Below are 47440 nucleotides of genomic sequence, written 5' to 3' on the forward strand. Positions count from 1 at the left end.
CACCTGGCCGACACGGGCACGGGCGACGGACGCTCCTCACGGAGACCCCTGCGAGCGCCCAGATGGCTTGACCAAAGACATAGGGGCACCCCCCCCCGCTGGACGCCGCCCCTAAACACGGCCGATGCCTGACGGTGCAGCCGCTGCCTGGCGCCTAGCCTGGTGCCCGGAATGGGAACCCGGGTTCAGCGCAGTTCGGCGGGCGGGGTGTGCTGGGAATCCATCGGGTCTGTTCGGACGAGGCTGCCCCACACGGCCATCCGGTAGAGGGACGTGTAGACCGGGGTGCAGGTCGTGAGGGTGATGTAGCGCCCAGGCCGCTTGTACGGGGATCCGGTCGGCACGAGCCCGACGATCCCGGTGTTGTGGCTGGACGTCTGCGGCAGAAGGGCGTCCACGTGGTAGACGTACCAACGGTCCGAGGTCTCGACGACCAGCGGGTCGCCCACCTTCACCCGGTCCATGTTGTGGAAGCGCGCACCGTGACCGTCGCGGTGCGCGGCGAGAGCGAAGTTGCCGGCGGTATCCGACGGCAGTGATGCGCGCGGCTGTTCGTAGACGCCGGCCACGCCCTGGTCCAGGATGTCGGGATCGGTGCCGACCTTGATCAGAACCGGATGGTCGGCCATCGTCGGGGCGTGCAGGAAGCCGATCTCCTGGCCGTGGTGGGCCGTCGGCGGCCCGACGGTGGGCGTGGTGGACGACCATTCGGCGCGCAGCCTGCCGGTCGCCTGGTCGCTGTAGCTGTCGGCGACGACGTCGGTCCACCACAGGAAGTACACGGCGACCAGTGCCGAGACCAGGGCGAGGGCGATCAGGGCGTTGCCGACGGTGTTCCTCCACCTGCCGCGCCGTGGTGCGCGGCGGGGGGCACAGGGCGGAACGTTGTCGATCGGAGTCTCCCTCACTCGTGCTGATGGACCCTTCGGGGCGGTCGGTTCCAGTTTGTCGCACAGAGCCGTCCGGGACGGGGAGGCGGCGTACGGCGTTCGGATGGTGCGCGGCGGTTCACCTGATCGGATCGCGCGCCCTACAGGGGAGCGCTCTGCCGGGCCTCTACAACTCAGGTGTCGCCATGAAGCCGAGCCAGGGCACGTCCGGGTTTGCCGGCGGCGACTCCCGTCCCTTTCTGCAAGGAAGGCCACCATGACACGTTGTGGAACCTGTATGCGAAGACACCGTCTCAGAGATGTGCACGGCCGGCTTGCCCCTGTGCGGTGCACGCCTGCCGGCCAGGCGGGCTTCCGGCAGGTGACCGAGTGCTGACGCTCACGGTGATCGTGCCGGCGCACAACGAGGAGCAGGGTCTGCCCGCCACACTGGAAGCGCTGCAGCGCCAGACGGTTCCTCCGCAGGAGATCATCGTCATTGACGACGGGTCGCGGGACGGAACCGGTGAGGTCGCCGCGCGGTTCGGTGTGACGGTGTTGACGCCGCCGCAGAACCTTGGCAGCAAGGCCAGGGCCCAGAACTTCGCCCTTCCGCACTGTCGGACCGACCTGGTGCTCGCGGTGGACGCCGACACGGTCCTGGCCGACGACTACATCGAGAAGATCAAGCCTGCGTTCGACGATCCGGCGGTTCTGATCGCCTCGGGCTGCGTGCAGAGCCGGTTCGAGCGGACGTGGGCCGAGCGCGGCCGCTCGGTGGAGTACCTGTACGGGTTCCACTGGAACAGGCCGATCGAGAACCTGGCCAACAGCCCCGTCGTCTGCTCCGGCTGCTGCTCGGTGTTCAGGCGTCAGGAGCTGGTCGACTTCGGGGGGTTCCCGCAGCGGACCATCGTGGAGGACATGGACTACACGTGGTCGATCCAGATGGCCGGGCACCGGGCCGCCTACGTCGGTGACGCGGTTGCCTGGGCCGCGGATCCGGAGGATCTGACCTACCTTCGCAAGCAGGCCTGGAGGTGGGCGGCGGGGTACTTTCAGAACGTTCGGCTGCATCTGCCGCGGATGCTGTTCAAGAAGCCGATGCTGGCGTTCTGGGTGCTCCTCAAGCTGTGGGAGACGATCGCCGTGCCGCTGTGGCTGCTTGTGCCGCTCCTGGTCCCCGGCATGGGGTTCTCTGTGGCGGACGCGTTCACCTGGTGGCTTGTGTGGTGGCTCGGGTCCAGCACCTTGCTGATCGGGCTGCCGCTGGTGTACGCGGCGAGGCGCCGCAAGCTTCCCCTGCGGAAGGTCTTCCGCAACCTGCCCTACGTCTTCCTCACGAAGCTCGTCGACTTCTGCTACCAGTGGAAGGCCATGGTCGTGGAACTGATCCTCGTGCCGCTGCGGCTCTCCAAGGGGGTCGTGGTCTACGAGAAGGGCCGGGCGGATCCGCCCGTCGCCCTGCTGCCCGGCCCCGGTGGACCTGGCGTGCAGACAGAGCCGCCCCTCAAGGCCGGCCCCGCCTGAACAAAGAACGAGTGAGGTGCGCGGAAGCCGCCGGCTTCCGAGCACCTCACTGTGTGCGATCCCCGTGTCAGGGGTGCATGGCGCCCGACGGCTTGCGGCCGAGGAACTTCATCAGCAGGCCGGAGAGTCCCAGAACTGCCGCGACGCCGACGTAGGCAATTCCGCTGGCGCCGGTTTTGGGGAGAGAGTGGCCATATCCCATGGGGGGTGTCCTTTCGTTGATCGGCTGCGGTAACCTCAGCCTCAATACTTTGAGATAATCAGATTTAATACACGCAGCGGGATTCCGGCTTCGCGGCACGCACGCTATTCGGGTGAATGAGCGAGAGCCGGAACGGACCGCACCGACCTCGACCCTCCGAGACGGTCCGTCGGTTTGTCGACGGGCCGTTTCGGCTTGCTGCCCCGTGGGAGCTGGGGTTCAGGGCCGGGCGGTGGAGAGACCGAGGGCGCGGAAGCAGGTCCGTTGGTCGAACCACAGCAGGCCGACAGTGGTCGTGCTCATCGGGGCCGCCATGGCCCAGTGCCCAGCGACGGTGGTGATCGGGGCACCGACAAGGTTCAGCGCCACGTGCAGTCCCAGGCGCAGGCCGATCAGGCCGATGAAGATGGCGCGGGTGTGGCTGTTCTTGAGCATGGCCTTGAGGAGCTTGCGGCGTTTGGCGAAGACGGTGACGCCGATGACGATGTTGATCGCAGCCAGCACGGCGAGAATCATCCACGAGTCGGAGTCGGCCTTGAGGAAGTCCCAGGCGCCGGCCGCGATGCCCTCGGAAGCGAAGAACCAGATCGGCAGCGGCTTGATCCCGGCGAGTGCGGCCGCGTCCACCCCGGTCGTCGCCTCCGGGGGCGTGGCCGCGTCGTGTGGATCGGTGATGCTGCTCATGACGATTGTCCCCGAACGTTGGATTCCGTGTTGCGTGTACGAGGCACGAGTCTGGTTCAGGGAACGATGTGGCCACCAGAGATGTTCGATCGTGGTCCGACCATGACATCTGTCATATTGATTCAACGCTCAAATGGTTCTTCGAGAGCGTGACGGACCTGGGGGCCGCCGAAGTAGCCGTGGGCGATGTGGGGTTGCCGTTGCCGCTGGCCGCGGCTGTCTGCTGATGGCCGCCCGGAGTGGAGACAGGGGTACGCCGGCCATCGGTACGGCGATTGCTGCCGCACACGACTTCCAGCGAGGCGCACCGAGCGCGGCGAAGAAGGTCGGTGCGATCCCGGCGGACTACACGGAGGGGGAAGGGACGATCGTCAGCGGAACGACGGCGAACAAGGCGACGGAAGCCGCGCTGGCCGCCTACCCGGGGGCGTCGTCGACCGTGTCGTGAAGCTGGGCAACGGCGAGTACGAGGTCCACTGCATCGGCGTCAACTGGCCGCATCACATCTTCGTCGACCAGGACTTCAAGGTCGTCTGAGCCTTTTAGTCGCCGCGGTGGAGCGCCGGTACGAGGACCAGGGAAGGACTGGCTGCTGAGGTCGTCGGCAGCGCCTTCTACCGCGTGAGAACCGGGTTTCATGGGGCCGGTCGGTCCCTTGGCAGGGTCCTGCGGCCCTCCCCCGGCGGGTTCACGGCCTTCACACTGGAACCGAGCCGGTCCGCCGGCCACCGGCGACCTCGGTGTCGGAACGCACTGCCGCGCCCTACCGACTTCCACTTCGCCGGCTGTGAAAGCTGTGAGGAGACATGTGATGACCGAACGCGTCCTCGTCGCATATGCATCGAAGAACGGCTCCACCGCGGGCATCGCCACGATGATCGCCGAGGCGCTGCGCGAGCAGGGGCTGACGGCGGAGGCCCGGGCTGTCGGCGAAGTGGAGAGCGTCGGCCCCTATGACGCTGTTGTCCTGGGCAGCGCCCTGTACGCGGGCCGCTGGCGCCGGGAGGCGGTCCGGTTCGCCCGGCACCAGCGGGCGGACCTGGTCGAGCGGCCCGTCTGGCTGTTCAGCAGCGGACCTCTCGACGGCACTGCCGGCGAGCGCCTCCTCCCGCCGGTGCCAGGGGTCCAGCGCCTCCTCGACAGTCTCGGAGCCCGCGGACACGTCACGTTCGGCGGCTGCCTGCAGGAGGGTGCCAGGGGCCGGATGGCCCGCATGATCGTCAAGTCCGGCCGGGGCGGGGACTTCCGCGATCCGGAGCAGATCCGGCTGTGGGCGCGCGACGTGGCGCGCGAACTGGTCAAGGAGGTCGTGACCCCGTGAAGGGGCCGCTGCGGTGGCGGCAGCGGCGGAGCAATCCGCTGTGCCGCCGCTCGGACGTGATCGAGAGCTGGGTGAACCTGGTGACGGCGCTTGCCCTGTTGCTCGGTCTGCCTGCTGCCGCCCTCACCGCCGGGCGCGCCGCCCACACCGCCGCTGTCCAGGCCTCGAAGGAACAGCGGGCATCACGGCACCCTGTGGCAGCGGTCCTGCTGGAGAACGCGCCGGAGGCGGTTCCGCGAGTGGGCGGCGGCAGTGTTCGCTATGACGTCCAGGTGCGCTGGACCGGCGCCCCTGGAACCGCGGGGACCGGCATGGCGAAAGCGGAGGCCGGAAGTCTGCGCGGTTCGAGGGCCACGGTGTGGCTGGATCGGACCGGGCGGCAGGTTCCGGCGCCCGTGGCCGGCGAAGAGCTCATCTCGCTGACGTGGGTCGGTGGTGCGCTGGGCGCCGTCTGCGCGGCATTCGCGATCGTCATGGTGCGCGGACTGGTCCGCCGGGGTGCCGATCGGCGGCGCATGGCGGAATGGGAACGGGCCTGGGCGTTGACCGCTCCTGAGTGGGGCCGGCGTCCCGTGTGACGACGAGCCGTGCCTCGGCGCCTGCACCGAGCAGGGCGGCGTGAACATCCGCGATCGGCCGACCGGGCCCTCGCAGTAGGGACGTTCGGCCCGTCCGTCGGGACTGCGGGCCCCTGCGGTCCCGGCCGCGGCAACGGAACATGGGGACCGGGCGCGCTTGCCGCGTCCCTCCTCCAGATCCCGGAAGGGATGGCCGTCATGGCAGTCCACGAGCAGCTCATGATCGCGCTCGCCGTCGCCTTCGCCGGCACCGTCTGGGGCCTCGGCCGGACCCGGGCCCGACTGCCCGTCGTCCTCGACCACGGCCGGCTGCTCCGGCAGGACGTCACCTCCGGGGAGGTGAACGTGGCGTTCGCGGAGGCCGCCGAGGGGCCGTTGCGAGGCGTCCCGCGAGTGACCGACGCGCCGATCGTCTCGCGCGACATCCCGACGCTGCTGCCGGTCCTGCGGTCGGTGCGGGCCGTGGTGTTCGACACCGACGGGGTGATCACCGACTCGGCCCGGGTGCACGCCGCCGCATGGCAGACCGCTTTCGACGCCTGCTTGCGGGCCGCGGGGCATGATCGCCTGTTCGATCCGGTGGAGGATTATCGGCGCTACGTCGACGGCAGGAACCGGCTCGACGGCGCGGCCGCCTTCCTCGCCTCGCGCGACCTGCAGCTTCCCCTGGGCGACCCCGACGACCCGCCCGGAACGGGCACCGTGCAGGCGGTCGCCGCCCGCAAGGAGCAGCTGTTCACGCGGCAGCTGCGGTCGGGTGGCATCGCCGCCTGGCCGGGCACCATACGGGTGCTGCACGCGCTGCGCGCCGCCGGTGTGCCGTGCGCCGCCGTCTCCGCCTCCCGCCACGCGCCCGAACTCCTCGCGGCTGCGGGCGTACAGGATCTGTTCCGGACCGTGGTGGACGGCAAGGAAGCCGCCCGATTGAGACTGGCGGGAAAACCCGACCCTGCGATGTTCCTGGAGGCCGCCCGGCGGCTGGGCGTATCCGCATCGGAAGCGGCCGTGGTCGAGGACGCTCTGGCGGGTGTGGAAGCGGGCCGCCGGGGCGGCTTCGGCCTGGTGGTCGGCGTGGACCGCACCGCTGGACCAAGCAGCGCCACCGATCTGCGCGAACACGGCGCGAGCGTGGTGGTCCGGGACCTGGCCGAGCTGCTGACCGGTGAGGGGAGCTGACGATGCCGGACCGGACCTGGAGTTATGAGGGGTACGACCCGGCGCAGGAGCGGCTGCGCGAATCGCTGTGCACCCTGGGCAACGGCTATTTCGCCACCCGCGGCGCCGCCCCCGAGGAGGCAGCGGGCCCCGCGCACTATCCGGGTACCTACGCGGCGGGCTGCTACAACCGACTGACCTCGACCGTAGCCGGACGTACGGTCGAGAACGAGGACATCGTCAACCTGCCGAACTGGCTGCCGTTGCGCTTTCGCGCCCGCGACGCGGCCTCCGACACGGATCCCGGCGGCGGCACCGCGCCCGGCCCCTGGTTCTCCCCGGACGACGGCTCACTGCTGGAGTACCGACAGGTCCTGGATCTGCACCGCGGCACCTTGACGCGACGGATGCGGCTGTGTGACGCGCAGGGCCGTCGGATCACCGTGGTGCAGTGCCGGCTGGTGCACATGGGCGATCCGCATCTGGCGGCCCTGCGAACCGAGTTCACGGCCGAGGGCTGGGTGGGCGAGCTGGAGGTGGAATCCGCTCTCGACGGTGACGTCACCAATGCGGGAGTCGCCCGCTACCACGATCTGAACGGTCGGCACCTCGACCGCTGGCGCACCGGGGCCGCCGAGCAGGACACCGTGTGGCTGGAATGCCGCACCACCGCCTCCGACATCCACATCGCGATGGCCGCCCGTACCCGAGTGACCGGCAGCATCCCCACGTCGCTACGGCTCGTCGCCGGAGACCGCACCGCCACCCACGCGTTGACGCTGCCGATCGAGCCCGGCAGCCCTGTCGTCGTCGAGAAGACGGTCGCGCTGCACACCTCGCGCGACCCGGCGATCAGTGATCCGCTGCACGCGGCCATCGGCCGGACGCGGCGGGCCGGTGACTTCACCGCGTTGCTCGCGTCCCACGAAGCCGCGTGGGATCGCCTGTGGCAGCGGACGGAGCTGGAGGTGCCGGGCGAGGCCGGAGAGGTGCTGCGGCTGCATCTGTTCCATGTGCTGCAGACCCTCTCCCCGCACACCGCCGATCTCGATGTGGGCGTGCCGGCCCGCGGGTTGCACGGCGAGGCCTACCGCGGCCATGTCTTCTGGGACGAACTGTTCATCCTGCCCTTCCTGAACCTGCACCTCCCGGAGGTCTCCCGGGCCCTGCTGACCTACCGCTACCGGCGTCTGGGCCAGGCGTGCCGGTCGGCGACCGCGGCCGGCCGGACCGGTGCCATGTATCCGTGGCAGAGCGGAAGCGACGGCCGCGAGGAGACCCAGACGCTGCATCTGAACCCCCGCTCCGGGCGGTGGCTGCCCGACCACTCGCGACTGCAGCACCATGTCGGTTCGGCGATCGCCTACAACGTCGTGCAGTACTGCCAGGCCAGCGGGGACACCGAGTTCCTGCACTCGGCGGGTGCGGAGATGCTGCTGCAGATCGCCCGCTTCTGGGCGGACAGCGCGGTCTGGGACAAGGGGTACGGCCGCTACCGGATCCGCGGTGTGGTCGGGCCGGACGAGTACCACGACGCGTACCCCGGTGCCGGGGAGCCGGGGCTTGACGACAACGCGTACACCAACGTGACGGCCGCCTGGGTCCTGACCCGTGCTCTGGAACTCGCCGCGAGCCTGCCCGCCCCGCGCCGGCAGGCGCTGTTCGAGCGCATCGGACTGGACGCGGGAGAACTCAAACTCTGGGAGGACGTCTCGCACCGGCTGCGGGTGCCCTTCCACGGCGGAGTCATCAGCCAGTTCGAGGGCTACGGCGACCTGACCGAACTGGACTGGGACGCCTACCGCTCCCGGCACGGCGACATCCGACGCCTCGACCGGATCCTGGAGGCCGAGGGCGACACCGTCAACGCGTACCAGGCGTCGAAGCAGGCCGACGTCCTGATGCTCGGCTACCTCTTCTCCCCGGCCGAACTCGCCACGCTCTTCCAGCGCCTCGGGTATGAACTCGACGACGACACCTGGCGCACGACCGTCGACTACTACCTGCGCAGAACCAGCCACGGTTCGACGCTCAGCGGGCTGGTCCACGGCTGGGTGCTGGCCCGCGCCCGCCGTGCGGGAGCCTGGACGTACTGCCAGGAGGCCCTCACCGGCGACGTGGCCGACCTCCAGGGCGGCACCACCGCCGAGGGCATTCATCTGGGCGCCATGGCCGGCACGCTCGACCTCGTCCAGCGCGGCCTGACCGGTTTGGCGGTCCGCGCGGACGAGCTGTCGCTCGACCCGGCGCCGCTTCCGGAGCTGTCGGAATACCGGCTCTCCATCCGCTACCGCGGTCACTGGGGCATCGGGCTGACCATGCACGCCGGAAGCCTGAGCATCAGCGTCCCATCCTCCGACGAGCCGCCCGTCCGCATCAGCCTCGCCGGCCGCTCCCTCACCCTCGCCCCGGGCACCTCCCGCACCCTCCAGCTGCCCGCGGACGAGGCAGCGCAGGTGCCTGATCCTCCGGCGGCCCGGGCCGCCGGAGGTCACCAGCACTAGAGCTCCGCAGTCGCCCGGGCCCTGATCCTGCTGCTCGCGTCCGAAGAATCGCCGGCGACGACGACCGTTCCGGCGTCGCCGGCGAGGACCGCGGCCGCGTCGTCGAGCGATCCGATGGCGGCTGTTCTGCCGGTCGTCCCGACGAAGTACCGGCAAGCCGCGATCTTGGGTCCCATGGAGCCTGCGGGGAAGTGCATCGCCTCCAGGCCGTCCAGGGTCAGCCGGCGCAGCGGGGCGGCCTGCGGGGTGCCGAAGCCTTCCATCACCGCGGCCACGTCCGTCAGGATCAGCAGCCGGTCGGCCTTGACGTCCACCGCGAGAAGAGCGGCCGTGGCGTCCTTGTCGACCACGGCCTCGGCACCCTGCAGCTGACCATCGCGGTCCTCAGTGACCGGGATGCCGCCGCCTCCCCCGCAGATGACGATTGCTTCGTGGTCGAGCAGGCGGTCGATCGAGTCCTGCTCGATGATCCGCCGTGGTTCGGGTGAGGCGACGACTCGGCGCCAGCGGTCGCCGTCCACGGCGATCGACCAGCCGTGCCGGTCGGCGAGCCGCTGGGCCTGCCCGTGCGGGTACCCCGGGCCGACGAACTTCGTCGGGGCCGCGAAGGCGGGATCCGACGGGTCGACGAGCGTCTGGGTGACCAGGCTCATGACGGGCTTGGTCACCCCCGCGTTGCGCAACGACCGGGCCAGCCAGTAGCCGATCATGCCCTGGGTCTGCGCGACCAACGCGTCGAACGGGTACGGCTGCGTCAGTTCGCGGTCGTTCTCGCTCTCCAGGGAGAGCATCCCGACCTGGGGGCCGTTGCCGTGACAGATGATCAGCTCGTGGTGCAGTGCCAGCGGTGCGAGGGCCATGGCGGCGGCACGGATGTGGTCGATCTGCACGGTGGCGTCGGGCCTCTCACCGCGCCGCAGGAGGGCGTTGCCGCCGATCGCGACCACGATGCGCATCTCAGGCGCCCAGCGCGGCGACGAGGACGGCCTTGATGGTGTGCAGTCGGTTCTCGGCCTGGTCGAAGACGAGTGAGTGCGGCGACTCGAAGACGTCGTCGGTGACTTCCGCCCCGTCGAGGCCGAAGCGGTCGAAGAGCCGCTTGCCGAGCTGGGTGCTGCGATCGTGTACGGACGGGAGGCAGTGGAGGAACTTCGTGTCGGGTTTGCCGGAGGCCAGCAGCACCTTCTCGGTGACCCGGTAGGGCAGCAGCTGCGGTATGCGGGTACTCCACTGCTCGTCCGATTCACCCATGCTGACCCAGACATCGGTGTAGACGAAGTCAACGCCCGCCACGCCCTGTTCGACGTCCTCGGTCACCAGCACGCGTGCCCCACTGGTCGCGGCGAGCCGCTGGGCTTCGGCGATCACGTCGTCCGGGGGCCACAGGTCGCGCGGTGCGGCGATGCGGACGTCCATGCCGAGCAGCGCCCCGGTGATCAGCAGCGAGCGGGCCACGTTGTTGCGGCCGTCGCCCAGGAAGCAGTAGGCGATCTGCTCGACGGGGCCGGTGTGGTGCTCGGTCATGGTGAGGACGTCGGCGAGCATCTGCGTCGGGTGCCAGGCGTCGGTGAGTCCGTTCCACACCGGGACGCCGGCGTGGTCGGCCAGTTCCTCGACGGTGTCCTGGGCGAATCCGCGGAACTCGATGCCGTCGAACATCCGGCCGAGGACCCGGGCGGTGTCACGGATCGACTCCTCGCGTCCGATGTGGGATCCCTCCGGCCCCAGGTAGGTGACGTGCGCGCCCTGGTCGTGTGCGGCGACCTCGAACGCGCAGCGGGTGCGCGTGGAGCTCTTCTCGAAGACCAGCGCGATGTTCCTGCCCGTCAGCCGGGGGCGTTCGGAGCCGTTCGCCTTGGCTGCCTTGAGCTGCCCGGCCGCCGTGATCAGCGCCAGGAATCCCGCCTTGTCGAGGTCGAGCTCCTTGAGCAGGGAGCCGGGCCGGTGGTGGGTGGCGGTCGTGGTCGTGCTCGCGCTCGTGGGCGTCGCAGTGGGCATGGGGGAAGTCCTCACAGTGGGCTGATCACGGGTGGTGGCGGGTTCGCCGGGCCGGGTGTCGCGGGCGGGGTCAGATCCCGTCGCGCCGGGTGGGACAGGTCATGCACCGTGCCCCGCCCCGGCCGCGGCCCAGTTCGCTGCCGGGGATGCTGAGGACCTCGATGCCGTTGTCCCGGAGCATCGCGTTGGTCACGGTGTTGCGTTCGTAGCCGACCACGACTCCGGGTGCGACGGTGAGGAAGTTGTTGGCGTCGTCCCACTGCTCACGTTCGGCCGCCCGCGCGTCCTCGTCGGCGCACAGCACCCGTATCTTGTCCAGGCCCAAGGCGTCGGCGATGGTGGCGAACAGGTCGTCCCGCTGCTCGACGTGCAGGCCGCCGGTGTCGTGCTCGACGGTCTCCTGCGGGTCGGAGGGAACGATCAACCAGGTACGCAGGGTCTTCGGGTCGAGGTAGGGATAGCGGACGAAGGTGTCGACGTCGATCATCGTCAGCACGGTGTCCAGGTGCATGAAGGCATGCGACTTGGGCAGTTGGACAACGATCACGGTGGTGGCCTGTCCGCTGCGGAAGAGCTCGCGGGCCAGGATCTCCACGCCCGTCGGAGTGCTCCGCTCCCCCATCCCGATCAGGACGACACCACGGCCCAGGACGTGGATGTCGCCGCCTTCGAGGGTGGCCGGCTGGTGGTCGGTGTCGTCGTTGCCGTAGTACACCGGGAAGGTCGCGTCCGCGAACAGCGGGTGGAACGTGTACACGGCGCGGCTGTGCAGGGACTCGCGTTGCCGGGCGGCCTTGGCCATCGGGTTGATCGTGACGCCGCCGTAGATCCAGGCCGAGTTGTCGCGCTGGAACAGCGTGTTGGGCAACGGCGCGAGGACGAAGTCGTCCAGTTCCAGGGTCTGCCAGCGCAGGCTGCGCACCCGCAGGGGCGACAGATCCGCACGGGTCACGCCGCCGATGAGCAGTTCGGCCAGTGTCGCGGGGTCCGTGTCGTCGGCGAGCCGGCGCAGTGGCGCCGCCAGGGTCGGGCCCACCAGTTCCGGAGTGCAGATGCGGTCCAGGACGAAGGCCCGTGCCTCCGGACGCTCCAGCGTCTGGGCGAGGAGGCTGTCGAAGTGGTGGACCGTCGTGCCGCGGTCGCGGAGTACCTGGACGAAGGTGTCGTGCTCCTCGCGGGCCTTGGCGGCCCACAGCACGTCGTCGAAGAGCAGTTCGTCGCAGTTGCCGGGCGTCAGGCGGTTCAGCTCCAGCCCGGGGCGGTGGACGATGGCCTCGCGCAGCGGGCCGACTTCGGAATGCACGCCGAAGGTGCGGGTCATGGTGATCTCCTTGACGGGCAGAGAAGGTCGGGGGCCGGTACCGGAAGGTGCCGGGGGCCGGGTCACGTCGTGTGCCCCACCGGGGTGTCCACCGGAGCCGCCATCGGGGTGTCCGCCGGAACCGCCGTCGGCTGGGGCGGAACGGCTGCGGCGGGGGCCGCGGGGGTCCCGGAGGGCTCGCCGGCCGGGAAGACGGGGGTCTCGCCGTACTCGTTGCGTGCGGCCTTGAGCCAGATGTAGACGGGCAGGCCGAGGAGCAGGCAGAACAGCCCGTAGTAGACGGCCTGGTAGCCACTCCCGGCGAGGGACCAGAACGAGAAGGCCAGGGCGACGGCGGACACCCCGCAGTCGCGGAGCAGGTGCGGCCACCGGGTCTGGCGCCCGCGGGTGACCAGCCAGTACAGCTGGGCGCCGGCACTGAAGATGTACGGGATCACGGCGGTGACCACGGACAGCAGGACGAGGGTGGTGAAGACCTTCTCGAACTGGCTGTAGCTGACAGCCGTCAGTACGGAGGCGAGCAGCGTCGAGCTCACGATCCCGAACGTCGGGACACCCTTGCGGGTGCGACCGAACGCGGCCGGGAACAGGCGGTCCCTGGCCGCGGCCATCGGCATCTCGGCGACGATGAGAGTCCAGCCGATCAGGGCGCCCAGTCCGGAGACGATCGCGGCGACCGCGACGGACTGGCCGGCCCATCGGCCGCCGAAGATGGCATCCGCCGAGTCCGTGAACGGCGCGGCCGACTTCTGCAGAGCCGCGTTGGAGACGGTGCCGAAGACCGTCACCGTGCCCAGGATGTAGACGACCGCGCAGCCGACGGTGCCGAGGATCGTCGCCCGGCCCACGTTGCGCCGCGGGTCCCGTACCCGGCCTGCGGCCACCGACGCGGTCTCGATACCGAGATAGCTGAACAGGGCGATGGCCGCGGCGGCGGAGATCGCCGCACCGGCCGAGGTGCCGCTGGCGTTGAAGGCGCCGAAGTTGTGCGCCTTGATGAACAGCAGCCCGACGGTGGCCATGAACAGCAGCGGCACGAACTTCAGCACCGTGGTGACGATCTGGGTGACCGCCATGTTCCGGATACCGGAGAGGTTGATGATCGCCGGTATCCACAGCCCCACCAGGGCGATGACGATCGACCAGAGTTTGGCGTGGCCGGTGTTCCAGAACACCTCCACGTACCCGACCCAGGCCACGACGATGGCCGCGTTGCCCGCCCACGCCGTGATCCAGTAGGACCATGCGTTGAGGAAGCCGGCGAAGTCGCCGAAGGCGTCTCTGGCATAGACGTAGGGGCCGCCGGATCCCCGTACCCGTTTGGACAGCGCGCCGAACGTGAACGCCAGTGCCAGCGCGCCGACGGTGACCAGCACGAACGCGACCAGGCTGATCGGCCCGTACGGAGCCAGTGCGGTCGGCAGGGCGAACACCCCGGTACCGATCACGGAACCGATGACGAGCGCGGTCGCGGTCGGCAGCCCGAACATCCCTTTCCCGGGTGCCTGGTCCGGAGGACCGGACTTCGTATCGTGCTCAGCCGCCGTGTGGTTGACCTTCTCGGTCACGGGATTGTCCTCACTTCTGATCACTGACAAGGTCGACGGCCGCTACTTGCTGTTCGCGCCGTGCCCGCCGTTCGCGCCGTTCGGGCGAGGACTGCCGTTGGAGGAGACGGCGAGAGCATCGGTCGTCGTGATGTCGACGAACGCGGGCGCGGTGGCGGTGGCGGGCGACGTTTCCGCGTCCTTGGCCGTCGGCGGGGCGACCGGGATGGCCGCCGCGCTCTCGCGGGCGAGGAAGGAGCCCAGTTCGCCGATGGTGCTCATCAGCGGGGCCGGGAAGACGACGGTGGTGTTCTTGTCCACGCCGATCTCCACCAGGCTCTGCAGGTTGCGCAGTTGCAGGGCCAGCGGGTGGGCCATCATGACGTCCGAGGCGTCACCGAGGGCCGCGGCGGCCAGCGACTCGCCCTCGGCGTTGATGATCTTCGCGCGCTTCTCCCGCTCGGCCTCGGCCTGACGGGCCATCGCACGCTTCATGCTGTCCGGCAGCTGAATGTCCTTCAGCTCCACCAGCGTCACCTGGACGCCCCACTCGACCGTGGTCACGTCGAGGATCTCGCGGATGTCCAGGTTGATCGTGTCCGTCTCGGACAACGTCTCGTCCAGGGTGTGCTGGCCCACGACCTTGCGCAGCGTGGTCTGCGCGATCTGGTCGATCGCCGCGTACACGTTCTCGATGGCGACGACGGATTTCACCGGGTCGACCACCCGGAAGTAGGCCACCGCGGACACGTCGACGCTGACGTTGTCGCGGGTGATGATGCCCTGCGACTGGATCGGCATGGTGACGATCCGCAGCGACACCCGGTGCAGAACGTCGACGAACGGGATGATCAGCCGCAGGCCGGGCTTGCGCTCGCCGAGCACACGACCGAGCCGGAACAGCACCCCTTGCTCGTACTGCTTGACGATCTTCACGGCCATCGCACAGATCAGCAGGAGGAGCAGGAGCACGACAGCAACGATCAGGACGGGCATGGCGTGCCTCGGTTCGATTGGCGGGCAAGAGCGTTGCCGGCGGCCGTGGTTGTCAGGCCTACCGGTGCGTCTCACCACTTCAGACCACGGCTGGATCGCCGTCTGCCCTCATCCTGATTCGGCTTCGAGCCGGGGTGGAGGGCCCGCTGGGGCCAGAAGGAGGGCCATTGGTCCCACAGGCGGGAGGGCTGAACGGCTACCGGTTGAGGGGCCGCCGCCGGTTCAGCCGGATGCCTTCCCGCCCCGCCGCAGGGCGGCCGCGTGGTCGGGTACGTAGGTCTGGAGGTCGCGCGGCGGCCGCTCGTAGCCGCTGGAGGGCGGGCGCTGCGGCAGTTCCAGCGTCGGCCGCGTCACCTCGCGGTACGGGATCGCCGACAGCAGATCGTTGATCATGTTGATCCGCGCGCTGCGCTTGTCGTCGCTCGCGACGACGTTCCAGGGCGCTTCGGGGATGTCGGTGTGCACGAACATCTCGTCCTTGGCGCGTGAATATGCCTCCCACCGGGTGACGGACTCCAGGTCCATCGGAGACAGCTTCCAGCGCCGGGTGGGGTCTTCGAGCCGGGCGCGGAAGCGCTCCTCCTGTACGGCGTCGCTCACCGAGAACCAGTACTTGCGCAGCACAACGCCGTCCTCGACCAGCATCCGCTCGAAGATCGGGCATTGGTGCAGGAAGCGTCCGTACTCCTCCTTGTTGCAGAACCCCATGACGTGCTCGACTCCCGCGCGGTTGTACCAGCTGCGGTCGAACAGCACGATCTCGCCGGCAGCGGGAAGCTGCTCGACATAGCGCTGGAAATACCACTGCGTGCGCTCGCGCTCGGTCGGCGCGGGCAGCGCGACGATCCGGGCGACCCGGGGATTGAGGCGTTCGGTGACGCGCTTGATGGTGCTGCCCTTGCCGGCCGCGTCACGTCCCTCGAAGACCACGACCAGCCGGACACCCTCGGCGCGTACCCATTCCTGCAGCTTGACCAGCTCCGTCTGCAGCCGGAGCAGTTCGCTCTCGTACAGCCGCCGCGGCAGCCGCTCCTGACGCGGGGCGCTCGTTCGGGACTTCTTGCCGGATGCCATGGCGGCCTCCATCAGGGAGCGGGTGCTGTGGGTCCACGCTATGGCCTTTCCGCGAAGCGGGCCGGTTGGACCCCCGTACCGGTCCGAGTGGCCCAAGCAGCCGGCACCGGTGCCGGGCCAGGCTGGACCCGACGGACCGCGGAGCGGGAAATCGCGGGGAGCCGCAGGGAGCAATCGACGAAGGGAACGGCCATGAAGGCTTTCGTTTTCCACGGCCCGGGGCGGTCCGCGTGGGAGGACGTTCCCGACCCGGGGATCCAGGACGCCGCCGATGCGATCGTCCGCGTCGATGCCGTCACCATCTGCGGCACGGATCTGCACATTCTCAAGGGTGACGTACCGGATGTCCCGCCCGGCACGATCCTCGGCCACGAGGCCGTCGGCGAGGTCGTCGAGGTCGGCACCGGCGTGCGTACGGTCCGGCCCGGCGACCGGGTCCTGGTCTCCTGCATCTCGGCCTGCGGACGCTGCCGCTTCTGCCGGGAGGGCGCCTACGGGCAGTGCCTCGGCGGAGGCGGCTGGATCCTCGGCCACACGATCGACGGCACCCAGGCCGAATACGTCCGGGTACCCTTCGCCGACCTGTCCGTGCACCCGCTGCCCACCGCGGTGAACAGCCAGGACGCCGTACTGCTGGCCGACATCTATCCCACCGCGTACGAGGTCGGTGTGCTGAACGGGCGGGTGGGGCCTGGCGACACGGTCGTCGTGGTCGGAGCCGGCCCCATCGGGCTCGCCGCGATCGCCACGGCCCAGCTGTTCTCGCCGGGCAGGATCATCGCCGTCGACCTCGCACCCGCTCGGCTGGAAGCCGCCAAACGGATGGGCGCCGACACGGTCGTCAACGCCGCGGACGACCCCGAGCAGCTGGTCGCCGACCTCACCGACGGCCTGGGGGCCGATGCGGTCATCGAGGCGGTGGGCGTGCCCGCGAGTTTCGAGATGTGCACCCGCATGGTGCGCCCGGGAGGTCGCGTGGCCAATGTCGGCGTGCACGGCAAGCCCGCGACACTCCATCTGGAAGACCTGTGGAGCAAGAACCTGACGATCCGCACCGGGCTGGTCGACACCTACTCCACCCCCGCCCTGCTGCGGATGATGGCCGCCGGACGGCTCCCCACGTCGTCCCTCGTGACGCACGACTTCGAACTCCACCGGATGGAGGAGGCGTACGACGTCTTCTCCCGGGCCGCCGACACCGGTGCCCTGAAGGTCGTACTCGGCAGCGGACACGCGAAGGTCCGGACATGACCACGGGCCACATCGTCGTCGGCGTCGACGGCTCCGTTGTCGCGATGCGGGCCCTGGACGCGGCCGCCGCGGAGGCGGACCGGCGCGGTGCCGGTCTGGAGATCGTCTATGCCGTGCCCGGCCTCGACGAGGCCGGACCGGTCCTGGCGTCGGCCGTGACCCGGGCGCGCCACCGCTACCCGGCACTCGCGGTGAGCACCGCCGCTGTGGTCGGAGACGCGGCCGAGGCGCTGGTGCGCCGTGGCCGGGACGCGGCACTCACCGTCGTCGGCACCCGTGATCTGCCCGGCTTCGCCGGGAGACTGCTCGGGTCGGTCAGTCTGCGGGTGGCGGCCCGTACACAGAGCCCGCTCCTGGTCGTCCGCGGCGAGCACACCGCGTGGCACGACAGCTCAGGACCCGGTGGTGAGGTGCTGCTCGGTCTTGAGAACGACTCCGACACCGACGCTGCCGGGTTCGCCTTCGCCGAGGCGGCACGGCGCGAGGCGCCTCTGCGGGTCCTGCATGCCTGGACGTACCGGCATCTCCCGCCCGCCGGATACGCCCCGGCTCCCACCAGCCGCCTTCAGGAGGACATCATCCGGCGGGCGCGGACGGAGGCGGCCGTACCCGGACACCTCGTGGCATCACTGCGGGAGACGTACCCGCAGGTTCCCGTGCAGACGCGGACCGTACGGTCCGGTGCCACGCACGCCCTGTTGGAGGCCACCTGCGGGGCGGCCGTCATCGTGGTCACCGCGCACCGGCGGCCCGGCCTGCTGGGACCTCAACTCGGCCTCGTCGCCACCGCTCTGCTGCACCACTCCCACTGCCCGGTCCTGCTCGTCCCCGAACCACACGGCTCGTTGCCCGGTCCGTCGCACAGTTGAGCCAGGCCCACCTGAACGGCCATCGACGGCTGGGCCGCACACGCGCGGCACCGCGCCTGAACTCCCCGAGGACAACAGCAGGTAGCACCTGCAGCACGACAGCCGGGGTCCGCCCGCAGGCCGGCCCCGGCTGTCCGTTGGTCGCTGTCTCCCTCAGATGGCGTCCCACGGAGCCGCGTGCGCGGTGGTGCACCGGGCCGACCGCATGTCGGTCATCAGCTCCCCGGCGCTCTGCCTGTTGTGCACGTCGGCCGCGGCGGACATCAGCCGGGCGGCCCGATCGGGGTCGCACTCCGGCGGCACGACCAGCAGGTCCCAGCGCCCGACCGTGTAGGAGAGGAGCAGCAGATCGTCGGGCTCCTGCTCGGCGTCGAACCATCCGACACTGACGGTATGGATCCCTGCGGGCACCTTTTCCGGGATCTCCGGCCACATGCGGACGTTCACCGCGACCCGGGTGATCCGGCCCCAGCACTCGTCCAGGACCGCGACCAGGGACGGCAGCTCACCGGCCAGGTCACGCGAACGCGGCCACCAGGCACCGTCCACCATCCCCCGGTCAACGCACTCCGGCTTCAGCAGCATCCGGACGCCGGGGGTGGCGGTCATGTCCGGGTGCGCGACGGGCAACAAGCTGATGGTGGTCATGGTGCGAACCTGTCCCCGGGTCCGGGACCCGGTGTCGTTGCGATCGGAGTTACGCGGCGTCGGAGACGTCGCCCGGGACGACCAGGACCGGAAGGTGTGCGTGGTGCACGACCTCGGTGCTGGTCGAGCCGAGCCTGAGGCGCCCCCAGGCGCCGGCACCCCGGGTGCCGACCACCAGCAGGCAGGCGTCCGCACTGGCCTCCAACAGCACCTGCGAGGGACGTCCCGGCTCGACCACGATTTCCACCTCCACCGGGGCGCCGCCGAGCTCCTTCTGGAGTTCGGCGACGGTGTCGGTCACAGCCTGTTCGGCGATGTCACGCAGCTGTACGTAGAGGCCGGCGTTGTCCGACGCGGTCAGCCATTCGTACCCGGCATACCGGTCGGGCCCGTAGTCGTAGGCACAGACGGCCCGCAGCCCGGTACCGCGCAACTGTGCTTCGCGCAGTGCGAGGAGCACGGCGTGGCGGGCGGACGGTGAGCCGTCCGTGCCCACCACGATGGGGTGGTCAGAAGTGTTCGCGCTCGTGTCGGACATGGAGCCCTCCGGAGGGTGGTCGGACCGCGGTCGACGGGGTATCGCGCGAAGTCATGAAGCGATGTGCGGTCTCCCGCTCGCTTCCCAGCTTCACAGGCGCAGGAGCGGAAGCAGAGGGGCCGTGCAGGTCCCACTGGGGAGGCCGAACGGCCCTACCTGCGACCTGCACGGCGGGCTTACTTACGGTGTCGGTGCGAGAACGGTCACGGGGTCGCCGGCAGCGCGGCTGACGGTTCCGGGAGGGCCGGGGCGTCGTCGAAGACCATCCTGTCGTGGACGTTCACCACCCCGTCGACGCCCCGCGAGAGCCGGATCACGAGCAGCCCCAGACTCCGCGGGCCGGGCGTTCCGCGGAGGGTGACAACACCGTCCCGCACCTGGACCTGGACCGCACTCTCGGTGATCCGCAGAGTCCGGCCGAGGACATCGCTGACGATCTCCTCCCGGATGAAGCGGTCCGTGCGCAGGAAGACGCGCAGCAGGTCGCTCCGGCTCACCATGCCCACCAGCCGCCCGATCTCGTCGACGACAACGAGGCGCTTCACTCCAGCGCGCTCCATCGCACAGGCGGCCTCGATGACGGACCATTCCGGCCGGGCGGTGACCGCAGGGCGGGTCATCAGACCGGCGGCGACTTCGAGCTGGACACTTGTCGGATCCGAGGGGCCGGCGGGCTGCCCGTGCCCCAGATGGTCCGGCCGGGAAGCCTGATTACGCAACAGATCCCCCTCGGAGACGACACCGAGCGGCATATCCTGGTCATCGACCACCGGCACGGCGCTGATGTCGTTCCGAGCCAGCAGAGCAACAAGCTCCTTGAAGGAACAGTCTGCGCCGGCGCTCATGACCTGATGAGTCATCACATCACGTACGGTGCGGTGCTGCACGGTCTCATGCCTCCTCGGTGGATGGGTCAGGGGATACGGCACGACCCGGCGGGAACCCGCCCCCCGCTTCCACAGTGCGGCAGCCCGAGGGGGAACAGCAGGGCCCATCAGGACCCTGCGGAGGCCCGATCGGCCCCATCGTCAGGCGGCCGGTGCGGACTCATACCCGCTGTCGGTGCTTCCCGCGCGAGATGGGCTGAGCGCCGCACCGGCTACCGCATTTCGGACTCGAACACCTCGCAGGACCTCAACCCTTGGATCCCCGCACGGCCAAGCCCCTGCGTTCGACGGACGGCCGGCCTCCCGGACCGCCGCGGGACGGCTCCAGTCACCGTTTCGGATGTCCCCCCGCGCCCGGGCGCTGACGCGACCGGTCCTCGTCGAGCACCAGGGCGGCGCCGGCCGCCGCGAGTCCTTCCGGGTCGGCCCCGGGTGGGGTGACAGCCCCGGTTGTCACCCGGCGGAAGAGCCGCCGATGATGCTGCAGATGTCCGCGTCCCTGCAGTTTCCCGGATTGGTCACGGCTGCCCGCTCGGCCAGGCCGCGCAGGGCGGTCCGGGTCTTGCGCAGCTCCGCCAGGCGCCGCTCGATGTCGGCGAGGTGCTGCCCGATCAGGTCGGTGACATGGTCGCACGGGGCCTGGCCGGAGTCGCGCAGGACCAGGATGCCGCGGATCTCGGCGAGGGTGAGCCCGGCGTGCTGCGCGTCCCGGACGAACGCCAGCCGCGACGACGCCTCGGGCGGGTAGTCGCGGTAGCCGCCCGGGGTGCGCGGGGGCGCGGGCAGCAGGCCGGCCTGCTCGTAGAACCGGATGGTCTTGGCCGTCAGCCCGCAGGCGGCGGCGAGCTCCCCAATGCGCATGCCACCAGGTTACGCCTTGACCTTCCAGTGCACTGGAAGGTCTACGGTCGGAAGCAGCCGCAGTGACCTGGGAGGACAATCCATGCACATCACCGTTCTGGCGGTGCCGGGCTGCCCCAACGCGCCCCTGGCGCAGGAGCGGATCACCGTGGCGCTCGACGGCCGGAGCGCCGAGGTGGAGCTGGTCGAGGTCACCGGCGAGGAGCAGGCCACCCGGCTGGGCATGACCGGCTCCCCCACCATTCTGATCGACGGTACGGACCCCTTCGCCGCACCGGGCGCGACGGCGAGCGTCTCCTGCCGCCTGTACCGCCGCCCCGACGGCCGGGCAGCCGGCGCCCCGAGCGAGGCCGATCTGCGGCGGGCCCTGATCATCGCGGAGGCCACCGCGGACGGCCGGCGTCTGCCGCTGGACGAGCCCGGGCGGCTCGCGCCCGTGGCCGGTGGCCTGCGCGCCGTTCAGCAGGCCGTACTGCGGCACTTCGCCGCCACCGGCCGCGCGCCCGAACCGACCGACGTGGCTACGGCGGCCGCCGCATTCGACCGTGATGTCGTCGAGGTCCTGACCGAGCTGGCCGCCGAGGACTTCCTGACCCTCGACACCGACGGACAGATCCGCGCCGCCTACCCGTTCTCCGCCGTGCCCACCCCGCACCAGATCCGTCTCCCCGACAGAACCACAGCGTGGGCGATGTGCGCCATCGACGCCCTCGGCATCCCCGCGATGCTCGGCACCGACGCGGTGATCGCCTCCAGCGATCCCGTCACCGGCGAGCGGATCACCATCACCTGCACCGGCGGGCGCGCCACCTGGCAGCCCGCCACCACGGTCGTCCACATCGGCCGGCGCCCCGGTACCGGCCCCGCCGCCGACATCGCCTGCGGCTCCCTCAACTTCTTCACCAGCCGCGCCACGGCCCGCACCTGGACCAGGCACCACCCGGACGTCACCGGCCGAACCGTGGACCAGGCCCAAGCCGAGGTCCTGAGCCGAACCACCTTCGGCTCCCTGCTGTCAGCACCGGACCACTGAGCCGCCGTGACGATCCCTCAGCAAGGCGGCTCGCCGCTCGTCAAGGAGTTGAGACGGGCCGCTGCCGCGTCCAGGAACAGGTCCAGGGTTCTGGAGTAGGCGCTGCGCCCCATTTCGGCCTGCAGCAGTCGGGTGGTGGCGGCGATGTGGGGGTGGGTGGTGGTCGGTAGCGAGGCGTAGGTCTGCTGCCAGACCTGCCGTTCGGCCTCGCGTGCCTGCGGCGGAAGCGCGGCGCTGGCGGCGTCCAGGGCCGCGTAGGCCAGGCCTGTGTCGACGAACGTGTGGTACATCCGGACCGCCTCGGGGTCCGGGAAACCGCCGCGGCGCAGTACGCCCAGGATCGACTCGATGGCGAAGGCCTCATGCGGCCGCCCGGTGACCCGGTAGGCCGCCAGCATCGCCGCCTGCGGGTGCTCGAGATAGGCGGAATGTATGCGCAGGCCCAGTTCGCGCAGGTCAACGCGCCAGTCGCCGCCCGGGGACCAGCCGAGGAAGGCCTGCCCGATCAGCTCGTCGGCGACGGCGAGCAGCAGGTCGTCGGTGTTGCGGAAGTACCGGTAGAGCGCGCTGGGGTCCGCGCCCAGCGCCGCGCCCAGCCGCCGTACGGTCAGCGCGGCCGATCCGTGCTGGCGGATCAGCCGCAGCGCCGTCTCGACGATCAGCGCTTCGGACAGCACCGTGCCCTGCTTCGTGGGGCGGCGGCGCGCCCGCGCGGCCCCGGGGATCTGCCGGTCGGTCATGGCGCCGAGCTTATGTCAACAGCATTGACGTGTTAAGAGCCCGCAGGATTGCATGTCGCTCCAACCCAGTCCCGAGCGAAGCGGTGGCCCGATGGCAACAGACATGAAGAGGTCGCTCGGCGTGCTGGACGGCGTGGTCATCGCCGCTTCCACCACCGCCGCGACCACCAGCATCGGCCTCGGGATGGGGCTGCTCGCCGGGATCGTCGGGCTGCATCTGCCGATCATCATGCTGCTCGCCTTCCTGCCGATCCTGGGCATCGCCGCGGCCTACTCCCGGCTCAACCGGGTCGAGCCCAACTGCGGCAACAGCTACGTCTGGGTCGGCCGTTCGGTCAGCCCCTGGCTGGGGTTCCTCTCCGGCTGGGTGAACGTCGTCGGGACCATCGTCTTTCTGGCCTACACGACGACCGTGACCGGATCGGCCCTGATGCAGCTCGCCGGCCAGGCGGGAGTGCACCGCCTGGCCGGGCTGACCCTGAACCCCGACAGCACGTTGCAGTCGACGCTGCTCGGGCTGACGGTGCTGCTCGCCGCCACGCTCGCCGCCGTCGCCGGGGTCGACGTCGCCGCCCGGATGCAGCGCTGTCTGCTGGCCTTCGAGTACCTGGTGCTGCTGGGCTTCTGTGGCTACGGCCTCTTCGCCGGCGACCAGCCATTCAGCCTGGACTGGTTCAACCCGTTCACGATCCCCTCGCTTGCGGCTCTCGCCCAGGGCATGGTGGTGGCGGTGTTCTGTTACTGGGGCTTCGACGCCGCCTTCAGCGTCAGCGAGGAGGTGCGCGACCCGCGTGACGCCTCCCGCAGCGGCCTGATCACCGTGTTCACCATGCTCGGTCTCTTCCTTCTCGGCGCAGTGGCCTTCCAACGGGTCCTCTCCCAGGGCCAGCTCGTGGACAACGGCGCACAGGGGCTGACTTACTTCGGCAACCAACTTGCCCACCAGCCGCTGGCGGCGCTGCCACTGGTCGCGCTCACCTTCTCCGCCGTGGCCTCGCTCCAGGCCGGGGTGATCCCCACGGTGCGCGGGCTGTTCGCGATGGGTCGCGACCGCACCGTCGGCCCGGTCTGGACCCGTATCCACCCGAAGTACGGGACGCCCGCGGCGGGAACGCTGCTCCTCGGTGCGATCGCCGCTCTGGTCGCAGCGCTCTCCCTGGTCATCCCGAAGGTCAGCGAGCTGATCAGCGCTTCGGTCAGCGCCATCGGCATCGTCGTCGCTCTTTCCTACGGTCTGACCGCGGTCGCTGCCGCCGTGCGCTTCCGCGGACTGCTGCGCGGCGCGCTCTGGGAGGGCGTGCGGGCGGTCGTGCTGCCGGTGCTCAGCGCGCTGGTCCTGTTCGCTCTCGCCGGTTACATGTGCTGGGGCTATGCCACCTCCACCGACCACTTCGCGCTGCGTGCGGACAACGGCTGGTTCCTGCTGCTGATGCCGGTGCTGATGATCCTCTCCGGCCTGCTGGTCGCCGGCTGGGCCAAGTGGGGCCGCAAGTCGCCCTACTTCGCCGGCGGCCAGGCCACCGACGCCGGCGCGGCGGACCTGCTCGCCGCCGAGCCCACCACCTTCCGGACATCCGCAACGATCTGAACCGTCCGGCCCACCGAACATCCGCCACCATCGGAAACCGTCCGACCCACCGAACCAGCGACCCGCCGCACCCCCGCACCCGCCGCACCCGCGAAACCTCGTACGGAGTAGCCCATGACCAACGCCGAGCTCGTCTTCACCGGCGGCCCCGTCCTCACCACCGATCCGGCCCGCAGCCGAGCCACGAGCGTCGCCGTCCGCGGCGAGCGCATCGTCGCCGTCGGGCACGACGAAGTGCGCGAACTGGTCGGGCCGAGGACCGAAGTGGTGGACCTCGCCGGGCGGCTGCTGATCCCCGGCTTCCAGGACGCCCACATCCACGCCGTCTACGCGGGCGTCGAGCTGGGCGAGTGCGACCTGACCGGCACCACCAGCCTTGCCGAGTACCAGCGCCGGATCGCCGCCTACGCCGAGGCGTACCCGGAGCGGGATTGGATCACCGGCAGCGGCTGGTCCCTGGAGAGTTTCGAGGGCGGGGTGCCGACGCGTCACCTCATCGACGCCGTCGTCGCCGACCGGCCGGTGCTCCTCTTCAACCGCGACCACCACGGAGCCTGGGCCAACACCCGCGCCCTGGAGCTCGCCGGGCTCACCGCCGACAGCGCCGACCCCTCCGACGGCCGGATCGAACGTGAGCCCGACGGTGCTCCCGGCGGCATGCTGCAGGAAGGGGCGACCGGGCTCGTCGCGCGCCTCGTCCCGAAGACCACCGCGGCCGACCGTCTCGCCGGGCTGCTCCGCGCCCAGCAGGTGTTGCACAGCCTCGGAATCACCGGCTGGCAGGACGCCATCCTCGGCGTCTTCAACGGCCAGCCCGACCCCTCCGACGCCTACTTTGCCGCTGCCACCGACGGCAGTCTCACCGCCCGCGTCAACGGCGCCCTGTGGTGGGACCGCTCGCGCGGCGCCGAACAGATCGTCGAACTGGTCGGGCGCCGCGAGCAGTTGCGTGCCGGGCGCTTCAGGGCCGATTCGGTGAAGATCATGCTGGACGGCATCACCGAGAACTTCACCGCCGCGATGTCGATCCCGTACCTGGACTCGTGCGGCTGCGCCACCGCCAACAGCGGCCTCAGCTTCGTCGACCCGGCCGCGCTGCGCGACCACGTCGTGGAGCTGGATGCCCTGGGCTTCCAGGTCCACTTCCACGCGCTGGGCGACCGCGCGGTGCGGGAGGCCCTTGACGCCGTCGAGGCAGCCCTCGCCGCCAACGGCCGCCGCGACAACCGCCACCACCTCGCCCATCTGCAGGTGGTCCACCCCGACGACGTCCCGCGCTTCGCCCGCCTCGGCGCGATCGCCAACCTGCAGCCGCTCTGGGCCACCCACGAACCGCAGATGGACGAGCTCACCATCCCCTTCCTGGGCGGCGAACTGGCCTCCTGGCAGTACCCGTTCGGCGACCTGCTGCGGGCCGGTGCCACCCTGGCGGCCGGCAGCGACTGGCCGGTGAGCAGCCCCGACCCGATGCTGGGCATCCACGTCGCGGTCAACCGCGTCGGCCACGGCGAGGACCGCCCGCCCTTCCTCCCCGAGCAGCGTCTCGACCTGGGTACCGCACTGACGGCGTACACGGCGGGCTCGGCCTACGTGAACCACCTGGACGACGCGGGCACGATCCGCGTCGGCGCGCTGGCCGATCTGGTGGTCCTGGACCGCGATCCCTTCGACGGCCCGCCGGAGGCCATCGGTGACACCTCCGTGGCACTGACCTATGTCGGCGGCGACCGCGTCCACGCGGCAGCGAACGCACGCTGACGGCCGGCTTGTCGACGAACAGAGGCCCCGGGGGAAGGCGTCTTGGAGGTCGCCGGGGTCCCGCCGTCGCGCACCGAAGGTGGCGGCGCCGACCGCGTCCGTGTTCCGGTGAACCAGTTGGGGCCGCCTGGCGACGCCCGGCCCACGACATGACCCCCGGCCGTGCCCTCTGAACTGGTCGGATGCCCTCCGAGGCCGGTCCTGGGGCAACGTAAACTGCGTGCGGTTGCCGGTATTCGCAAGGGGGAGCGGTGGAGATCAGGGACATCGAGATCTTTCTGACGCTGGCGGAGGAGCTGCATTTCGGACGGACGGCAGAACGGCTGCATGTCTCCCAGGCCCGCGTCAGCCAGGCGATCAGGAAGCAGGAACGGCGCATCGGCGCCCCACTGTTCGACCGCACCAGCCGCACGGTCACCCTGACCCCCATCGGGCGGCGGCTGCGCGAGGACCTGGCGCAGGCCTCGGACCTCATACAAGCCGGACTCACCCGCGCGATCACCGCTGCTCAGGGTGGACGCGGGACGCTTCGGCTGGGCGTCATGGGCTCGATGGGCAACGAGATACGCCACGTGATCGAGGCGTTCCATGCGGCCAACCGCGGGTGCGATGTCGAGACGACGGAGTTCCATTTCAGTGACCCGTTCGGGAGGCTGCGCGCCGGCGAGGTCGATCTGCAGTTGATGTGGCTGCCCGTCCGGGAGCCGGATCTGGCGGTGGGCCCCGTCGTACTCACCGAGGGCCGGATACTCGGCGTGTCCACGACGTCCGAGCTGGCTTCCCGGGAGTCGGTGTCGATCGAGGATCTCGGCGGACGCCCGGTCATCGACCCGGGGGATGCGGCGCCTGGCTACTGGGTCGAGGCCATGCTGCCCCGGCGCACCCCGAGCGGCCGGCCCGTCCCGCGCGGGCCCGCTGCCCGGACCTTCCACGAGGTTCTCGCGCTCATCAGCGAAGACCGGATCGTCAGCCCGCTGAACGCCCATGTCCCCCGGTACTACACGCCTCCCGGCATCACCTTCCTGCCGATCCACGACGCCCCCGTCACCGAATGGGTCCTGGTATGGCCGGCCGCCGCTTCCAGCCCTGACTTGCAGGCGTTCCTACAGGCCGCCGAGGCACTGGGCCCCAGGCCGATTGCCGCCAGTGCCCCACCGAGATGACCGGCAGGTGCGGTCCGGGTCGGGGCAATCGGGCCGGGCCACACCTGTGCCTGCCGGCTGTCAGGCAATCCATGGCGGGAGAGTCGAGCCGGCGCTGCCCGGCGTGCCTGCCTCGGGTACGGCCGGTGTCGCGACGATGGCGGTGAAGCCCCAGGGACCCGCCGTCACCTGACGGGGCTCGGCGGCGGGCAGGATCGCGGTGTCGCCCTCACCGGCGAACAGCTGCTCACCGTTGACTTCTATCGTCGCGTCGCCGGCGAGGAACGTCCAGATCTGCTCGGCGTCGATCAGGAGGACCGGGCTCTGGACGCCGGGTTGCACCTCGAGGCGCCAGAGCGCGGATGCGAACCCACCCTGCGCGGGAGCGGCGAGTGTGGTTGTGACCCAGGAAGGCGTCTCGGTCGGGAGGGCGTCAGCGAAACGGACGACTGTCATTTCGAGGAACCTTCATTAGCCGGGCAGGGGAAGGGGAGGGTTTCCGGTCAGGCCCACTCGACGAGCTGCACCACGACACCGTTGGGGTCGGTGAGCTGGAGCAGCCGCTCGCCCCAGGGCTCTTCACGCAGCGGCATCGTGATGGGGGCGCCTTCACCCTGCAGCCGCTCGTGCTCGGCGGCGATGCCGGTGACGGTGAAGGCGAGAATGAAGCCGCCGACCTGCTGGTGACGCTGTTCCTCGGGCAGTACCTCCGTACCGCGCAGGAGGAGGACGATGTCGCTGGCCGCGTCGTCGCGCTGCAGGGAGATGAACGGGTCCGTGACCATGACCTCCCGGAACCCCAGATGAGTGGTGAAGAACAGGCTGGAGGCGGCCGGGTCCTGGACGGTGAGGGAGACGGCGGAGGCGGTGATGTTCACGCTTCCGCCTGAGGGCTCGGCGTGAGGTGGTACTCGTACGTGTGCCGCCACGGCTTGAAGCCCCAGCGCTGGCTGATAGCGAACATGCGGGTGTTGCCCTCGGAGTTGTGAGTTGTCGGTCCCGACTCCGGTGAGGTCGGGATGCTCGGTGTGTGCGGTCGGCGCAGCCCCAGTGGGGGGTCACAGCACCGCAGCGGACGTCTTCTTGCCCTTCCAGCATCGGCGCGAGCGCGTACGGGAACAACGCCGGATCTCGCACACGATCGATAACTCACCGGTTATCGCGACAACGCGGGGGTGCCGGGGATCCGCGGGCGGTGGACCAGGCGGGCGGTGGACCAGGCGGGCGATTCTGACGCACCTGCGCACCTGTCGACCGGTCCGGAGCCGGCCGTCGTGCTCTGCTGCAAGCTCAGTCAGGTACCTCAGGAGGAGAGATCTTGCCCCGCTTTCCGCACTTCCCCCGGCTCGCCGGCTCGCTCGGTGCCGCGTCCCTCGCACTGACCGTGCTCGCCGCCACGCCCACCGCGGCCGTCGCACCACCGCTGTCGGACCCGCACATCCTCGTCCACTTCGACCTGGCCGCAGGCCAGATGCCGGAGAACATCGCCCTGGAGCCCGACGGCTCGGCCGACCTGACCTTCATCGGCAGCCGGCAGATCGCCCACGTGACCAGGGCCGGCCACGTACACATCCTGGCCACCCTGCCCAACCCGGCGAACCCGTCCACGCCGATCCTGGGGTTCGCGGCGGTCACCGGTATCGTCCGGACCCACGACGGAACCCTGTACTTCTCGTACTCCACCGGTACCGAGGACCTCACCGGAATCTGGCGCCTGACCCCTGGTGGCACGCCGAAGCGGATCGCGGCCCTGCCCGTCGACGGCTTTGCCAACGGGCTGGCCCTGGACGAGCACGCGGGTGTGCTCTACTCCGCCGACTCGGCCCTCGGGGTCGTGCGGAGGATCCCGCTGCACGGCGGATCCCAGACCGTCTGGGCCAGTGGCGGCAAGCTCCAGCGAGTCGGCTTCATCGGCGCCAACGGCATCAAGGTCCACCACGGCGCGGTCTGGGTCAGCAACTACGACAAGGCCACCCTGCTGCGTATCCCGATCTGCGACGACGGCTCTGCCGGAGCGATCGAGGTCCGGGCCGAGGGCCTCACCGGCGTCGACGACTTCGCCTTCCCCGGGCATGACGACACCGTCCTCGCCGCCCTGGACTCCCTCAACGAAGTGGCTCTGGTGACCCCCCACGGCAAGCACTCGATCGTGCTCACCCGGGACGACGGGCTGTCCAACCCCACGGCCGTGGCAGTCCGTGGATCCACCGTCTACGTGACCAGCGCCGCCTACACCACCGCCCAGGACCCGAACCTGCTGCTCGCCCGACTCAAGCGATAGCGCGGACACCGCCCGTCCCGGTACGGACTCCGCTCCTCCTGCCCCGGCGTCAGAAACCGGCAGGGCAGGAGGCGCTGAACACCGGGGCGGGCGCCTCCTGGGGTGCGCGGTGGGTTCCGTACCGCGACGCGTCGGTCCTCAGGAGCTGCTGTGGGTGCGGTCCACACGTTCCGGTTGGAGACCACGGTCGACCACGGCGTGGGCGACATCGCTGAGCAGCTGGTGCTGGGTGCGGGCGTGCCGGCGCAGCGCGGTGAAGGCCTCGTCGACGGTGGTCTCCCAGCGGGCGGCGAGCATGCCCTTGGCCTGTTCGATCGCGATGCGGCTGTGCAGGGCGGTGTGCAGTTGGGTGGTGAGCTCGGCTTTCTGGCGCAGTGTCTGCTGGTGCAGGATGCCGATCGTGGCGGCGTCGGCCAGGGCCTGTGCGAGCCGGATGTCGGCGCTGCCGAGTGGTGTCGGTTCGGCGCGCAACAGGAGCAGCGAGCCGATCACCTCGCGCCGCAGCCGCATCGGCAGCGCGCAGACCACGCCGTATCCGGCGCGGCGGGCCTGGCCGGCGAAGGCCGGCCAGCACGGGGTGATGTGGCTGATGTCGAGCGACCCGGTGGGGGTACCGGTGCGGTAGGTCTGGAGCGCGGGACCCTCGCGTCGGCCCAGGGCCAGCAGGTCGGACAGTTCGGCGCGATGGTCGGAGGCGGCGGCCGGGTGCAGATCGGCTCCGGGCAGCGCGAGCATGATCGCGGCGGCCGAGATCTCGAGGAGCTCGACGCAGCGGGTGGCGAGCTGGTGGAGGAATTCGATGAGGTCGAAGTCGTCGATGAGTGTGTCCGCCAGTTCGACGAAGGTGTCGGCCAGACATTCCTCGCGGTTCATGGTCCGTGTTCCCCTTTCATGAACTCGTCCGTACGGTCGGCTGCCTGCCGTGGTCGGTCACGACGGTGCCGGATCGCGCGGCAGTTGAAGTCGGTTCGCGATGACGTCGCGGGCGACGTGCAGGATGGGCCGGTCGGTGGTGAAGGCATGGGCGCGCAGCCGTAGCAGGGCTTCGGGCAGTGACACGTCCAGCCGGACACTGAGCGCCCCGGCGGCCTGATGCACCTCGGCGCGGTGCAGGTCCCAGTTCGCGACCAGGTCGTCGTGGTCACCACCGCGCTCCGTCGAGGCCGCCCCCGGTTCGCCGGGCCGCAGGGTCAGCAGATAGATGGCCACGGCATCGGCGAGGGTCAGTGCGTCCGAGACGGCCTGCCTGCCGAGTGGTCCCGGCCGGTGCCGGTGGGCGGTCATCCCGCCGAAGCAGATCGCACCCAGCCTCAGCGGGAAGACGAAGACAGCGAGTACTCCGGAGTCGACCGCGGCGGGGACGAAGGCGGTCCAGCGCTCGGCGAACGCCCGCTCCAGGTCGGACTCCATGGTGAGCGATCCGTCACGGACGGCTTCGATGCTGGGGCCCTCGCCGAGGGTGAACTGCAGATCGTCCAGCCGGGCGCTCTGCTCGTCGCTGAACCACAGCAACTCCGTGCTGTCCAAAGCCATCGAGATGGCGATGCCGTCGACGCCGAGTACGTCGGCACAGCGCCCGGTCCAGCCCCGGGGCGGCCCATGGCCACCGCTCAGGAGCAGGGTCCGGACCAACTCCGCGACCTCAGAATCCGTCATGGCAACTACCCGAGACCCCGGTGCCCACCTCAGCACCCCTCACCACTTCACGAACGCCCCGTCCGCTTCCGCGCTCACGGACAGGTTGCTGCGACCGTGCTCGCATCGCAAGTGAGCTTCGAGAATTGGCCCGACGCACCACCCACCAGCGCCGACCCTCGCAGCGCGTTGCACCGGCCGGCAGCGATCTGCGGGAGTGGGGCAGCGACCGCGCCGTTGGGATTCACAGGCGCACGACGACCAGGGCGATGTCGTCGCGCGCGCCGCCGGCCACGCCGAGGCGCGCCAGCAGGGCGTCGGCCAGGTGTTCCGGGTTGAGGCGGCTGTAGCGGGCCAGGGCGTCGGTGAGCCGGTGCAGGCCGACGTCGATGTCCTCGCCGCGGCGTTCGACCAGCCCGTCGGTGTAGAGAACGAGAGTGTCGCCTCCGGCGTAGGGCAGGGCGCTCTGGGGGCGGGGGATGTGTTCGGGGCGGGCGCCCAGCGGTGGGTCGGTGGCCTGGTCGAGCAGGTCACAGGTGCCGTCAGGGTGCAGCAGGACCGGGGGCAGGTGGCCGGCACTGCTGTAGGTGATGGTGCTCCTGCGGGTGTCGATGAGCGCCTGGGCCGCGGTGGTGGCCAGCGCCCCTTCCACCGACCGGGCGTACAGGCCCAGGACTTCCAGGGCCTTCGCGGGCCCGTCGACGGCTCTGACGGCGGCGCTCAGCGCGCTGCGGAGCATGCCCATGACGGCTGCGGCCTCCAAGCCGTGGCCGACCACGTCGCCGACCGCGACGGCGAAACCGTCACCCGGCAGGTCGACCACGTCGTACCAGTCGCCACACACGTTCAGCGAACCGACGGCGGGCAGGTAGCGCACCGCGATGTCCCCGTGCCCGGCCAGGTCCGGTGAGTGGAGCATCGCCTCCTGCAAGGTGAGGGCGACCTTGTGTTCCCGCGCGTGGGCCCCGCGCAGTTCCTCGTTCAGCCGCTGCAGGTCGCGCGCCCGCGCGTACAGCTCGGCCTCCATCGCCTCCCGCTCGCTGAGGGTTCCCCTGCCCGGCTGCGAGCGACCCACGTGGGACAGGACGAATGCGGTCACGTCCTCCACCCGGTGGATGATCCATGCCACGTGCCCGTCGAGAGCGAGCACGGGGGTGTTGATCGGCGACCACCACCGCTTCTCGAACACTCCCGGCTGCCCGGTGACGGGGATGTCGTACTTCTGCACCGCCATCGTGTCCTGCTCCCGCAGGCGCAGGACCCGGTGCAGCGAGGCGTCCAGGTTCATTACTCCGTCCGCGTCGGGGTCCTCCGGATTGTCCGGGAAGGCTTCGAACAGGTACTGCCCGACCAGGTCCTGTCTGCTCCGGCCGGTCGCCCGCAGGTACGCCTCGTTGACGTCGGCGATCACCAGGTCGGGGCCCAGCACCAGGTACGGACTGGGCGTGGCCGCGAACAGTGCCTTGTAATCGATCTGCGGTGCCACAGGCTCCGTGCCGGTCCTTTCGAGTACGGGTTTCTCGCCACTGTACGAAGCGCGTGCGCTGCGCGCCCGCCTTGATCCCCCAACCGGCTGGGTGCCACACCTTGGGGTCGTCTCCGGTCCGTACCCCGATCTTTTGCCGGTTGATGTGATCCACACCCGCGGATCACCGGCGGATGGTAGACCGTCGCCATGAGGGCCTCGCCGGCGATACGGATCCTGCGCGCGACGCTGTTCGCCGCGGTGTGCGTCACGCTGGCAGCGACCGCACACGGGCTGGCGACGGGTGCGCCGCCGCCGGCCCGGGCGGACGGTCTGGGGTTCGTCGCGGTCCTCGCAGCCGGCTGCGTCCTGGCGGGCCGGGAGCGCTCCTTGGCCGGCATCGGCGGCGCGATGCTCGCCACCCAGGCCGCCCTGCACGCGGCGTTCGCCGCAGCCCAGTACCAAGCCGCGGCACGGCCGGGCTGCGCGATGCCGATGGCTCACCTCGTGCACGATCCAACGACTCCCCGAACCGCCGTGCTGCACCTGGCGGCGGCACTGGCCGCCGCCTGGTGGCTGCGTCGCGGCGAGGCCGCCGTGTGGTCGTTGCTGCGCCGGACCGCGACACTCGTTCCGGCCCTGTTCGGCTGGTGGACCTCCGGAACGCACGCTGTGGCGCCACCGGGCCGCGCGACCGCGTCCCCCGAACTCGCCGCGGGGCGCCGTGTCCGGCAACTCCTGCTCCGGTACGAGGTCGCACGACGCGGGCCTCCCCCGACGCGCTCGTTCCGCGTCCCGTGCGCGCCGGACACTTGCCCCGGCCGCGCGCACCCGTGAAGTCCCTCCGGACGGAGTCCACCCGTGTCCCCGACATCCCCGCGCGTTCCCCGCGCCCTGCGCCGTGGCGCCGTAGTCATCGCCCTCGCGGCAGCCGGCGTGCTCGCCGCCGCCGGCGCGGCGTCCGCCCATGTGACCGTCCACCCCGAGGTGTACGCCAAGGGCGCCGTCGACGGCACCTTGACGTTCCGGGTCCCCAACGAGGAGGACGCCGTCGGCACCACCCAGGTGCAGATCGTCTTCCCCGCCGATCACCCCATCACCGGGGTGATGGTCACCGCCGAGCCCGGTTGGACGGCCAAGGTGAGCACCACTCATCTCAAGACACCGATCAAGACCGATGACGGCACCATCACCGATGCCGTTTCGGAAATCACCTGGACCGGCGGAAAGATCCAGCCGGGCCAGTACCAGGATTTCAACGCGTCATTCGGCCAACTCCCCGACGACACCGATCAACTGGTGTTCAAGGCGCTGCAGACGTACTCCGACGGAAAGGTCGTGCGCTGGATCGAGGAGCCGAAGGCCGGCGGGGAAGCGCCGGAGAACCCGGCCCCGGTGCTGCGCCTCACCCAGGCGGGCGCCCCGGCCACGGCAACGCCCAAGGCCACCACTCCCCCGGCGGTCGCATCGACCGCGTCGAGCAGTGATTCCACTGCCCGCGCCCTGGGGATCGCCGGGTTGGTGGTAGGCGTCCTGGGTCTGGGCGCGGCCGGATTCGCCCTGCGCCACAACCGGGGCTCGCGCCCATAGTCGCAGCTCCAGGCAGAGCAACAATTCCGCGTCCCCACATGCGCCCCGCCTCCCCCGGAAGGAAATCCTCGGGAGGCGGGGCTCCCGCTCCGGACTGGATTGGCATCGCAGCCAGGATTTCAAGCCGGCATTCGGTACCATCCGGGCATGATCAATGGCGCGCACATCATTGTTTACAGTCAGGACGCGGAAGCCGACCGGGCATTCTTCAGGGATGTCCTCCGGTATCCGCATGTCGATGCCGGCGAGGGCTGGCTCATCTTCAAACTGCCTCCCGCCGAGGTCGCGGTCCATCCCGCCGGAGACCCGTCGCAGGAGTTGTACTTCATGTGCGACAACATTGAAGAGACCGTCAAGGAACTGTCCGCGAAAGGTGTGGAGTTCACGGAACCGATCACCAATGCCGGATGGGGAATCAAGACGACGCTGCGCCTACCGGGCGGCGGTGAGCTGGGACTCTACGAGCCGCGGCACGAAAAGGCCTACGAGCTCTGACAGCGAGGAAAGCCACCGCTGCGGTCCTCGGACCGCTGGGCGTATTGAGAAGGTTGTGGGGGTGATCGGCGCGGCCCGGGGCGTGTCGATCGAACACCTGAGGCATGGCGAATCCGAACGATGGCCGATACGGTCTGGGGGCTCGACCAGACCGGACGGCCCGATTCCGGACCGCGGCGCGCCCGGGATCCGGTCAGCACTACAGTGGCCCCCCGGGCCTCGCCCGGCCTGATCCGTCCCCCCTGATTTGCGGTGTGTGAACATGGCCCGACCCGGCGATCGTCCGTGGTGCGCCCACGGATGGCCGGCCGCGGCCGGGATGCCTGCTCTGCGATGTCGAAGACCCGAAGAGAAACGTTCGCGCCAGGCTTGTCCCGCAATCGATCAGGGCCGGGGTGACGGCGTGGGTGACCGGGCAGGGCAGAAGGCAGCCGCCCCCACAGGGGCCGGAGCAGCGTGGTGCGGGCGTCGTCGTCCTCGCGGAACGCGAGACGAGACGCGCCGATCCCGCTGATGCATGCCTGCCGGTCGTCACGTCCACGTCATGACGCTCGGCCGCAGGAATGGGTAGTACATGAACACGGCCACGTCAGGACTGGTCGACCGCGACACGGAGATCGCCGAGATCGAGGCGATGCTGGCCGGAGCGGCTCAAGGAGCCGGCAGCGTCGTGGTGGTCAGTGCCGGTGCGGGGATGGGGAAGACGGCGCTGCTCGACGACGCGGTCCACCGCGCCCGGCGAAGCGGCTTCACCGTACTGTCGGCCCGGGGCAGCTCAGCCGAACGCGACCTGTCCTTCGGACTGGTGAGCCGGTTGTTCGAGCCCGTTCTGCCGGAACTCGTGGAAGCGGGCCTGATCGCCTGTGCCGACTCCCTGTCCGGGGCCAGGGAACTGCCGATCACGCGGCCCGCGGGCGAGGCGTCCCTGGGCGAGCTCTACACGCTGCACCGGGGGCTCGCGCACCTGGCCTCCCAGGCTCCGGTACTCGTGGCGGTGGACGATCTGCAGTGGCTGGACCCGCAGTCGTTGCGCTGGCTGAGCACCCTGCCGCAGCGCGTCGAACACGCGCGGATCGCGGTGATGCTGACCGCGGGCCCTGGTGAGCCGTGCACGGATTCCGCCGCCCTCGACGAGCTGCTGGCTGTCAGCACAGTGGAACTGCACCCGTCGAATCTGAGCGCTCCGGCCGCGTCGACCCTGATCGAACGCGCGCTGGCCGCCGCGCCGGACGCGTCGTTCGTCGCCTCGTTCCTGCGCGAGACGGCGGGCAACCCGCTGTGCGTGGCCGAGTTGGCCGCGGTGCTGCGGGACCGGGCGGTCGCGCCCACCGCGGGCCCGGCGGCCGTGCTCGGCGACATCGCCGTACCGCGACTCGCCTCCAGGCTGCACGCTCGTCTGCGCCGGATATCGCCGCTCGCGCTCGACGTCGCCCGGGCCGTCGCCGTCCTCGGCGCCGATGCGGACCTGGGCCGCGTCGCCGGCGTGTGCGGTGTCGAGCCGCCGGTGGTCATGGAGGTCACGACGGCGCTCGGGCGGGCCGGACTGCTGCGCGAGGAGGATCGGTTCGTCTCCTTCGCGCAGCCGCTGCTGCGCGGCACGCTGATGCAGCACCTGCCGTTCGCGGAGCTGCAGACGCTGCGCACCACGGCGGCCCGGGTCCTGCGGGACACCGGCGCCCCGCAGGACCGGGTGGTCGAGCAGCTCATGGCCACCCCCGTGCTGGCCGAACCGTGGGTGGCAGACGTGCTGCGCGACGCCGCCGGATCCGCCCTCGGCCGGGGCGAGCCCGACATGGCCGTCGCCTATCTGACCAGGGCGTTGGGCGAGCCGGTTCCGGACGGGGTCCGAATACCGTTGCTGACGGCGCTGGGCCGGGCCGAGGGGTATCTGGACTTCGTCGCGGCGATCCGCCATCTCACCACGGTGTCCGCTCATCCGGCGGATCCGACCGATCCGGAAGGGCGAGCGGGCGTGGCGCGGGAGTTGGCAGAGCTGCTCGCCGTGACCGGACGCCATGAGACCGCCATCGAACTCGTCGCTCCACAGGCCGGTCCGGTCTCCACCGACCAGGCGCTCTGCTCGGCGGAGCTGCAGTTCGACTGCGAGGCAACCGCGGAGGCTGCGGCCAAGGTGCTGCACCGCCTGCCCAGGCCGGCACCGCAGGGTGGGGCGGGCGACGGCCGCTATCTGAGCCTGCTGGCCATGCGGACCGTGTGGGCGGGCAGGTCCCGGACCCGCGCCGTGGCCCTGGCCCAGCAGGCGTTGATGATCCTGCCGCTCACCCCCGACGCGATGCGGCCCATCCTGCGCAGTGTTCTGGTGCTGGCCCAGGCCGGCCGGACCGAGGAGGCCTACGAATTCTGCGACGCGATGGTCGGCCATGCCGAACGCTGGCAGCACCGGCCGGGCATGGCCGCGGCCCGGTCGCTGCGCGGTGTCGTCGCGCACCGGCTCGGCCGGATGCCTGCCGCGGCCGAGGACGCTCGGATCGCGTTCGAGATGCTCATCGGCTGCGGCGCGCCACGGCGCACCGGTGCGGCGGTGGAATTCCTGGCCCGGCGGCTGGAGATCCTGATCGACCTGGGCGAGCACGACGAGGCGGGGAGCCTGGTCGAGCTGTCGGACCTGTGCGGCGAGGTGCCGAAGACATGGGCCGGCACAACCCTGTTGCTCGCGCGGGGCCGGCTGCGGGCCGCCGCGGGACGACCGGCCGAGGGGCTCCGGGATCTGCTGGCCGCCGGCCGCCGGCTTCCGGCCTGGAACGTGGCGAATCCCGCCGCCGCACCGTGGCAGACCGACACCGCGGCGGCTCTGTTGACCCTCGGCGAGACGGCCGAAGCGCGCCGCAGGGCCGCGGACGCGGTCGAGCAGGCGCGCCGATGGGGTGCGCCCGGTCCGCTGGGTGCCGCGCTGCGGATGCTGGGGGCCGCGGTCGGTGGCCCCCAGGGGCTGGCCGCGCTGGAGGAGTCGGTCTCCGTTCTGCAGCGGTCCGCCGACCGGTTCGACCTGGCACGGTCCCTGGCCGAGTACGGCACGGCGCTGAGCCGCGCCAAGCGCCCGGTGCCGGCCAGGCGGACGCTGCGGGCCGCGCTCGAACTGGCGGAGGAGTGCGGCTGCGCCGATCTGGCGCGGCGCTCCCGTATCGAGCTGTCCGCATCGGGTGGCCGACCGCCGAAGTCCTCCGACACGGACGGGGTCGCCGCGCTGACGGCTGCCGAGCTGCGCACCGCCATGCTCGCCGCCGAAGGCAGATCCAACCGGGAGCTCGCCGAGGTCCTGTCGGTGGGGCAGCGCACTGTCGAGATCCATCTCACCAACGCCTACCGGAAACTCGGTATCGGCGGACGCGACCGGCTTCCCGCGGTCCTGCAAGGCGTCAGCACAGCACTCACCGACTCTCGGTGAACCGGCGGCGACCACCCGTCACACCGCACCGCTCCCGGGCAACCCTGCACATCTCGCACGCAGAAAGCGCACAGCAACCTGGCCGGATCTCGCTTCGCCGGGCCTGTGCCGGGCCTTAAACGCGGGTATGTCCGATCAGGATCGATGGCAGGACCCGCCCGTGAGAATTGTCCGTTTCCACTGTGTGAAGAATTCGTCGACATTCGGTGGACGACTCCGGCGGCGAACATGTCGCGGTACCGAAACGCCGACCGAAACACTGTGGGCGGCGGGGTGGCCCCACAGCGCGCTGACGTGGTTTTGTCTTGCGACATACGGGAGTTGCAAAAACAGGTTTCCGAGATTTCGGGCATCGGACGACCGTTGAACCGGCCGGATCGGCTTACCGCCGAACCGGCCGACGCCAATCTGAACACCCCCCACAGCTATGAAGGGAACCGCAAGTCATGCGCAACGACTTCACCCCCCAGGTCGAGACCCGCGAAATTGCCGACAGCGACCTGGACAACGTCTCCGGCGGCGTCGGCCTCGGTGTCGGCGTCAACGGCCTCTCGGTCGGCGACCTCGTGGGCACCGTCGAGTCGGCCCTGCCGGTCTCGCTGCCGCTCTCGACGGTCACCGGCATCCTCCCGGCTCAGGTCAACGGTCTGGTCGCCGGTCTCTGACCGCTGCGTTCACTCCGCGGCGTCATAGCCGTCCGCATTACCCGACCCACCGGTAGATCTGATTCCCCTCTGATTCCCCGTAGGGTTGGACATAGGCCCCGGAACCTCTCGTTCCGGGGCCTATGAATGCCATGTTCGAATGCAGTTGAAGGAATAGTGACGTGCAGTTCCGCCAAAAGGCGCTTTCCAAGCTGCAATCGCCTGAGGAGCTCGACGTACCGGTGCTGCTCGCCCGGCCGCAGGGCTGGCTCGTACTGGCCGTCACGGCGGTCGTCATGGCCGTCGGGTGCTTCTGGGCGGTGACCGGCACGGTGTCGTCCAAGCTGACCGCACCCGGAATCCTGACCCATGCGGAAGGCAGTTACGTCCTGCAGAGCCCGGTCGCCGGGCAGATCACCGCGACCCTCGCCAAAGAAGGCGACACGCTGCCCGCGGGCGCACCGTTGCTGACCGTGCGCACCGACCGGAAGGTCGAGACCGTACGCACGGTGGCCGCGGGCCGGGTGACCGCGATCGTGGCCAAGATAGGCGCCGTTGTCGCCACCGGCGCGGACCTGGCGACGGTGGAGCGCATCGACAAGCCCGACGACCCACTGGTGGCGGTGTTGTACGCGCCGGGCGGCAGCGCGTCCACGATCCCGGTGGGCGCGTCGGTGGAACTGACCGTCCAGTCCGTGCCGTCGCAGCGGTTCGGTGTGCTGCGAGGCCGTGTGCTGGCGATCGGCCGGGCCCCCGAGACCCGGCAGCAGATCAGCAGCTTCCTCGGCGACAGCCAGTTGGGCGAGCAGTTCTCGGCGCAGGGCCAGCCGGTGCCGGTCGTGGTCCGTCTTGAACGGTCGGCCGGCACGGAGTCCGGCTACACGTGGTCGTCGGCGCACGGGCCGCCGTACGCGATCGATTCCACGACGTTGGTCAGTGGCGCCATCCACCTGACCGCGCAGCATCCGATCGATTGGGTCCTTCCGTGACCGCGCAGCACCGCCAGAACCCGCCAGGTCGCGCCCGGCACCGCCCCGAGCCGACGCCGAAGGCGAAGAGGCCGAAGCAGCGGCAGAAGACCGTCCGCAGCCCCACCGTTCTGCAGATGGAAGCCGTGGAGTGCGGTGCCGCTTCGCTCGCCATGGTCCTCGGTCACCACGGCCGGCATGTCCCGCTCGAAGAACTCCGCATCGCCTGCGGCGTGTCCCGCGACGGCTCCCGGGCCAGCAACGTGCTCAAGGCGGCCCGCAGGTACGGCCTGGACGCCAAGGGCATGCAGATGGAACCCGCCGCCCTGGCGGAGGTTCGGGCGCCGGCCGTCCTGTTCTGGGAGTTCAACCACTTCGTCGTCTTCGACGGGATGGGGCGGCGTTTCGGCCGGCGCGGAGTCCACCTCAACGACCCGGCCCGCGGCCGCCGTTTCGTGTCCTGGGAGGAGTTCGACTCCAGCTTCACCGGCGTCGTACTGACCTTCGAGGCCGGCGACAGGTTCCGCCGCGGCGGCCGCAAGCCCGGCGTCATGAGCGCCCTGCCGGCGCGGCTGCGCGGCACCACGGGCACCATGGCGGCCGCGCTGATCGCCAGCTTCCTGCTCGTCCTCGTCGGCGCGGCGGCACCGGCCCTCAGCCGCACGTACATCGACCTGTTCCTGCTCGGCAACCAGACGTCGCTGCTGCCGGTGCTCTTCGCGTCGATGGCCGCCATGCTGGTGCTGACCGTCCTGCTGACCGCTCTGCAGCAGGCGAACCTGCTGCGTGGCCGCATCATCTCGTCCACTCTCAGCAGCGCCCGGTTCATGCGGCATCTGCTCCGGTTGCCCGTCACGTTCTTCGCCCAGCGCAACCCGGCCGACCTCGTCCAACGCCTGCAGTCCAACGACACGGTGGCCGAGACCCTGGCGAGGGACCTCGCCGCCGCCGGCGTCGACGCCGTGGTCGTGGTCCTCTACGCGGTCCTGCTGTGGACCTACGACCCGCAACTGACGGTCGTCGGCGTGCTGATCGCGCTGCTCAACGTCGCGGCGATGCGCGTGGTGGTACGCCTCCGCGCCACCGGGACGCAGAAGCTGCGTGCCGACAGCGCCCGGCTGACCAACACCTCGTACGGCGGGCTGCAGCTCATCGAGACGATGAAGGCGACCGGCGCCGAGAACGGGTACTTCCGCCGCTGGGCCGGCCAGCACGCGACGACCTTGGACGGGCAGCAGCGCCTCGGCGTACCCAGCGCGGTACTGGCCGTCGTCGCGCCCACCCTCGCGGCCCTCAACAGCGCCCTGATCCTGTGGATCGGCGGATTGCGGGCGGTGGAGGGCCACATCTCCATCGGTCTGCTCGTCGCCTTCCAGGCGCTGGTCACCAGCTTCACCGCACCGGTCACCCGGCTCAACGGCGTGGCCGGCCGGATTCAGGACTTCGCGGCCGATGTGGCACGGCTCAAGGATGTCGAGAGCTTCCCCGTGGACGGGCTGTACTCCCGCAGCGAGCCGGCCGCGAGCACGCGCCGGCTCAAGGGGCACGTGACGCTGGAGAACGTCACCTTCGGATACAGCCCGCTCGACGAACCGCTGCTCACGAACTTCTCGCTGTCGGTCGGCCCCGGTCGGCAGGTCGCGCTGGTCGGCGGCTCCGGCAGCGGCAAGTCCACCGTGTCCCGGCTGATTTCGGGTCTCTACAATCCGTGGGAGGGTGCGATCCGCATCGACGGGCAGCGGCTGGACGAGATCTCCCGCAGCGCGCTCTCCGCCTCGGTCTCCTTCGTCGATCAGGACGTCTTCCTCTTCGAGGGCACCGTCCGGGACAACGTGGCGCTGTGGGATCCGTCGATACCGGACGAGGACGTCGTCGCCGCCCTCAAGGACGCCGCCGTCCATGACGCGATCGCCCGGCGTCCGGGTGGCATCCACAGCCGGGTCGAGCAGGACGGCCGCAACTTCTCCGGCGGCCAGCGGCAGCGGCTGGAGATCGCCCGGGCGCTGGTCCGCCGGCCCAGCGTGCTGGTCCTCGACGAGGTGACCAGTGCCCTGGACGCCGAGACCGAGCAGGTCATCATCGACAATCTGCGGCGGCGGGGCTGCGCCTGCGTCGTGATCGCGCACCGGCTGAGCACCGTCCGCGACAGCGACGAGATCGTCGTGCTGGACCGGGGCACGGTCGTGGAGCGCGGGCGGCACGAGGACCTGGTCGCGGCCGGAGGGCCCTACGCCGAGCTGGTCAGGGAGCACTGACGTGACATCCGTTCACCATCCTGTGGTCACCGACGCCATGCCCCGCGACGTGGTGGTCGGCGCCATGGGCGGGCTCGGCCAACCCGTCGACTGCGCCGCCACCCGCAGCATGAGCCTGGAGGGGCCACATGTGCTGTGGCTGGTCGTGGACGGGGCGATGGACCTTTTCGCGGTCGACGCCGGCAACCAGGGGCACTGGCACTTCCTCGGCCGGCTCGAATCGGGAACCCTGCTGCTCGGACCGGCGGAAGGCCCGCGGCACACCCTCGTCGGCAGGCCCCTGCAGGGATGCCTGCTGCGCCGGATCCAGCTCCGGGAGCTGTACGCACCCGAGTACCACGGCCAGGGCGAGTACGGCGGGCAGGGCGGGTACGACGGGTACGCCCGGCACGGCGGGTACGACGGGTACGTCGACCAGTGGTCGCACAGCGGCTACGAAGCGCACCTCAGCCCGCTGGAGGACGCGTTCGCCCGCGGAGTCGGACGCAGCCTGCGCGTTCTGTTCGAAGCCCCCCTCGACGGCCGCCCGGGACACGGACCGGGAGACCTCGTACCCGGTCAGGAGCCGACACCGGAAACGATGCAACCGGCGGCGGAGTACGAATCGGCCGACGACAACATCCTGTGGATGCCGGTGGCCCCCGGCAGCGTGCAGTACGGCGCCGCCTTCAGCATGGAGGCCGCCGCCGATCTGCTCATCGACGCTGCGATGTGGCAGCGCATGGTCAACCAGCAGTCCCGGCTCCTGTTCGGGCTGGATCGCTGGATCGAACGCGTCGAACGCGCCCACGAGGACCGCACGGCGGCCGGCATCAAGGCCGGCCACGCCGTACGCGCGCAAGCGGATCAGGCACTGCTGGCCTCCATGGGCACGTCGGGGAAGGTCACGGCCCGACGTGTCGAGGGAACCGACGACGCCACTCTCTCCGCCTGCCGCCTGGTCGCCGCAGCGGGCGGGATCACCATCTCGGCGCCCGTGGAGGGCGGCTCGTCGAACGACCGGTCGAGCCAGGTCGAGCGCATCGCGTTGAGCTCGCGGTTCCGCACCCGCACGGTCAAACTCGACGGCCGCTGGTGGCGGGAGAACACCGGCCCGCTGCTGGGCCACCGGGCCGGCACCGGAGCCCCGGTCGCGCTGCTGTGGCGCCGCGGCGGATACGAGGAGGTGGAACCGGCCACCGGCAAGCGCTCGCGTATCGGGAGTGCGGACGCGGAGGCGTTCCAGCCCCGCGCCGTCATGTTCTACCGTCCCCTTCCCGACCGGCCCATATCCCCCTGGCGGTTGCTCCGCTTCAGCCTGCGCGGCACCCGGAGCGACCTGCGCAGCCTGATCCTGGGCGGCCTGGTCGCGGTCGGACTCGGTGCGCTGGTGCCCATCGCGACGGGCCAGGTTCTCGGTGTCTACGTACCGAACGCCGAGAACAGTCTCATCGTCCAGACATCTCTGGCGATCGCGGCCACCACCATCGTCTCGGCTGCCTTCATGCTGCTGCAGAACATCTCCATCCTGCGCATGGAAGGGCGTATCGAGGCCACGCTGCAACCCGCGATCTGGGACCGGCTGCTGCGCCTGCCGACGAAGTTCTTCGCCGAGCGCTCCACCGGGGAGCTGGCCAGCGCCGCGATGGGCATCAGCGCCATCCGCCGCGTCCTGTCCGGCATCAGCTCGGTGGCCGTACAGGCCGGCACGGTCGGCACCGTGAACTTCGTCCTACTGCTGTGGTACAGCCCCTCGCTGGCCTTGATGGCGATGGCGATGCTCGTCGTGATCGGCGCGGTGTTCCTCGCCCTGGGGCTGTGGCAACTGCGGTGGCAGCGCCGTCTGATCGTGCTCGGCAACAAGCTCAACAACCAGGCCTTTCAGACGTTGCGCGGACTGCCCAAGCTTCGCGTCGCGGCGGCGGAGAGCTTCGCCTACGCGGCCTGGGCCGGCGAGTTCGCCCGCAGCCGCGAGCTGCAGCAGCGCGTGGGGCGGATCAAGAACCTGATCACGGTCGTCAACGCGGTCTATCTGCCGCTCTGCACCCTCATCATGTTCATGCTGCTCGCCGGCCCGGCCCGCGGGACCCTGTCGGCCAGCAGCTTCCTCACCTTCAACACCGCCGTGACGATGATGCTGACCTCGGTGACCCAGCTGACCGGCGCGCTCATCTCGGCCGTCTCCGTCCTGCCGCTGTTCGAGCAGATCAAACCGGTGCTCGACGAGGTGCCCGAGGTCAGCGGCGGCACCGCGCAACCCGGCACCCTGTCCGGCGAGATCGAGGTCAAGCAGCTGTCGTTCCGATACGCCGACGACGCGCCGCTGGTGCTCGACGATGTGTCGTTCCGTATCCAACCGGGCGAGTTCGTCGCGATCGTCGGATCCAGCGGCTGCGGCAAGTCGACCCTGCTCCGGATGCTCATCGGCTTCGACCGACCGACCTCCGGCAGCGTGCTCTTCGACGGCCAGGACCTGACAGCCCTCGACCAGGCAGCCGTGCGCCGCCAGTGCGGAGTCGTGCTGCAGAACGCACAGCCCTTCACCGGTTCGATTCTGGACTGCATCTGCGGCTCCGAGACGTTCTCCCTGGAAGAGGCCTGGGAGGCCGCCGAGATGGCGGGGTTGGCCGAGGACATCAAGCGCATGCCGATGGGCATGCACACCGTCCTGTCCGACGGCGGCGGCACCGTCTCCGGCGGGCAGCGACAACGCCTGATGATCGCCCAGGCCCTGATCCGCCACCCGCGCATCCTGTTCTTCGACGAGGCCACCAGCGCCCTCGACAACGAGACCCAGCGCGTCGTGATCGAGAGCACCCGCAAACTGCGCTCCACACGCGTCGTCATCGCCCACCGGCTGTCGACCGTCATGGACGCCGACCGCGTGATCGTCATGTCCGAAGGCCGGGTCCTCCAGCAGGGTCCGCCCGCCGAACTCCTCGCCGACACCGGCGGGATGTTCCATGAGCTGGTCCGTCGCCAGATGCGCTGAGTCCTGGAGAGGGAGGTCGAGCGCCCTCTGCCGGAGCGCCGCGGCACTCCGACAGAGGGCGTCGGGACTCCTTGAGTGGTCAGACGCGGTCGGCGGCGATGAGGAGGTACTGGAAGCTGCCGTCCCGGTAGGCGGTGAGGAACGGATCCTCGATACCGGTCACCAGTGACGACTTGGCGCGCAGTTCCCAGTAGGGGATCGTCGCGGCCGTGAGGTCCACGACGCTGATCGGGACGAGGCGGTTCGCCGCCATCTCCTTGAAGTAGGTGCTGCGCGGGTGGATGTCGCAGATGTAGTGCGCGTTGATCTGACTGACGGCCCTGGAGGGCAGTCCGTAGGTGTCGTTGTAGCAGCCGGTGATGGTGACATACCGCCCGCCGCGAGCCAGCAGGCGGGAGTGCTCCGCGAACAACAGGGACAGATCGACGTACATGGTGCTCTCGTTATTCCAAATACCGCGGAAGGTACCCGAGTCGAAGCCCGTGCTCAGCATGTTCTTGAGATGGAAGCGCACCTTGTCGTCCACACCGCGCTTGCCGGCCTGGTCATTGGCGAAGTCGACCTGGGACTGGGAGATGGACACCCCGTCGACCGAGCATCCGAACCGCTGATTGGCCACGATGCTGCCGCCGCCGCGGCCCGATCCCGCGTCCAGCAGCCGGTCCTCCGGACCGATCGCGCCGAACTGGTCGAGAAGCAACTCCGTCTGGTTGCACTCCAGTCGGTGGAGCTCCTTGGTGATCAGATCGTCGCGCACGTCCTCCGACGCCTGGAGCACCGACCAGTCGACGTCCCCGATGCCGTAGTGGTGGTGGTAGATACCGTCCACGTCTCCCAGGCGCAGATTGACCGGGTTCTTCTCCGCGTTCCAGTACGCGGCGACGGAGCGCTGGTAAGGGCTGGTGTTCAGGAGGGGGGCGGGGGCGATGACGTGGTCGAGGGACATGTGAGTGCGTACTCCTTGGGTCGTGAGGTCGTTTCGCTGTCGGCGGGCTTCACCGTCAGGGGGATGTGGCATACCGGCCGCCGACGTGGCCGGCGTGCCATTCGTGGTTGCCGCCCATCCAGTTCGTGAGACCGGTCACGTACCGGGCGGTGATCGGATTCGCGGCGAGTTGGACGGCCTGGGTCTCGAACGCGCGCACCAACTCGTTGTGGACTTCGATGGCCTTCGCGAAGGCGTCGTCGATCGCGCAGCCCTCCTCCTCAGCGATGACGGTGGGCAGGCTGTAGTGGAAGCGGCCCGACGCCTGTTCCTTGCGCAGGGAGTACAGGTCGTTGAGGACCGTGGACGCGGTGGAGGCGAGCGCGGTCGCGCGCTGCACGGCCGAGAGGGCGAACAGCTCGGCAGGCAGTTCGTAGCCGCCGATCGCGTCCGTGATCGCCAGGCACGGGCGGAAGGAGTTGAGCTGACGCTGCACCAGGTACTCCCACACCCGGGGGCTGCGCTCCTCCTGGACGCAGGCGGCCTCGGCCTCGTAGCCGAGGTACAGGCTGGCGACCTCGTGGCGGAACCGGTGGGCCTGGGCAGGGGTGGCGAGTTGGGTGAAGGACTCCATGGCCGAGTGCATGGACCGCAGGGCCGGATGCTCCTCCAGAGCCGCCCGCCAGTGGGCGTCGTAGGGAGCGGGCATGTGACTGGGGTCGATCGCGGACTGGGCGACGGCGAGGCGCGCGCCGAGGCCGTCGGGGGTGCCGCCCAGCTCGGGTTCGCAGAAGTAGTCGTCCACTGCGTTCTCGCCGGTCAGAAGCTTGGCGGCAGTCAGGAGGTGGCCGGTGGTGGGGGCGTCCGGGTGGCACAGCATGACGGAACGGCCCGGGTCGAACCCCAGTAGGCCGGCCCGCAGCTCCGGGGAACTGAACAGCCGTACCTCGTCGGCCCATTCGAGGAGTTGCTCGTTGATGAGATCGGCCAGAGCCCGGTCGTCGCGAACGGCGGGCGGGCAGTACAGGCCCTCGATCCGCACGGGCGACGGTGTCGGCCGAACCAGGGGGGTGAGGCGGCTGGCGGTGCTTCCCAGGCCGGTCGGCCCGGCGAGGACGCGTCCCAGCGCTTGGGTCAGGGGCTGATCCTTGCTCCGATCGTTGCTCCGACGAGGAACGGCGTCTCGTCCGGTGGTGGTCAAAGCGTGGTTCTCCTGCCTGACGGTTTGTGTGGTGTGTGGTGTCGCCGATCGAATGAGAGCAACGATCCGAGCAAATGCGGGCGCAGCACCTGAAGTTGAGTATGACCATCATGACTGCGCCGCATACTCACTCGATCGAGTGATGGCGCCGCGGAAGGAAATCCGCAAAGCTTCGGTGGCGAATCTTCCGGCCCTCGTGAGGCCAACCGCCTGATCCGGAAGTTGCCACCGCCTCAAAAATACCAAGGTGCCGATTTCCGTAATCGAGCCGTACAACCTCACTCGTTACGGTAATTGACGCCCCGTTTCGGGTGGGAAAAAGTAATCCGCGAACGTCCACGAACGCCACGGCAAAGGACTCCACCCATGTCCATCGAGACACGTCCGGAATCCGCGCTCACTCCGGGCGACGGCCCGGCGCACACCAGCCTCGATACGGCTGCTGCCCGGAATCTGGCGACCACCACCAAGTCCGCACCTCAGATGGCGGGAATCTCCTCCCGCTGGCTG

General features: G+C 70.1%; 42 protein-coding genes and 1 pseudogene. 22 read left to right on the forward strand and 21 right to left on the reverse strand.

Annotated elements, in window-relative coordinates:
• Nucleotides 1-185: 185 nt before the first annotated feature.
• Nucleotides 186-908, reverse strand: a complete 723-nt coding sequence (locus AC07DC_RS41030) for a class E sortase (RefSeq protein WP_478920038.1) — start codon at nucleotides 906-908, stop codon at nucleotides 186-188.
• Nucleotides 909-1259: 351 nt separating this feature from the next.
• On the opposite strand from AC07DC_RS41030, the gene AC07DC_RS41035 reads away from it, so the two are divergent.
• Nucleotides 1260-2399, forward strand: a complete 1140-nt coding sequence (locus tag AC07DC_RS41035; protein ID WP_478920039.1) for a glycosyltransferase family 2 protein — start codon at nucleotides 1260-1262, stop codon at nucleotides 2397-2399.
• Between the two features lie 67 nt (nucleotides 2400-2466).
• On the opposite strand, the gene AC07DC_RS41040 is transcribed toward AC07DC_RS41035, so the two are convergent.
• Together AC07DC_RS41040 and AC07DC_RS41045 are read right to left on the reverse strand one after the other, a co-directional pair.
• Nucleotides 2467-2601 carry an LPXTG cell wall anchor domain-containing protein gene (locus tag AC07DC_RS41040; protein WP_478920040.1) on the reverse strand — a complete coding sequence of 45 codons (135 nt, stop codon included), beginning with the start codon at nucleotides 2599-2601 and terminating at the stop codon, nucleotides 2467-2469.
• 219 nt (nucleotides 2602-2820) lie between these two features.
• Nucleotides 2821-3285, reverse strand: a complete 465-nt coding sequence (locus AC07DC_RS41045) for a hypothetical protein (protein ID WP_478920041.1) — start codon at nucleotides 3283-3285, stop codon at nucleotides 2821-2823.
• Nucleotides 3286-3511: 226 nt separating this feature from the next.
• Here AC07DC_RS41045 and AC07DC_RS41050 point away from each other — a divergent pair, with 226 nt between their 5' ends.
• From AC07DC_RS41050 to AC07DC_RS41070, 5 genes are all read left to right on the forward strand, one after another.
• A complete protein-coding gene (locus AC07DC_RS41050; RefSeq protein ID WP_478920042.1) occupies nucleotides 3512-3733 on the forward strand; it encodes a hypothetical protein in 222 nt (73 codons plus the stop codon).
• A 363-nt stretch (nucleotides 3734-4096) separates the two neighbouring features.
• A complete protein-coding gene (locus tag AC07DC_RS41055) occupies nucleotides 4097-4606 on the forward strand; it encodes a flavodoxin domain-containing protein (RefSeq protein ID WP_478920043.1) in 510 nt (169 codons plus the stop codon).
• Nucleotides 4603-5184, forward strand: coding sequence for an Rv1733c family protein (locus tag AC07DC_RS41060; protein WP_478920044.1), 582 nt, complete (start codon nucleotides 4603-4605; stop codon nucleotides 5182-5184). The genes AC07DC_RS41055 and AC07DC_RS41060 overlap by 4 nt, the downstream gene beginning before the upstream one ends.
• Nucleotides 5185-5592: 408 nt before the next feature.
• Nucleotides 5593-6360 carry an HAD family hydrolase gene (locus tag AC07DC_RS41065; protein WP_478920086.1) on the forward strand — a complete coding sequence of 256 codons (768 nt, stop codon included), beginning with the start codon at nucleotides 5593-5595 and terminating at the stop codon, nucleotides 6358-6360.
• 2 nt (nucleotides 6361-6362) lie between these two features.
• The gene (locus AC07DC_RS41070; protein ID WP_478920045.1) at nucleotides 6363-8843 is read left to right on the forward strand and encodes a glycoside hydrolase family 65 protein; all 2481 of its coding nucleotides are present in this window, start codon (nucleotides 6363-6365) and stop codon (nucleotides 8841-8843) included.
• Here AC07DC_RS41070 and AC07DC_RS41075 read toward each other — a convergent pair.
• From AC07DC_RS41075 to ppk2, 6 genes are all read right to left on the reverse strand, one after another.
• Nucleotides 8840-9799, reverse strand: coding sequence for a carbamate kinase (locus AC07DC_RS41075; protein WP_478920047.1), 960 nt, complete (start codon nucleotides 9797-9799; stop codon nucleotides 8840-8842). The genes AC07DC_RS41070 and AC07DC_RS41075 overlap by 4 nt on opposite strands.
• Before the next feature lies 1 nt (nucleotide 9800).
• Complete coding sequence (gene argF / locus AC07DC_RS41080) at nucleotides 9801-10841, reverse strand: ornithine carbamoyltransferase (RefSeq protein WP_478920048.1); 1041 nt, start codon at nucleotides 10839-10841, stop codon at nucleotides 9801-9803.
• Nucleotides 10842-10911: 70 nt separating this feature from the next.
• Nucleotides 10912-12162: an arginine deiminase gene (locus tag AC07DC_RS41085; protein ID WP_478920050.1), complete on the reverse strand. Its 1251-nt coding sequence runs from the start codon at nucleotides 12160-12162 to the stop codon at nucleotides 10912-10914.
• 62 nt (nucleotides 12163-12224) lie between these two features.
• Entirely contained in the window at nucleotides 12225-13652 is a 1428-nt protein-coding gene (locus tag AC07DC_RS41090) for an amino acid permease (RefSeq protein ID WP_478920088.1), read from the reverse strand.
• A 120-nt stretch (nucleotides 13653-13772) separates the two neighbouring features.
• The gene (locus AC07DC_RS41095) at nucleotides 13773-14681 is read right to left on the reverse strand and encodes a slipin family protein (protein ID WP_478920051.1); all 909 of its coding nucleotides are present in this window, start codon (nucleotides 14679-14681) and stop codon (nucleotides 13773-13775) included.
• Nucleotides 14682-14927: 246 nt separating this feature from the next.
• Nucleotides 14928-15779 (reverse strand): polyphosphate kinase 2, encoded by an 852-nt coding sequence (gene ppk2, locus AC07DC_RS41100; RefSeq protein WP_478920052.1) that lies wholly within the window; start codon nucleotides 15777-15779, stop codon nucleotides 14928-14930.
• 192 nt (nucleotides 15780-15971) lie between these two features.
• Here ppk2 and AC07DC_RS41105 point away from each other — a divergent pair, with 192 nt between their 5' ends.
• Nucleotides 15972-17030, forward strand: a complete 1059-nt coding sequence (locus AC07DC_RS41105; RefSeq protein ID WP_478920053.1) for a zinc-dependent alcohol dehydrogenase family protein — start codon at nucleotides 15972-15974, stop codon at nucleotides 17028-17030.
• Complete coding sequence (locus AC07DC_RS41110) at nucleotides 17027-17899, forward strand: universal stress protein (protein WP_478920054.1); 873 nt, start codon at nucleotides 17027-17029, stop codon at nucleotides 17897-17899. The genes AC07DC_RS41105 and AC07DC_RS41110 overlap by 4 nt, the downstream gene beginning before the upstream one ends.
• Nucleotides 17900-18052: 153 nt before the next feature.
• Here AC07DC_RS41110 and AC07DC_RS41115 read toward each other — a convergent pair whose 3' ends face one another.
• From AC07DC_RS41115 to AC07DC_RS41130, 4 genes are all read right to left on the reverse strand, one after another.
• Complete coding sequence (locus AC07DC_RS41115; protein ID WP_478920055.1) at nucleotides 18053-18547, reverse strand: DUF5994 family protein; 495 nt, start codon at nucleotides 18545-18547, stop codon at nucleotides 18053-18055.
• A 49-nt stretch (nucleotides 18548-18596) separates the two neighbouring features.
• A complete protein-coding gene (locus tag AC07DC_RS41120; protein ID WP_478920056.1) occupies nucleotides 18597-19085 on the reverse strand; it encodes a universal stress protein in 489 nt (162 codons plus the stop codon).
• Between the two features lie 203 nt (nucleotides 19086-19288).
• On the reverse strand, nucleotides 19289-19945 hold the full coding sequence (locus AC07DC_RS41125) for a CBS domain-containing protein (RefSeq protein ID WP_478920057.1): 657 nt from the start codon (nucleotides 19943-19945) through the stop codon (nucleotides 19289-19291).
• A 480-nt stretch (nucleotides 19946-20425) separates the two neighbouring features.
• Nucleotides 20426-20833 carry a heavy metal-responsive transcriptional regulator gene (locus AC07DC_RS41130; protein ID WP_478920058.1) on the reverse strand — a complete coding sequence of 136 codons (408 nt, stop codon included), beginning with the start codon at nucleotides 20831-20833 and terminating at the stop codon, nucleotides 20426-20428.
• 82 nt (nucleotides 20834-20915) lie between these two features.
• On the opposite strand from AC07DC_RS41130, the gene AC07DC_RS41135 reads away from it, so the two are divergent.
• Entirely contained in the window at nucleotides 20916-21866 is a 951-nt protein-coding gene (locus AC07DC_RS41135) for an alkylmercury lyase family protein (protein ID WP_478920059.1), read from the forward strand.
• A gap of 17 nt (nucleotides 21867-21883) precedes the next feature.
• On the opposite strand, the gene AC07DC_RS41140 is transcribed toward AC07DC_RS41135, so the two are convergent.
• Entirely contained in the window at nucleotides 21884-22606 is a 723-nt protein-coding gene (locus AC07DC_RS41140) for a TetR/AcrR family transcriptional regulator (protein ID WP_478920061.1), read from the reverse strand.
• Nucleotides 22607-22697: 91 nt separating this feature from the next.
• Between AC07DC_RS41140 and AC07DC_RS41145 the strand changes: the two genes are divergently transcribed.
• The 3 genes from AC07DC_RS41145 (at nucleotide 22698) to AC07DC_RS41155 (ending at nucleotide 27115) form a co-directional block, all read left to right on the forward strand.
• Nucleotides 22698-24194 carry an APC family permease gene (locus AC07DC_RS41145; RefSeq protein WP_478920063.1) on the forward strand — a complete coding sequence of 499 codons (1497 nt, stop codon included), beginning with the start codon at nucleotides 22698-22700 and terminating at the stop codon, nucleotides 24192-24194.
• 114 nt (nucleotides 24195-24308) lie between these two features.
• Nucleotides 24309-25952 (forward strand): amidohydrolase, encoded by a 1644-nt coding sequence (locus tag AC07DC_RS41150; protein ID WP_478920064.1) that lies wholly within the window; start codon nucleotides 24309-24311, stop codon nucleotides 25950-25952.
• 251 nt (nucleotides 25953-26203) lie between these two features.
• Complete coding sequence (locus AC07DC_RS41155) at nucleotides 26204-27115, forward strand: LysR family transcriptional regulator (protein WP_478920065.1); 912 nt, start codon at nucleotides 26204-26206, stop codon at nucleotides 27113-27115.
• Between the two features lie 60 nt (nucleotides 27116-27175).
• Here AC07DC_RS41155 and AC07DC_RS41160 read toward each other — a convergent pair whose 3' ends face one another.
• Together AC07DC_RS41160 and AC07DC_RS41165 are read right to left on the reverse strand one after the other, a co-directional pair.
• Entirely contained in the window at nucleotides 27176-27550 is a 375-nt protein-coding gene (locus AC07DC_RS41160; protein WP_478920067.1) for a cupin domain-containing protein, read from the reverse strand.
• A gap of 47 nt (nucleotides 27551-27597) precedes the next feature.
• The gene (locus tag AC07DC_RS41165; protein WP_478920068.1) at nucleotides 27598-27972 is read right to left on the reverse strand and encodes a VOC family protein; all 375 of its coding nucleotides are present in this window, start codon (nucleotides 27970-27972) and stop codon (nucleotides 27598-27600) included.
• Nucleotides 27973-28412: 440 nt separating this feature from the next.
• Here AC07DC_RS41165 and AC07DC_RS41170 point away from each other — a divergent pair, with 440 nt between their 5' ends.
• A complete protein-coding gene (locus AC07DC_RS41170; protein WP_478920069.1) occupies nucleotides 28413-29375 on the forward strand; it encodes an SMP-30/gluconolactonase/LRE family protein in 963 nt (320 codons plus the stop codon).
• Between the two features lie 138 nt (nucleotides 29376-29513).
• Here AC07DC_RS41170 and AC07DC_RS41175 read toward each other — a convergent pair whose 3' ends face one another.
• The 3 genes from AC07DC_RS41175 to AC07DC_RS41185 form a co-directional block, all read right to left on the reverse strand.
• On the reverse strand, nucleotides 29514-30248 hold the full coding sequence (locus AC07DC_RS41175; RefSeq protein WP_478920071.1) for an ANTAR domain-containing protein: 735 nt from the start codon (nucleotides 30246-30248) through the stop codon (nucleotides 29514-29516).
• Between the two features lie 57 nt (nucleotides 30249-30305).
• Nucleotides 30306-31031, reverse strand: a complete 726-nt coding sequence (locus AC07DC_RS41180; RefSeq protein ID WP_478920073.1) for an ANTAR domain-containing protein — start codon at nucleotides 31029-31031, stop codon at nucleotides 30306-30308.
• A gap of 223 nt (nucleotides 31032-31254) precedes the next feature.
• Nucleotides 31255-32496 carry a PP2C family protein-serine/threonine phosphatase gene (locus tag AC07DC_RS41185; RefSeq protein ID WP_478920074.1) on the reverse strand — a complete coding sequence of 414 codons (1242 nt, stop codon included), beginning with the start codon at nucleotides 32494-32496 and terminating at the stop codon, nucleotides 31255-31257.
• A gap of 189 nt (nucleotides 32497-32685) precedes the next feature.
• On the opposite strand from AC07DC_RS41185, the gene AC07DC_RS41190 reads away from it, so the two are divergent.
• The 8 genes from AC07DC_RS41190 (at nucleotide 32686) to AC07DC_RS41225 (ending at nucleotide 44804) form a co-directional block, all read left to right on the forward strand.
• Entirely contained in the window at nucleotides 32686-33312 is a 627-nt protein-coding gene (locus AC07DC_RS41190; RefSeq protein WP_478920075.1) for a hypothetical protein, read from the forward strand.
• Nucleotides 33313-33336: 24 nt separating this feature from the next.
• Entirely contained in the window at nucleotides 33337-34065 is a 729-nt protein-coding gene (locus AC07DC_RS41195; protein WP_478920077.1) for a YcnI family copper-binding membrane protein, read from the forward strand.
• Nucleotides 34066-34212: 147 nt separating this feature from the next.
• Nucleotides 34213-34560 (forward strand): VOC family protein, encoded by a 348-nt coding sequence (locus AC07DC_RS41200; protein WP_478920078.1) that lies wholly within the window; start codon nucleotides 34213-34215, stop codon nucleotides 34558-34560.
• Nucleotides 34561-35134: 574 nt separating this feature from the next.
• Complete coding sequence (locus tag AC07DC_RS41205) at nucleotides 35135-37966, forward strand: ATP-binding protein (protein ID WP_478920080.1); 2832 nt, start codon at nucleotides 35135-35137, stop codon at nucleotides 37964-37966.
• Nucleotides 37967-38412: 446 nt separating this feature from the next.
• Nucleotides 38413-38631: a type A2 lantipeptide gene (locus tag AC07DC_RS41210; RefSeq protein WP_478920081.1), complete on the forward strand. Its 219-nt coding sequence runs from the start codon at nucleotides 38413-38415 to the stop codon at nucleotides 38629-38631.
• 161 nt (nucleotides 38632-38792) lie between these two features.
• On the forward strand, nucleotides 38793-39599 hold the full coding sequence (locus AC07DC_RS41215) for a biotin/lipoyl-containing protein (protein WP_478920082.1): 807 nt from the start codon (nucleotides 38793-38795) through the stop codon (nucleotides 39597-39599).
• Entirely contained in the window at nucleotides 39596-41833 is a 2238-nt protein-coding gene (locus tag AC07DC_RS41220) for an NHLP family bacteriocin export ABC transporter peptidase/permease/ATPase subunit (RefSeq protein ID WP_478920083.1), read from the forward strand. The genes AC07DC_RS41215 and AC07DC_RS41220 overlap by 4 nt, the downstream gene beginning before the upstream one ends.
• A 37-nt stretch (nucleotides 41834-41870) precedes the next feature.
• A complete protein-coding gene (locus AC07DC_RS41225; protein WP_478920089.1) occupies nucleotides 41871-44804 on the forward strand; it encodes an NHLP bacteriocin export ABC transporter permease/ATPase subunit in 2934 nt (977 codons plus the stop codon).
• 79 nt (nucleotides 44805-44883) lie between these two features.
• Here AC07DC_RS41225 and AC07DC_RS41230 read toward each other — a convergent pair whose 3' ends face one another.
• Complete coding sequence (locus AC07DC_RS41230; RefSeq protein WP_478920084.1) at nucleotides 44884-45750, reverse strand: geranyl diphosphate 2-C-methyltransferase; 867 nt, start codon at nucleotides 45748-45750, stop codon at nucleotides 44884-44886.
• 55 nt (nucleotides 45751-45805) lie between these two features.
• A complete protein-coding gene (locus AC07DC_RS41235; RefSeq protein WP_478920085.1) occupies nucleotides 45806-46930 on the reverse strand; it encodes a family 2 encapsulin nanocompartment cargo protein terpene cyclase in 1125 nt (374 codons plus the stop codon).
• Between the two features lie 366 nt (nucleotides 46931-47296).
• Here AC07DC_RS41235 and AC07DC_RS41240 point away from each other — a divergent pair.
• A pseudogene (locus AC07DC_RS41240) lies at nucleotides 47297-47440 on the forward strand (Crp/Fnr family transcriptional regulator); the annotation flags it as partial.

Source organism: Streptomyces sp. NPDC045021 (assembly GCF_056432645.1).

What these genes read in the sequence shown, in the direction of transcription:
- AC07DC_RS41105 (WP_478920053.1), top strand. Translation starts at nt 15,972, where the DNA reads ATGAAGGCTTTCGTTTTCCACGGCCCGGGGCGGTCCGCGTGGGAGGAC.
- AC07DC_RS41050 (WP_478920042.1), top strand. Translation starts at nt 3,512, where the DNA reads ATGGCCGCCCGGAGTGGAGACAGGGGTACGCCGGCCATCGGTACGGCG.
- AC07DC_RS41090 (WP_478920088.1), bottom strand. Translation starts at nt 13,652, where the DNA reads ATGTTCGGGCTGCCGACCGCGACCGCGCTCGTCATCGGTTCCGTGATC.
- AC07DC_RS41115 (WP_478920055.1), bottom strand. Translation starts at nt 18,547, where the DNA reads ATGACCACCATCAGCTTGTTGCCCGTCGCGCACCCGGACATGACCGCC.
- argF (WP_478920048.1), bottom strand. Translation starts at nt 10,841, where the DNA reads ATGCCCACTGCGACGCCCACGAGCGCGAGCACGACCACGACCGCCACC.
- AC07DC_RS41045 (WP_478920041.1), bottom strand. Translation starts at nt 3,285, where the DNA reads ATGAGCAGCATCACCGATCCACACGACGCGGCCACGCCCCCGGAGGCG.
- AC07DC_RS41140 (WP_478920061.1), bottom strand. Translation starts at nt 22,606, where the DNA reads ATGACCGACCGGCAGATCCCCGGGGCCGCGCGGGCGCGCCGCCGCCCC.
- ppk2 (WP_478920052.1), bottom strand. Translation starts at nt 15,779, where the DNA reads ATGGCATCCGGCAAGAAGTCCCGAACGAGCGCCCCGCGTCAGGAGCGG.
- AC07DC_RS41160 (WP_478920067.1), bottom strand. Translation starts at nt 27,550, where the DNA reads ATGACAGTCGTCCGTTTCGCTGACGCCCTCCCGACCGAGACGCCTTCC.
- AC07DC_RS41135 (WP_478920059.1), top strand. Translation starts at nt 20,916, where the DNA reads ATGCACATCACCGTTCTGGCGGTGCCGGGCTGCCCCAACGCGCCCCTG.
- AC07DC_RS41180 (WP_478920073.1), bottom strand. Translation starts at nt 31,031, where the DNA reads ATGACGGATTCTGAGGTCGCGGAGTTGGTCCGGACCCTGCTCCTGAGC.
- AC07DC_RS41230 (WP_478920084.1), bottom strand. Translation starts at nt 45,750, where the DNA reads ATGTCCCTCGACCACGTCATCGCCCCCGCCCCCCTCCTGAACACCAGC.
- AC07DC_RS41070 (WP_478920045.1), top strand. Translation starts at nt 6,363, where the DNA reads ATGCCGGACCGGACCTGGAGTTATGAGGGGTACGACCCGGCGCAGGAG.
- AC07DC_RS41210 (WP_478920081.1), top strand. Translation starts at nt 38,413, where the DNA reads ATGCGCAACGACTTCACCCCCCAGGTCGAGACCCGCGAAATTGCCGAC.
- AC07DC_RS41190 (WP_478920075.1), top strand. Translation starts at nt 32,686, where the DNA reads ATGAGGGCCTCGCCGGCGATACGGATCCTGCGCGCGACGCTGTTCGCC.
- AC07DC_RS41040 (WP_478920040.1), bottom strand. Translation starts at nt 2,601, where the DNA reads ATGGGATATGGCCACTCTCTCCCCAAAACCGGCGCCAGCGGAATTGCC.
- AC07DC_RS41175 (WP_478920071.1), bottom strand. Translation starts at nt 30,248, where the DNA reads ATGAACCGCGAGGAATGTCTGGCCGACACCTTCGTCGAACTGGCGGAC.
- AC07DC_RS41225 (WP_478920089.1), top strand. Translation starts at nt 41,871, where the DNA reads ATGCCCCGCGACGTGGTGGTCGGCGCCATGGGCGGGCTCGGCCAACCC.
- AC07DC_RS41130 (WP_478920058.1), bottom strand. Translation starts at nt 20,833, where the DNA reads ATGCGCATTGGGGAGCTCGCCGCCGCCTGCGGGCTGACGGCCAAGACC.
- AC07DC_RS41150 (WP_478920064.1), top strand. Translation starts at nt 24,309, where the DNA reads ATGACCAACGCCGAGCTCGTCTTCACCGGCGGCCCCGTCCTCACCACC.
- AC07DC_RS41085 (WP_478920050.1), bottom strand. Translation starts at nt 12,162, where the DNA reads ATGACCCGCACCTTCGGCGTGCATTCCGAAGTCGGCCCGCTGCGCGAG.
- AC07DC_RS41145 (WP_478920063.1), top strand. Translation starts at nt 22,698, where the DNA reads ATGGCAACAGACATGAAGAGGTCGCTCGGCGTGCTGGACGGCGTGGTC.
- AC07DC_RS41205 (WP_478920080.1), top strand. Translation starts at nt 35,135, where the DNA reads ATGAACACGGCCACGTCAGGACTGGTCGACCGCGACACGGAGATCGCC.
- AC07DC_RS41055 (WP_478920043.1), top strand. Translation starts at nt 4,097, where the DNA reads ATGACCGAACGCGTCCTCGTCGCATATGCATCGAAGAACGGCTCCACC.
- AC07DC_RS41120 (WP_478920056.1), bottom strand. Translation starts at nt 19,085, where the DNA reads ATGTCCGACACGAGCGCGAACACTTCTGACCACCCCATCGTGGTGGGC.
- AC07DC_RS41125 (WP_478920057.1), bottom strand. Translation starts at nt 19,945, where the DNA reads ATGACTCATCAGGTCATGAGCGCCGGCGCAGACTGTTCCTTCAAGGAG.
- AC07DC_RS41110 (WP_478920054.1), top strand. Translation starts at nt 17,027, where the DNA reads ATGACCACGGGCCACATCGTCGTCGGCGTCGACGGCTCCGTTGTCGCG.
- AC07DC_RS41200 (WP_478920078.1), top strand. Translation starts at nt 34,213, where the DNA reads ATGATCAATGGCGCGCACATCATTGTTTACAGTCAGGACGCGGAAGCC.
- AC07DC_RS41075 (WP_478920047.1), bottom strand. Translation starts at nt 9,799, where the DNA reads ATGCGCATCGTGGTCGCGATCGGCGGCAACGCCCTCCTGCGGCGCGGT.